At 33.9% G+C, this 50,396-nt stretch carries 54 protein-coding genes, 1 tRNA gene and 1 pseudogene; 14 read left to right on the top strand and 42 right to left on the bottom strand.

Annotation, left to right across the window (positions count from 1 at the left end):
* The 8 genes and pseudogenes from RTP52_RS09740 to RTP52_RS09705 all read right to left on the bottom strand — a co-directional run.
* A pseudogene (locus RTP52_RS09740) lies at positions 1-389 on the bottom strand (hypothetical protein); the annotation flags it as partial.
* Positions 390-764, bottom strand: coding sequence for a hypothetical protein (locus tag RTP52_RS09735; RefSeq protein ID WP_312370885.1), 375 nt, complete (start codon positions 762-764; stop codon positions 390-392).
* A 130-nt stretch (positions 765-894) separates the two neighbouring features.
* Positions 895-1,176, bottom strand: a complete 282-nt coding sequence (locus RTP52_RS09730) for a hypothetical protein (RefSeq protein WP_312370884.1) — start codon at positions 1,174-1,176, stop codon at positions 895-897.
* A complete protein-coding gene (locus RTP52_RS09725; protein ID WP_312370882.1) occupies positions 1,177-1,980 on the bottom strand; it encodes a PD-(D/E)XK nuclease-like domain-containing protein in 804 nt (267 codons plus the stop codon). It lies immediately after the preceding gene.
* On the bottom strand, positions 1,967-2,797 hold the full coding sequence (locus RTP52_RS09720) for a recombinase RecT (protein ID WP_312370879.1): 831 nt from the start codon (positions 2,795-2,797) through the stop codon (positions 1,967-1,969). The genes RTP52_RS09725 and RTP52_RS09720 overlap by 14 nt, the downstream gene beginning before the upstream one ends.
* A 4-nt stretch (positions 2,798-2,801) precedes the next feature.
* On the bottom strand, positions 2,802-2,972 hold the full coding sequence (locus tag RTP52_RS09715; RefSeq protein ID WP_312370876.1) for a hypothetical protein: 171 nt from the start codon (positions 2,970-2,972) through the stop codon (positions 2,802-2,804).
* A 10-nt stretch (positions 2,973-2,982) separates the two neighbouring features.
* Positions 2,983-4,413, bottom strand: a complete 1,431-nt coding sequence (locus tag RTP52_RS09710) for a hypothetical protein (protein WP_312370874.1) — start codon at positions 4,411-4,413, stop codon at positions 2,983-2,985.
* Between the two features lie 530 nt (positions 4,414-4,943).
* Positions 4,944-5,666, bottom strand: coding sequence for a phage antirepressor (locus RTP52_RS09705; RefSeq protein WP_312370873.1), 723 nt, complete (start codon positions 5,664-5,666; stop codon positions 4,944-4,946).
* Positions 5,667-5,758: 92 nt separating this feature from the next.
* On the opposite strand from RTP52_RS09705, the gene RTP52_RS09700 reads away from it, so the two are divergent.
* On the top strand, positions 5,759-6,001 hold the full coding sequence (locus RTP52_RS09700) for a hypothetical protein (RefSeq protein ID WP_312370872.1): 243 nt from the start codon (positions 5,759-5,761) through the stop codon (positions 5,999-6,001).
* Between the two features lie 218 nt (positions 6,002-6,219).
* On the opposite strand, the gene RTP52_RS09695 is transcribed toward RTP52_RS09700, so the two are convergent.
* Genes RTP52_RS09695 through RTP52_RS09685 form a run of 3 tightly spaced genes read right to left on the bottom strand, consistent with a single transcriptional unit; the run spans position 6,220 to position 6,781 of the window.
* Complete coding sequence (locus RTP52_RS09695; RefSeq protein WP_312370870.1) at positions 6,220-6,387, bottom strand: helix-turn-helix domain-containing protein; 168 nt, start codon at positions 6,385-6,387, stop codon at positions 6,220-6,222.
* A gap of 12 nt (positions 6,388-6,399) precedes the next feature.
* A complete protein-coding gene (locus RTP52_RS09690) occupies positions 6,400-6,582 on the bottom strand; it encodes a hypothetical protein (RefSeq protein WP_312370867.1) in 183 nt (60 codons plus the stop codon).
* A gap of 13 nt (positions 6,583-6,595) precedes the next feature.
* The gene (locus tag RTP52_RS09685) at positions 6,596-6,781 is read right to left on the bottom strand and encodes a helix-turn-helix domain-containing protein (RefSeq protein ID WP_312370865.1); all 186 of its coding nucleotides are present in this window, start codon (positions 6,779-6,781) and stop codon (positions 6,596-6,598) included.
* 224 nt (positions 6,782-7,005) lie between these two features.
* Here RTP52_RS09685 and RTP52_RS09680 point away from each other — a divergent pair, with 224 nt between their 5' ends.
* From RTP52_RS09680 to RTP52_RS09670, 3 genes are read left to right on the top strand one after another with little or no spacing between them, the layout of a single operon-like run.
* Positions 7,006-7,455: a helix-turn-helix domain-containing protein gene (locus RTP52_RS09680; RefSeq protein WP_312370863.1), complete on the top strand. Its 450-nt coding sequence runs from the start codon at positions 7,006-7,008 to the stop codon at positions 7,453-7,455.
* A 46-nt stretch (positions 7,456-7,501) separates the two neighbouring features.
* Positions 7,502-7,960, top strand: coding sequence for an ImmA/IrrE family metallo-endopeptidase (locus tag RTP52_RS09675; RefSeq protein ID WP_312370861.1), 459 nt, complete (start codon positions 7,502-7,504; stop codon positions 7,958-7,960).
* A gap of 57 nt (positions 7,961-8,017) precedes the next feature.
* Complete coding sequence (locus tag RTP52_RS09670) at positions 8,018-9,124, top strand: tyrosine-type recombinase/integrase (RefSeq protein ID WP_312370859.1); 1,107 nt, start codon at positions 8,018-8,020, stop codon at positions 9,122-9,124.
* A gap of 151 nt (positions 9,125-9,275) precedes the next feature.
* Here the strand turns inward: RTP52_RS09670 and RTP52_RS09665 are convergent.
* Positions 9,276-9,361 (bottom strand) — tRNA-Ser (locus tag RTP52_RS09665).
* 274 nt (positions 9,362-9,635) lie between these two features.
* Here RTP52_RS09665 and RTP52_RS09660 point away from each other — a divergent pair.
* Positions 9,636-10,283 (top strand): class I SAM-dependent methyltransferase, encoded by a 648-nt coding sequence (locus tag RTP52_RS09660; RefSeq protein WP_312370857.1) that lies wholly within the window; start codon positions 9,636-9,638, stop codon positions 10,281-10,283.
* Positions 10,284-10,436: 153 nt separating this feature from the next.
* Complete coding sequence (locus RTP52_RS09655; protein WP_312370854.1) at positions 10,437-10,640, top strand: hypothetical protein; 204 nt, start codon at positions 10,437-10,439, stop codon at positions 10,638-10,640.
* A 145-nt stretch (positions 10,641-10,785) separates the two neighbouring features.
* On the opposite strand, the gene RTP52_RS09650 is transcribed toward RTP52_RS09655, so the two are convergent.
* From RTP52_RS09650 to RTP52_RS09610, 9 genes are all read right to left on the bottom strand, one after another.
* Positions 10,786-12,156 (bottom strand): DUF4097 family beta strand repeat-containing protein, encoded by a 1,371-nt coding sequence (locus RTP52_RS09650; RefSeq protein WP_312370851.1) that lies wholly within the window; start codon positions 12,154-12,156, stop codon positions 10,786-10,788.
* Positions 12,157-12,393: 237 nt separating this feature from the next.
* Positions 12,394-12,705, bottom strand: a complete 312-nt coding sequence (locus RTP52_RS09645; RefSeq protein WP_312107689.1) for a PadR family transcriptional regulator — start codon at positions 12,703-12,705, stop codon at positions 12,394-12,396.
* Between the two features lie 299 nt (positions 12,706-13,004).
* Positions 13,005-13,982: a DNA polymerase III subunit delta gene (gene holA / locus RTP52_RS09640; protein WP_312370849.1), complete on the bottom strand. Its 978-nt coding sequence runs from the start codon at positions 13,980-13,982 to the stop codon at positions 13,005-13,007.
* Positions 13,983-14,127: 145 nt separating this feature from the next.
* A complete protein-coding gene (locus tag RTP52_RS09635; RefSeq protein WP_312106952.1) occupies positions 14,128-14,994 on the bottom strand; it encodes a phosphatidylserine decarboxylase in 867 nt (288 codons plus the stop codon).
* 311 nt (positions 14,995-15,305) lie between these two features.
* The gene (locus tag RTP52_RS09630) at positions 15,306-15,929 is read right to left on the bottom strand and encodes a CDP-alcohol phosphatidyltransferase family protein (protein ID WP_312106950.1); all 624 of its coding nucleotides are present in this window, start codon (positions 15,927-15,929) and stop codon (positions 15,306-15,308) included.
* The gene (locus RTP52_RS09625; protein ID WP_312370847.1) at positions 15,913-16,977 is read right to left on the bottom strand and encodes a lysylphosphatidylglycerol synthase transmembrane domain-containing protein; all 1,065 of its coding nucleotides are present in this window, start codon (positions 16,975-16,977) and stop codon (positions 15,913-15,915) included. Before RTP52_RS09625 ends, RTP52_RS09630 begins: the two co-directional genes overlap by 17 nt.
* A 156-nt stretch (positions 16,978-17,133) precedes the next feature.
* Positions 17,134-18,069 carry a magnesium transporter CorA family protein gene (locus RTP52_RS09620; protein ID WP_312370846.1) on the bottom strand — a complete coding sequence of 312 codons (936 nt, stop codon included), beginning with the start codon at positions 18,067-18,069 and terminating at the stop codon, positions 17,134-17,136.
* Between the two features lie 126 nt (positions 18,070-18,195).
* Positions 18,196-18,363 carry a hypothetical protein gene (locus RTP52_RS09615; RefSeq protein WP_312106944.1) on the bottom strand — a complete coding sequence of 56 codons (168 nt, stop codon included), beginning with the start codon at positions 18,361-18,363 and terminating at the stop codon, positions 18,196-18,198.
* A 145-nt stretch (positions 18,364-18,508) separates the two neighbouring features.
* On the bottom strand, positions 18,509-21,115 hold the full coding sequence (locus RTP52_RS09610) for a DNA internalization-related competence protein ComEC/Rec2 (protein ID WP_312370844.1): 2,607 nt from the start codon (positions 21,113-21,115) through the stop codon (positions 18,509-18,511).
* Positions 21,116-21,191: 76 nt separating this feature from the next.
* Here RTP52_RS09610 and RTP52_RS09605 point away from each other — a divergent pair, with 76 nt between their 5' ends.
* Entirely contained in the window at positions 21,192-21,443 is a 252-nt protein-coding gene (locus RTP52_RS09605) for an NUDIX domain-containing protein (RefSeq protein ID WP_312370842.1), read from the top strand.
* Between the two features lie 160 nt (positions 21,444-21,603).
* Here RTP52_RS09605 and RTP52_RS09600 read toward each other — a convergent pair whose 3' ends face one another.
* The 11 genes from RTP52_RS09600 to RTP52_RS09550 form a co-directional block, all read right to left on the bottom strand.
* Complete coding sequence (locus RTP52_RS09600; protein ID WP_312106116.1) at positions 21,604-22,533, bottom strand: GerMN domain-containing protein; 930 nt, start codon at positions 22,531-22,533, stop codon at positions 21,604-21,606.
* A gap of 50 nt (positions 22,534-22,583) precedes the next feature.
* On the bottom strand, positions 22,584-24,035 hold the full coding sequence (locus RTP52_RS09595) for a HAMP domain-containing sensor histidine kinase (protein ID WP_312370839.1): 1,452 nt from the start codon (positions 24,033-24,035) through the stop codon (positions 22,584-22,586).
* Positions 23,992-24,681: a response regulator transcription factor gene (locus tag RTP52_RS09590; protein ID WP_312106112.1), complete on the bottom strand. Its 690-nt coding sequence runs from the start codon at positions 24,679-24,681 to the stop codon at positions 23,992-23,994. The genes RTP52_RS09595 and RTP52_RS09590 overlap by 44 nt, the downstream gene beginning before the upstream one ends.
* An 87-nt stretch (positions 24,682-24,768) precedes the next feature.
* Entirely contained in the window at positions 24,769-25,482 is a 714-nt protein-coding gene (locus RTP52_RS09585) for a helix-hairpin-helix domain-containing protein (RefSeq protein WP_312370836.1), read from the bottom strand.
* Between the two features lie 156 nt (positions 25,483-25,638).
* Positions 25,639-26,076, bottom strand: coding sequence for a DMT family transporter (locus tag RTP52_RS09580; RefSeq protein WP_312106109.1), 438 nt, complete (start codon positions 26,074-26,076; stop codon positions 25,639-25,641).
* A 220-nt stretch (positions 26,077-26,296) separates the two neighbouring features.
* The gene (locus tag RTP52_RS09575; protein ID WP_312106107.1) at positions 26,297-27,472 is read right to left on the bottom strand and encodes an aspartate aminotransferase family protein; all 1,176 of its coding nucleotides are present in this window, start codon (positions 27,470-27,472) and stop codon (positions 26,297-26,299) included.
* 89 nt (positions 27,473-27,561) lie between these two features.
* Positions 27,562-28,455 carry an acetylglutamate kinase gene (argB, locus tag RTP52_RS09570; RefSeq protein WP_312370833.1) on the bottom strand — a complete coding sequence of 298 codons (894 nt, stop codon included), beginning with the start codon at positions 28,453-28,455 and terminating at the stop codon, positions 27,562-27,564.
* A gap of 36 nt (positions 28,456-28,491) precedes the next feature.
* Positions 28,492-29,712 (bottom strand): bifunctional glutamate N-acetyltransferase/amino-acid acetyltransferase ArgJ, encoded by a 1,221-nt coding sequence (gene argJ / locus RTP52_RS09565; protein WP_312370892.1) that lies wholly within the window; start codon positions 29,710-29,712, stop codon positions 28,492-28,494.
* A 146-nt stretch (positions 29,713-29,858) separates the two neighbouring features.
* Positions 29,859-30,899 (bottom strand): N-acetyl-gamma-glutamyl-phosphate reductase, encoded by a 1,041-nt coding sequence (argC, locus tag RTP52_RS09560; RefSeq protein ID WP_312370830.1) that lies wholly within the window; start codon positions 30,897-30,899, stop codon positions 29,859-29,861.
* A gap of 715 nt (positions 30,900-31,614) precedes the next feature.
* Entirely contained in the window at positions 31,615-31,968 is a 354-nt protein-coding gene (locus RTP52_RS09555; protein ID WP_312370829.1) for a hypothetical protein, read from the bottom strand.
* Between the two features lie 309 nt (positions 31,969-32,277).
* The gene (locus RTP52_RS09550; protein WP_312370827.1) at positions 32,278-33,036 is read right to left on the bottom strand and encodes a CAP domain-containing protein; all 759 of its coding nucleotides are present in this window, start codon (positions 33,034-33,036) and stop codon (positions 32,278-32,280) included.
* Between the two features lie 109 nt (positions 33,037-33,145).
* Between RTP52_RS09550 and RTP52_RS09545 the strand changes: the two genes are divergently transcribed.
* Positions 33,146-33,472: a hypothetical protein gene (locus tag RTP52_RS09545; RefSeq protein WP_312370826.1), complete on the top strand. Its 327-nt coding sequence runs from the start codon at positions 33,146-33,148 to the stop codon at positions 33,470-33,472.
* A gap of 362 nt (positions 33,473-33,834) precedes the next feature.
* On the opposite strand, the gene RTP52_RS09540 is transcribed toward RTP52_RS09545, so the two are convergent.
* From RTP52_RS09540 to RTP52_RS09525, 4 genes are all read right to left on the bottom strand, one after another.
* A complete protein-coding gene (locus RTP52_RS09540) occupies positions 33,835-34,437 on the bottom strand; it encodes a C39 family peptidase (RefSeq protein WP_312370824.1) in 603 nt (200 codons plus the stop codon).
* Positions 34,438-34,749: 312 nt separating this feature from the next.
* The gene (locus RTP52_RS09535; protein WP_312105598.1) at positions 34,750-35,163 is read right to left on the bottom strand and encodes a DUF3788 family protein; all 414 of its coding nucleotides are present in this window, start codon (positions 35,161-35,163) and stop codon (positions 34,750-34,752) included.
* A 315-nt stretch (positions 35,164-35,478) separates the two neighbouring features.
* On the bottom strand, positions 35,479-36,186 hold the full coding sequence (locus tag RTP52_RS09530) for a lysophospholipid acyltransferase family protein (RefSeq protein ID WP_312370822.1): 708 nt from the start codon (positions 36,184-36,186) through the stop codon (positions 35,479-35,481).
* Positions 36,187-36,366: 180 nt separating this feature from the next.
* Entirely contained in the window at positions 36,367-36,639 is a 273-nt protein-coding gene (locus RTP52_RS09525; RefSeq protein ID WP_312370821.1) for a hypothetical protein, read from the bottom strand.
* Positions 36,640-37,235: 596 nt separating this feature from the next.
* Here RTP52_RS09525 and RTP52_RS09520 point away from each other — a divergent pair.
* A complete protein-coding gene (locus RTP52_RS09520; RefSeq protein WP_312370818.1) occupies positions 37,236-37,580 on the top strand; it encodes an SH3 domain-containing protein in 345 nt (114 codons plus the stop codon).
* A 292-nt stretch (positions 37,581-37,872) separates the two neighbouring features.
* Here the strand turns inward: RTP52_RS09520 and RTP52_RS09515 are convergent, their stop codons facing one another.
* The 3 genes from RTP52_RS09515 to RTP52_RS09505 form a co-directional block, all read right to left on the bottom strand.
* Positions 37,873-38,130, bottom strand: a complete 258-nt coding sequence (locus RTP52_RS09515; protein ID WP_312370815.1) for a GNAT family N-acetyltransferase — start codon at positions 38,128-38,130, stop codon at positions 37,873-37,875.
* Positions 38,131-38,471: 341 nt separating this feature from the next.
* On the bottom strand, positions 38,472-38,918 hold the full coding sequence (locus tag RTP52_RS09510; protein ID WP_312105590.1) for a hypothetical protein: 447 nt from the start codon (positions 38,916-38,918) through the stop codon (positions 38,472-38,474).
* A gap of 224 nt (positions 38,919-39,142) precedes the next feature.
* Positions 39,143-39,427 carry a YopX family protein gene (locus RTP52_RS09505; RefSeq protein WP_312370890.1) on the bottom strand — a complete coding sequence of 95 codons (285 nt, stop codon included), beginning with the start codon at positions 39,425-39,427 and terminating at the stop codon, positions 39,143-39,145.
* A gap of 377 nt (positions 39,428-39,804) precedes the next feature.
* On the opposite strand from RTP52_RS09505, the gene RTP52_RS09500 reads away from it, so the two are divergent.
* The 3 genes from RTP52_RS09500 (at position 39,805) to RTP52_RS09490 (ending at position 44,570) form a co-directional block, all read left to right on the top strand.
* Complete coding sequence (locus RTP52_RS09500) at positions 39,805-41,088, top strand: glycoside hydrolase family 1 protein (protein ID WP_312370812.1); 1,284 nt, start codon at positions 39,805-39,807, stop codon at positions 41,086-41,088.
* 24 nt (positions 41,089-41,112) lie between these two features.
* Entirely contained in the window at positions 41,113-42,498 is a 1,386-nt protein-coding gene (locus RTP52_RS09495) for a glycoside-pentoside-hexuronide (GPH):cation symporter (protein WP_312370810.1), read from the top strand.
* A gap of 113 nt (positions 42,499-42,611) precedes the next feature.
* Positions 42,612-44,570 carry a glycoside hydrolase family 13 protein gene (locus tag RTP52_RS09490; RefSeq protein ID WP_312370808.1) on the top strand — a complete coding sequence of 653 codons (1,959 nt, stop codon included), beginning with the start codon at positions 42,612-42,614 and terminating at the stop codon, positions 44,568-44,570.
* Positions 44,571-44,829: 259 nt separating this feature from the next.
* Here the strand turns inward: RTP52_RS09490 and RTP52_RS09485 are convergent, their stop codons facing one another.
* Positions 44,830-45,423, bottom strand: coding sequence for a Maf family protein (locus RTP52_RS09485; RefSeq protein WP_312370806.1), 594 nt, complete (start codon positions 45,421-45,423; stop codon positions 44,830-44,832).
* A gap of 170 nt (positions 45,424-45,593) precedes the next feature.
* A complete protein-coding gene (locus RTP52_RS09480) occupies positions 45,594-46,262 on the bottom strand; it encodes a phosphatase PAP2 family protein (RefSeq protein ID WP_312107398.1) in 669 nt (222 codons plus the stop codon).
* Between the two features lie 261 nt (positions 46,263-46,523).
* On the opposite strand from RTP52_RS09480, the gene RTP52_RS09475 reads away from it, so the two are divergent.
* Positions 46,524-47,747 carry an argininosuccinate synthase gene (locus tag RTP52_RS09475; RefSeq protein WP_312107396.1) on the top strand — a complete coding sequence of 408 codons (1,224 nt, stop codon included), beginning with the start codon at positions 46,524-46,526 and terminating at the stop codon, positions 47,745-47,747.
* A 310-nt stretch (positions 47,748-48,057) separates the two neighbouring features.
* On the opposite strand, the gene RTP52_RS20540 is transcribed toward RTP52_RS09475, so the two are convergent.
* Positions 48,058-48,789, bottom strand: coding sequence for a phage holin family protein (locus RTP52_RS20540; protein WP_312370802.1), 732 nt, complete (start codon positions 48,787-48,789; stop codon positions 48,058-48,060).
* 257 nt (positions 48,790-49,046) lie between these two features.
* Between RTP52_RS20540 and RTP52_RS09465 the strand changes: the two genes are divergently transcribed.
* The coding region (locus RTP52_RS09465) for a GH36-type glycosyl hydrolase domain-containing protein (RefSeq protein ID WP_331661270.1) at positions 49,047-50,396 on the top strand (1,350 nt) is incomplete at its 3' end.

Raw genomic sequence — 50,396 nt, 5'->3', positions numbered from 1 at the left:
TTTGTGTTCACTTGTTGTTCATCCGTTGTTCGCTTGTTGTTCACTTGTTGTTCAATCTGTTGTTCGCCTTTTTGGTAATCATCCCAATTAAGTATAGTTATTAGGCGGTTTTCATTACTTGTTTGTTGTTCGATTTGATGTTCGATTTCAAGCTTTTTTATAACTCGTTGTACCTTGCTTTCATTGATGTTAAATTGCTTTGCAATAGACTTTCTGCCAGTTATTAACTGTCCAGGTAATAGGGTTATTCGCTCGCCTTTGAACACCGCGTCACACTCTTTGTGCGTTGCATTTAACAGTAGATAAATCCATATTGACAAGTATTCACTGTCCTTACAAACAACCGGATTTTCCAATATTTTTCTATGTAGTTTTATGTAACCATCCAACTACACCACCTCTTCCAAAGTTACCTCAATACGAGGATTATTTTTATCAACCGAGAAGATATGTGTAAAATTCTCTATCTCATTCCATCCATCATTTTTTAATACACTGCACTTAACAAGACTGTCTTGAATAAACTTCATAGCTGCACTAAGGATATTGTCCTTATCTCTACGCTTGTTTTTCTCGTAGAACGCATAATGTATTATTACCGGATTCGATATACTAACATCTTTTAATTGCTGTCGTATGGACCATATAACGATACTCTCATTGTCTCGTTTCATCTTTCCTCCAACATATGGATTTTGACGATTAGCTGAGGTGTATTCGTTTAGAGCATCCAACCGACCTGGTATAGTAAATTTATATTTCATCGGATTCCTCCGTTTCTTTTTGCTATAGGGGAGTGGCTAGCTCCCCATGTACCGAATAAGGAGTAATAATTTGTGATATGTACTCTTCGGGTGCACTGCCTTAGTTTAGACAGTGTAGTCAATAGTTACTTTATAGATACGACTTTCCGAAATCTCTACGGAAATCGCTTCTATTTCCAATTTTAAGCTCATAAACTGTCTGTCCCCAACACTTCAACGCTAAATCAATAATTCGGTTCTTGTGAGGGCAATTTGCGCTTCCTGTGTGGTGTTCATTGCAAGCTGGTATCGTTAAGTGATACTTTTCTGCCTTTGCTCTATTTGCTGTACCGAAGAAAACATGATGTTCCTCAACATTCGGATTACCACAGAATACGCAATGCTCTGTATCTTCAACTAGAATACTTTTCATCTACACCTCTCCTAGTAAATCACTGGACCATATCGGACCTGTAAGAACCTTAGTGTGCTTGCAATAATCACAAATTCCACAACGGATAGGTGTAAACTCTTTGCCTTTCAAGGATAGAATTTTCTGAGTGTTGCTTTTAATTTCTGTTAATGCTTCATCAAGCAAACCTTGTTCACATTGGATAATTTCAATGTTCGGAACTTTTTCTTTACTTACTGCAGCAATATAGAACGGTAACCTCATTCCAGTGTTTAACCTAACTACTTCTTGGTATATTGCTCCTTGAATGTAATACCCCCATTCTCCGAGGAAGTTAACATATCCAATATCTTTATGGTAAAAGTGTTTAGTAATCGATTGGCATGTCTTAAGGTCTACAATGCATTTACCTTCGTGATAGCTGTCAATTCTAATTTTCCACTTTGCTCCGAACATTTCAGCAGTCATGATAACTTGCTTTTCGCCTGCCATATACTTCATAAATTCACTATCTCTTTCGCATCTTGTAATCATGTCATTTGCTTTAATATATTTAGCTAGTAATTCACCGTCTTTTTTGAACATACAAGAGTGTTGAGCTTTGAATAAATCCAATGTTCCTTCAAAGTGAGAATCAACATAAGAACCAACCATTAAAGCGTCTGATTCTTCCATGTCCTCAACCCATGTACCATCTAGCTTTGCAATGCCGTATTCTTCGCAACCAGGCTTTCCATACGTACCCATAAAGTCTTTATATTGGCTTGCAGATATATACTCTCTATTTGCTTCTTGACTATAATAATTTTCACTAGTTAACATCATGTTCGAGTACCTCACTTTCATTCACTGCAAATGGATCTGTTGTCTCCTCTTTTGCTGGTTGATTATCTGTATATTCTGCTTGTCCTTCATCATCAAAAACTTTCTGATCATCTTGTATCGCTCTTTGCATTTCAATACTCAACACGCCCCATCTGGAAAGAAGAAGTTTCAAAACTGTTTTTCTTGCCATTGCATCAAAATCAGTTGTCCATTTGCTTGTACTCCACCCTTTTTCAAGGTCTTTTTTATAACTAGCAGAATATGTTGTTGCATGAACTCTTACTTCGTCTACTGTCATAAAATAGTCTTTTCTAAATCCAGTAAGTAATTTAAACCATGCATAGTAGCCTACTATTTTATCTTTTTTACCTTCTTTTCTTTGTGTGCATAAAGAAAATGTTTTTGCAAGATTTACTTCACCTGTTATGGGATTATAATCAACCAATTCATCCTCATAAACTTCCGAAACATTCATTCCCTCATATGCACCAGAACGAATAGCAAGCTGTACAAACCCCTTATACATCATTTGAAATTGAGCTTTAAATATCTTGTTTTTATTGTCATAATAAGGAACTAAAGCACTGAAACCTAAGTTGCTATCAATCGGCAAATCATACGTTGCAGCTACTAAAGCAGAACTCATAATTGAGTTAGCTTCACATTTTTGTAAAGATGCATTACTTCCGATTGCATTCGTAATTGAGGTCATGAATTGGGGAGCTTTATTCCCCAAAACCTCATTAAATTTACTTTTTACAGTCTCCTGTGACAAGTAGCCTTTAACCTGCCCTAATACTGTTAATTCATTTCCCATAAGACTACTCCTCCATTTTATTTATAGATTCGAAATAAACACATTTGAGCTTTTTCTTATTTTTTAGCTCTCTATCACACACTTTTACAGCATATCCGGCTTTTAAGAGATACTTGGCCAACTCGAGAGTTTCATCCTTTGTAAGTGTACCGGATGGAATACCAATCGCTTGCATAAGGCACCTCCTAAAACTCGATAACTGTTAATTCATCATCGTCAGTAGTTCTAGTTGCAATAAACTGTAGGCCTTTGTCCTTGCACTTCTGATATAGCTTATCTCTAAGCTCAGTAGATAACTTCTCAGCTCCATCAATTAAGATGATCTGTAATCCGTTAGGCTTTTGAATTGCTACGTCTACGCAAAGGTCAAGTTTCTCGCCATCGGACAGATTAGATACTGGTAATCCATGAATTAATGGGATTCCATCTACTACGGTTAAACCATTAATAGGAATAGTACAATTTGCAAGTATTTCACCTGGAAGAGTTCTAGCTTTATCGATCTTGTCAGTGAGTACTTGAGATTGCGCTCTAAGTTCATCAATTTCTCCCTCTGTACGTTGCATACGACGATATTCGTTGATAAGGCCTTTCATTTCTTCTACCTTCTCGGCATCTTTCTGCAGTCCAGTAGTATCTTGTGGTTCCATCGTGAGATACTCTGCATACTCAGAAACTTCCGCATCAAACTTAGCGACATTCGCTTTATATTCTTGTTCAAGCAATGCAATCTTTGATTGTTTCTTTTCTCCAAGTCCACTCTTTTCGGTTTCTAACTCTTTTATTTGATTTTGTAGCTTGATAATCTCTTTCTCTATGTAACTCTCTTTGTTACCAAACTCAGTATCTAAAGCTGCTTTCCCAATTTCTAAATCTGCTTGGAATTTACGGACCTTGCTTTCGCGACCATCTTGCAACATTTTTGCACGATCAATCATTTGATTGGTTTTTCTGATTCGCTCAATCTTGGTGTAAATCTCTCCAACATTAGCATTCTCCCAATACTGCACATTGTAGTTCGCTGGGATTTCTGCAGCAATATCCTCACAGATTGCCTTTTTATTTCGAATGTCACGATTTATATCCTGTCTATCTTGAAAATAGCGACCTTTCTCTGATTGAACATCATTCAATATCTGTAAAATGTTCTGATCATAATTAATCCATGAAGGAATCTCACCAAACCATTCTTTAATAGTGTTTAAATCCCATGGATACTCAATCATGTTGAGGATAATAGAGTTTTGCTCGTTCTTATTCATAGCCAAAAACTCGACAGGGTTAAGCTGCAATGATGTAAAGATATCCTTAAGGAATGTCTCTGGACTAGCTACCTCCGCACCGTTCTGTTTAATACTCTTATAGTCAGCCTTGTTAGTACGAATCTTACGGTCTATCTTTAAACCGGTATCAGTCTCAATGATGATCTCGCCTTCTGTTTCTCCATTTCTAACTTTATAATCACGATTACTGCTGTTAGTAAGTGCTAATCTAATACTGTCGATAACGCTAGACTTTCCAGCTCCATTCTTGCCAATAAGCTCAACGCTTTCTCCTCCAAGTTGTTTTTCTTTAATTCCAAACAGGCTTTTAATACTAATTTTAGAAATTCTCATTTACAAAGTCCTTTCCGGTATGCTATGATACCCATAGATTATTTTTAGTTGTTGCACCTTAGCGATTCGCACTCGCTTGGGTGCTTTTTACTTTTCTTATTAGTTTTGCTCTGCACTTAGGGCATGTGTAGTTATCTTTTGCATATTCAACAGATTCCGACACATTCCATGGCTCTCCGCAGTATTTACTCCAAAAATATAATGCTCCTATTCTATTCTCCTCCTCTCATATATCCTGTAAATATACTCCAATGCTAGTAGACAAATACAAAAACCAACACTTCCAGATACCGCAAGAATAACACATGAAGTCCGAGTATCACGGTTAGGTGATGCTATAACACATACTGCAGATACTATCATTGCTAATAAAAGTAAAACCTCTATTGCACCGCCTAAAATTTTATGTAGCAAATCACTTTTCCAATTTATAAACGTATTAGTCTCTTGACATTGATAACATTTTGATACATTAGGTCTTATATCTCTGTACTTACAATTAAGGCATGTCCTCATAATCCACCTTCTTTCTATGCAATTAGTTTTCTAATATAGTCAACTCCTCTTTGATAAACCAAGGTTTTTATATTGATACAGGTATCACCGTTTGGTTTTGTATATTTCTGCTCGACAACTCGGAAATATCCATTGTCAATATACTTTTGATATGGCTGATTATTATTCATCAATACCCTTTTATCTCTTAGTAACTCGAAAAGTCTGTTTCTTCCTATGCTTCCGATTAATTTTGCAACTTGTCCAATTTCAATAGCATCTTTACTATCAGCTACGGTATCGAAAAACTCTGCCTTAGGCTTCATTTCAATTATCTTTTGTTCGGCTTGTACCCTTGCTTGACGTTCTTCTTTAAGCTGCGTTGCTACTGCTATAAGCAAGTCTGGGTTATTAATCAATTCATCTGTTGCATACATTCCATGCTTGCGAATCGAAGGTAGTACTTCGCTTGTTAACCACTTCTTAAATCGTTTGGCATTTTCTAACTTGCTCCCTAAAATGAGAGCATATAATCCGCTTTCGTTAATAACTGTTGTCTCTTGCAATCTTCCAAGCGAATCGGTGATGCCTTGTTTTAGGGCATCATCTTTATCTATGTGAGTAGCGATAGCGTTTTGTGTTTTTGCATATCCTAATATTGTTGCAACATCAGTTCCCACAAAATAAGGCTCATTGTTAATAGTTACTGTTCTAACTTGTCCAAACTCAGGATTCTCAAATACTTTTAATTGCTCCACTTATTTCCTCCTTTATGGAATATTTTGTTTTTTTGTGTTAGAATCTCCTTACAGGATCTGCAAAGCCTAGTACATATGAGAGGAGAGTAATTATGCCTAATATAATTAAAACTGAGCTTTCACAAATTGATACCGAGAAAGCTTCTTATGACATGGCTCTTGTGTATGCCAAGTCTAAACTAGAAGAAGCTATACGTAACGATACTTTTAGCGGTAGATCTATGCCAGAAGATATTGCACAAATGGAATATTTATCAGAAGAATTTTATAATGCATTTGGATATTTTTCTAACATGACGGACGAATCAATTAAGTCTATGATTGACCATGAATAATAGTTCTGTTATATACTAATCCATCGAGTATCATCTTTATTCTTTCGTAATCTGAGATACTAAGGCTATCGCTTTTACAAATCGAAAACATTGTTTCGGCGGTAGCCAAAAGTCTTGATTCTCTTTCTTTGATACTTTCGAATTCATATGTTTTTCCGCTTTTAAGTTTTTGTTTCAATCTCTACACCACCTGTCCACTTTTTTCATAGTGCTCCTTTCTACAAATTTATAAACTCTTCAACTGCTTCTTTTGTGATTCTTAATCTACCTAAGTATTTAATACTCTTTAACTTTCCAGACTTTACTAACCGGTAGACCGTAGTTACACTTACTCTTAAATACTTTGCTACATCCTCAACTGTGTTAATTGAATACAATTGTTCCATTGTGCTCCTTTCTTAATTAACCGCTAGTCTTTCATCAACATATTTCTCAAACTTCTTTACATCGAAAAGCCATTTACCTCCTCCCGGAGTTTTAAATGCTGGTGAGTTCTTACTTCTTGCAATTTGAAGAAGTGTATCTTTCTTCCATCCAAGCTCAACCAGTTCTGAAATGCTTATTACTTTCCTCGGTTCCATTTAATCACTCCTTTTACTTAATAAAATAATCAATGCTTACGTCGAAGTAATTAGCTAAAATTAACAGCTTATCGACTTTTGGCTTACTCTTCCCATATTTCCAGTCATATAGAGTTGCAATAGGTATTCCTGTATCTTTTGCTACTCTGTAAGCTGTAATATTTCTCTGGAATAATAGGTTATAAAACTTTTCGTACATTTTTCCCTCCTTTTGTAAAATTTCACTTGCTTTTATTACGGATTTCTGTTATACTACGATTGTTAAGGTTCGTAAATACATTATATACCGCATATCAGTTTTGTTACTTTTTAGATATACCGCATTTCCGTTACATTTATGTTATCACGGTTATGCGTTATAGTCAAGAGGTTTTATTGTGGTTTTATAAAATGTTTTATTATTATGAAAGGTGCATAAAAATCATGTATGAAATCTTCGAAAAATTATTAATATCACACAACTTATCGCTCTACAAAGTTGCTAAAGACACAGGAATCCCATACAGTACATTATCCGATTGGAAAAATGGAAGAAGCACTCCTAAGCAAGATAAGATGTTAAAAATAGCTGAATATTTTGGTGTAACTCTAAATTATATGATGGGAATAGTGAAAGAAATTGACATGACGATGCAGTTTGATTCTGACGAAGAAGCTATGTTATATCTTGATATTATGTCTTCAATTGAAAAATTAAATAAAAATGGTATGAATGAAACAAAAAGATATTTAAGTTATTTAGTTAGTCTATCTGAATATGCAAATAACGATGATCGAAATATCTTAAATGCTGCTCATTCAAGGACAGATATAGAACCAACAGATGATGAGATGAAAAACGATGATGATATAATGAATGATAAAGATTTTTAATTTAATTTAATATACTATAATCATACAACTACCTGAGGTGAATTATATGGAATATGATGATTTGCTAGTTGAAGCCGATAAAATTGGTCTTATTGTTAAAGAAAAAAGACTATTAGGAAACGATGGAAGAATACTCGGAAACAAAGTTGCTATTAGATGTAATATGAGTCTAATACAGAAGAAATGTGTTCTCGCAGAAGAAATGGGCCACTACGAAATAAATGTAGGGAATATTTTAGATCAAAATATCATATCAAATCGTAAACAAGAGAAGAAAGCTAGAATAAGAGCTTATAACAGATTATTTACGCTTGATAAAGTAATTAGTGCCTATCTTGCAGGTTGCAGAAACAAGTATGAAATAGCAGAACATATGGATATTACAGAAGAGTTCTTCGAAGAAGCATTGAAAGAATTATTAAGTAAAAAAGGCCCTTGTTTTAAACATGGAGATTATATTATTTACCTTGAGCCATGCTTTGGTATTTTAAAATTTTATCAATGACAAAACGTTATATTAACAATACTTGAAAAGTCACTATTTCATGAAAGGAACGGTAGAATGGCTAAACAAGACAAATATAAGCCTAGATCAGATGGACGTTATTTTACACAGGTATCTACAGGTAAATTTAACGACGATGGAAAACCAATACGAATATCTCTTTATGCTAAAAGCAGTAAAGAATTAGAAAAACTGGTAGCAACAACAAAATACGAAATCGAGCATGGAACTTATGCACATGACAAAGGTATAACTTTTGGAGAATACGCAAATAAATGGTTAGAAGTAAGTAAGGCTTCAAGAAGCATAAGAACAAAGGAAATGTATAGAAACATTATAAAAAACCATATAGTTTTTTTGGAAAATAGAAAACTAAAAGATATAACTAAATCTGATATTCAATTACAGATTAACAAAACTATGGACAAACCTAGAGTTTGCGAACAGATTAAAATTACTGTTAAACAGATATTGGATTCTGCTATTGATGATGGATTGGTAATAAAAAATCCATGTAAAAATATTGAATTACCACGTAGAGTAAAAAAGCAACAACGTGCACTCACTGAGGACGAAAAAGTCGCACTTAAAACCGTTAAATTTACACCTATGGAAAAAGCATTTATATATATCCTTTATGGGTGCGGGCTACGTCCTGGTGAATTATATGCCATAACAAGAAGCGATATAGATTTTAAAAACTTAGAGATTAATATCAATAAATCAATATCATTTGATGGAAAAAAACCAGTTGTTGTATATCCTAAAACGAACTCAGGAATACGAACATTACAAGCACCTAAGTTTGTTTTTGATGCTATAACTGAATACATTAATACTACGACTAATATTATTCTATTTTCGGATGAAAATGGTCAGCATCGTACTAAAAGTGGATACAATAATATTTTTGTTCAGGCTCTTAAGAAGATTAATAATGAAATAAATAATGATAAACCAATAAAAGATGCAAGCATTAGTGATCTTACTATGTACACTTTCCGTCATAATTATTGTACTGAACTCTACTATTCTGGAATAAGTTTAAAAGAAGCCCAAAGGTTAATGGGACATGCAAGTTATGAAATGATAATGAAAGTATACTCTCATCTAGATGAAAAAAAAGAAAATACAAGAGCAAAATTAGAAAGACTATGTCTGTAGTCTTTCTTTTTTTGACTACATTTTTGACTATATGACTACACCTTGACTACACATATTTCAATATTATACCGTATATTTCAATATGGTTTAACAAAACAAAAAAACACTTGTAAACCCGCTAAATTAAAGGATTTATAAGTGTTTTAGATAGCGGAGACGGTGGGATTCGAACCCACGTGCCCTTGCAGGCAACCTGATTTCGAGTCAGGCTCGTTATGGCCTCTTCGATACATCTCCTTATATTGATGGTATTGCTACCACACGAGTATTTATTATACATGATAAATTGAAATTTGGCAATCCTTTATTTCTACCTCTTATATTCTAAAAATATTTTCCCATCATATATAGCTTTTTGATAAAATATATTATTAATTTTATTCCATTTTTTATTTCATCCACTTGAATATTATCAAATAATTACCTATGATATCCTTAAGAGATTTCAATTTCATTTTGCTATCATTTCTTTCTATACGAAAATTTAACAAACTCATAAGGAGGTATACTTATGTCTCAAAATTCAGTTAAACAATGGTATGAAGCCAAGGATAATGTCGATGAAATGAGGTCATGGAACGGCTTAAAGACATGGGAAAAGGAGGTTATTAGGTACTTTTCTAAAAATGCATCGATTTTAAATATTGGATGTGGTTTGGGAAGGGAAGCATTTGCACTAAGTGACTTGGGCTTCTCCGTGGTCGGAATAGATATTTCACATTCTGTCATAGCAGAGGTTACTGCTTTAGCAGAATCAAGAGGTTATTCCATTCCTTTCTATTCTTACGATGGACGTCATATTCCGTTCAATGATAATTCTTTTGATGTAATTATCCTCTGGGCACAAACCTTTGGGTTACTATACGGAGTTGATTATAAGCAAAGTTTTTTCTCAGAATGTAATCGATTATTAAAAAAAGATGGTATTTTAAGTTTTTCTGGTCATGATTATGAATATTTATCGGATACACATGAACTACACTTAGAAGGTCGAAAGTTTTTTCCGTACGATTGTGAAGAAATATATTGGGAAACGTTTCTTCCAGATGAGCTTTCCTCTTATGCAAGGCAGAATAATTTTACTATTATTATGTCAGGGCGTGGTGCAATTTATAAACCGGAAGATGGTGTAATTCTCCACTGTCTATGTAAGAAATAGGATATCGAAGGATTTTATTGAAGCATTTAAAACAAATAAGATATGAAAGCATTTTAATAGAAATAAACAACTGTACTATTTAAATTAAGAATTGCGTCTATCTATAAACTATATGTATAATAAACTTCAAAGTTTTTAAAGAGGAGGTTTTATATGAAGAAAAAATTATTAGCATTAGCTAATCCTGTGGGTTTGCTAATCTTTCTCATCTATACTATAACGAATCGATTTATTACTGAATTACCTGATAGTATTTCTATACCAATTTTTATAGTATCAATTATACTGATATTGATTGGTATTACATATAGCGGATATTGCTTAGGTAAACGTAAAAATCCATATGATTTTAAATAGCAATTTGGTGATGTAATTAGCATTATATAAAGAATAAATCTAAGGGTTCTTTCATAAACCCTTAGATTTATTTATGATAAGGAAAGTTTGTAAAGCGTACATTTCTTCCTGTTCTAATTGGAGTCAAAAATATTATAAATACCCCTTATCCCCGAATCCTAATATCACCAGAAGTTGTAATTGCTTCAATCTTACAACCACCATTTCCAAAAACATTACTTCCATTTCGATATAAATTACTATTGCTTCCTTCAAAAGTTAGGCTACGCGTACCACTTACGGTTCGAATATTTGCTTCATACCCATTGCCATGATTTTGTAACTGCAAACGAACATCACCACTAATAGTGCTCACTTTTATCATCGCATCGCATTCTGCTGTTATGGATACTTCACCGCTAATCGTGGAGGCTCTCCACTCTTTTGATTCTGCCGTAGCGCTAACATCCCCACTTTTACTAGAGGCATTTATGATACTACTTTTAATTCTTGATGCTCGAACATCCCCACTTATACTTTGGAGAGAAAATTGAGATATCCTTGAATCTTCTGCTCTAACATCTCCACTCGTGCTTTGCATATGAAAAGAATCTCCCATTACGTTTGCAATAGTAACATCACCACTTAATGTCTTCGAATCCACTTTATTAATTCTACAATCTCTAAATGAGATGTCTCCTGATTTATTTTTACTAATAACAGAATGTCCTTCCGCTCTAATTAATTCGATCTCCCCACTACTGGTATCTAAACTAAAGTCCTTATAATCAACTCTTTCTAATCGTAATTCCCCACTCGTACTATTACAGCGAAGCATTTCACCATTACTATTTTCTATTTTTACATCTCCGCTTAGAGATTTTAATTGCATAGTTTTAGCATGAAAGTTCTGCAATTCTATATCACCACTAACTGTACTAACAACTACCTCATTACTCTTTGAACCAGTTAGCCTCATATCACCACTTTTAGAATTTAAGTGTAAATTAGGGAAATAATCAGGTATTCGAATTTCTATTTTCATACGAGGAGTTTTAATGTAATTAAAGAAACCAAAGTTTGTCTCTTTTTTAAAAACCTTAGCAAATATCTTATCTCCCTCTTGCCAAGACTGAAATTCATACATCATCTGTTGATTTTGATCACCATAATTCACATAATTGAGGTTGATTTGATTGCTTCCTGATGGAATCACAATTACATCAGCAAATAATGCATCTACTATGATGTCATTTAGATTTACTTCTTCTGCCTTCTCTTGCTTCCATTCGGTATTAGTGGTTGAATTTCCATCCTTAATGGTATCAGAAGAACTGTGCTCTTTCTCTAAACCTTTCAATTCCTTCGCTATTTCATTTATATCGCCAAGTTCCTCACAGATTTGTTCTTCTGATTTTCCTTTCTTAAGTCCCATTTCAAAGTGTTCTTCATAGTCTTCTAAGATTTCTCTTGTAGTATCTGCTTCAAATCCAACTAAGGTTTCTTTTAATTTTTCTATATATTCGCTCTTTGTCATACTAAAATCTCCTTTTCTAATGATTTGGTTTTATAATATATAACAATATCCCATAAGCTCCTTATCGAAGTATACTGACAATAGCCGCACTTTCTACAAACTACGGAATCAACTAGCTTATTTCTACTCACACGCTCTATCCGGGTGTTCCTTATACAAATCTCGCGCCACCTTACGTATTTCATTCTCAAATGGAAGCCATGCACCCTCACATTCCTCAAATTCCGCATAAAGTAACTAACATTCATTCATTAATTCACTAACTGCAATTACAAATTCGTCCCATTCTGACTTAAGTTTATGATAATACTCCATTCCCTTTTCTGTAATGTGATAGTATTTTCTTGCTGGTCCTTCTGCTGATTCAACTAAATATGTTTCAACATAATCTTCATCTTTTAATCGTTTTAAGATTAAATACAATGTTCCGGATGCGATAGACATTTTTGTAGAAATAGCTTCTGTCAATTCATATCCATATTGATCCTTAGTAATCAATTGAGCTAATACACACAATTCTAAGGCTCCTTTTTTTAATTGTGTATTCATAATGTTTTACTCCTTCCCTCAATGTTTAGCGTAAATCTTCAAACATAACATGCGTCAACATGAGTATACGAATATAAATTGATTTACTCATTCTGAACAAAGTAATACGCATTACAAGTAATAATTTAATTGCTCTTCACTATCTTTCTTTATGCTCTATATATTACCACTTACTATTCTATATTGCAATATAGTGAATTAAAAAATATATTAGAAATTTATTAGAGACTGGTGAATACACTTCACCTTAAAAATACCCCGAAACAAAAGACTCTTTTGTTCGAGGTAAAAAGTAAATATTAACTTATTATCGTCTTAATAATTAACAACTCAACACCAATCTGATCAATCAAACGGCCAGTTTTTACATGCTCTTCTATTTCCGTTCCCAATATCAAAGACTTCTTTAGAGTTTCTTCCGTAAAATTTCTTGCTTGAGCAGCATATTTTGCAACCGCAAATGGTGGAACTCCGAGCTTTGATGCTATCTCTGCATTACTGATACGTTTCGAAAGCAAAGCTTTGCATTGCATAATAAGATTAATATGGCGATTTAATAGATATAGAATTGTCATTGGTTTTTCACGAAGGGTAAGCAAATCATAATACATCACTAGTGCTTGTTTTTGATTCTTTAATGCAATGGCATCTAGCATCTGAAACATCTTACCTGTAATCTGCTCTGAACAGACTGCTTTGATATCCTCTTCCGTGATAACTTCTCTTTCATAGCAGTAAGAAACAAGTTTATCTATCTCGCTTTGAATATTGTCAAGATTTGTTCCTACCTTGTTTAAAAAATAGGTTAAAGTTCCATCTGTGATTTTTTTATTTTCTCGTTGCAGTAGAGATACTACCCACATTTTTAAACTTTTTTCATCTAATCCATTTAGCTCACTGATATAACCTAAATCCTTAACCGCTTTATAAAGTCGATTTCGTTTGTCTACTTCATTTTCAACAAAAACGACATACGTTGTTTCAGGCATCTCTTTTATATAGTCAGCAAATTGTGATTGATTTTTAAACCAACCGCTATTCTCAATCAATATTAATCTTTTATCACTAAAAAATGGCATAGTTTCTGCAATATGAATCATCTCATTGCATTCAATATCTTTTCCTTCAGCATAAGTAAAATTCATTTCGTCGTTGTCACCAAGGATTCCGGCTTTTAACTTATTTTTATAGAAACGTTTCAAATAAGCTTCATTTCCATATAGTAAGTAAAAACGTTCATAGGAATTTGTTTTAATATGTTGTTTTAAAGTATTCATCTCTTCACCATGCCTACGCTTACATTATTGAAAAATAAGTTTGTGATGAAGACACAAACTTATTTTTATAAAATTATTAGTTTTCATTATCTTTTTAAAATTCTTAATTTACTTACTTTGTAATAAAGATTTATATTCGAATGTCCTAGAATATCGAAGTACCAATCTTCTCACCCATCTTTACAATTGTCTCATATCCATCCACTGTGTTTCGTAAGATATCTTCATCTATATTTACAGCATCACGTTTCAACAACAATACAACGGTAGAACCACCAAATTCAAATTTTCCTTTTTCCTGTCCACGTTTTACCATTGCAACAGAGTGGTAATTATGTATCTTACCAACCATGAGAGCACCAACTTCCATTTGGACTACTTCTCCAAAATTTAGGGTATTTAAAATACAATATGCTCTACTATTCTCTTTATAGATATTTACGTGGTCTAATATTATAGGATTAACTGTATATAACTTACCTGGGATAAAATGATTTCTCTCCTTAGCAGCATCATCCACGTAACAATAACGATGGTAATTATCAACGGTCAAACGTAGTATTACGCATGTTCCACCAACATATTCCTTCGCTAATTTTTTATTTTTCAGCATAGACTCTATAGTATACCAGCTATTCTTTATCTTAAACTTAGCATCCAAAGTAATCGGATAAGCACTGACTTTACCGTCGCAAGGTGCTATCAGATTAGATGGTTCCATATTAATTGGACGGCTTTTCGGTTTTATTTTTCTAGTGAAAAACTCGTTATAGGAATGATATTTTCTCTTTTCATAATCGCTCATTTTGATTTGATTCTTCTTCACAAAAGAGTCGATTAAAAATACTGACAAAAAAGAATCCATAAATTTCCCTGCTAATTTTGAAACTACTGGCGCGGATAACGCTTTAAGTGCAAATCGAAATGGTGCTTTGGAATACATCATTTCTAATGATTTATCTTGGTTTGTGGTATTCTCAAAAGAATTACCTTGTCGGTCACGATAGTTCATCTTTTCCCTCCATACTTTTGTATTATCTTTTAAACGTAATAACAATAAGAATATCAAATTAAAAGCTATCTCGCAATAATTAATTGTCCAAATTACGAAGAACGTTATATCTAAAAATTAAGTCAAAGCGGATATTCGCAATCCGCTTACGCTACTTTCTCATACCCTCATTTAAAGTAAAATCCTTCGACTAACTAATATTTAGACGAAGGATTCTTCTTTAAATTATTCATGACAAGGGAATGTTTGCAAAGCGTGCCTTTCCTTGCTGTTTTTTATCACGACATTTCTCAATTATTGATTCCTATAACCTATTTTAAAAAGATAACACCGGCTAAGATACAAACTCCATAAACGGTCATTACGAAACAACCAATGTTACCAGGCTTTTTCACTTTAAAATCATATACAAATAAAAATGCTACAATTAGCAATACAATGGAATATACCGTACTTGGACCTCTATCTATTCCAATGAAATGGCTTATTATGTATACACTCGGCAGTATCATTGATATCGTTGTAACTGGTAGCCCCTGATAATACTTACGACATTCTGTGGTTTCTTTTTGTCTCGCTTGTTCCATAACATTAAAATATCCTAAGCGAATGACAGCAGCAAGAACAAATAAGGTAGCACTAATAATGCCCAGCGCTTTATATGGACAGGTCATATAGGCAATAATACCCGGTAATACACCAAAACATACCAAATCGCAAAGCGAATCAATTTGAATACCGAATACTTTTTCATCTTCTGTACGGTTTTTCATCGCTCTAGCGACTTTACCATCAAACATATCACAGGTACCAGATATTATAAGGCAAAGTAAAGCCCATTTAGTATTTCCAGTAATCGCCTGAGACATACCAAATATCGCTGATGCTAATCCCAGGTAAGTTAATATTACCGAATAATTATAAAATCCTATCATATAGCTTTCCACCATTCTCTAAATTTTTCTTCCGTTTTTGCTTTAAGGAACCAAATGCTGTAACAAGCGCACTAATTATAAGTAAAGCGTAGTAAGTAATTCCTCGACTTAATAACATTCCAGGCAAAACGAATTCTTCTCCGAAGATTGTCAAAAATATAACTAAAAAGCTACTCTCACTAGCCCCCATTCCACCAGGAAGTGGCAATGAATCAACCGCAAGAGCAATTATAGTTTGCAATGCAATTATCTGAAATGCACTTGCACCACGAAGACCAAATGCTAAATAAATTATATAAGTAACCGAAAAAAGACAAATTCTTTGTAATAACGTAATAATAAAAACATGAAACAAAACCTTTTTGTTTCCTTTAATATAATCAGCACTCTTATCGTACTTTTTTAACGTTTTTAATGCTTTTCTCAACCATTTTTCTCGATTCTTAATAATTCTATGTTTCCCTAGCCATAGAATGGTCTTGCCTACAATTTTAGTTACAAAAGATTGTTTGAATACTGCAATTACTAAGAGTAAGACAAAGCCTACATTTGCAATAACCCCAAACAAGATCAAAAACCAAATATTGGAAGCATGAATCGAAATATAATTCCATTCAAAGATTGCTGCAATCAGACATAAAATAATTAATACTGTTTTATATGCAGCAGTTACAATCATAAGCACTACTGTAGATACCGCCATATTAATACCATCACGGCTCATGGATATTACTTGCATTGGCTGCCCACCAGAAGCGGAAGGCGTAATGGCACTAAAAAAGAATCCTACAAAAGAGTACTTAAGACAACGTAAAAATGAAACCTTTTCTTTTACCGTATACATCAGGTATTGAATAATAACAGATTCTGAACTTACGAACAATAAACTTAAGATTATTCCTAATATTATATATCCATTCTTAGCCCGATGGATGGAATCTAACACAGCGTTTAATTCCTGATCTTTGAATACTAGATAAAAGGTTGTAAGAAAAATAGCGAACAAAAATCCAATGTTCACAACATATTTTACATATTTTTTTGGCAATGATACAACCCCCATACATACAAGATGAACTAACGCTCTTACAAAATGTGATAAGAAGACACACTTTCAGATATTAATCCATTAGTAAGAGTATACTATTTCTAGCGATGATTGTCAATGATAAGCATCTGAAGCCACAGACTATTCCAGAAATTTCTACATTAACTTTTTCTTTTTAAACCATATAATACATAAAATAACAACAACAATACTTAAGAATACAACTCCCAAATACCCATATCTCCAAGTAATTTCAGGCATAAATTCAAAATTCATTCCGTACCATCCAACAATAAGTGTAAGTGGTAAGAAAATTGTTGTTACTACCGTAAACACCTTCATAATATTGTTAATATTATAATCCATCTGAGCTTGATATGCTTCTCGAACCTGTGATACATAATCTCTAAGCATTTGAATATTGTTCGATAGCCTATCAACTCGGTTAGTAAACATTTTGAAATATCTTAGATTCTCGTCCTGAAAGATATCATTCTCATTTTCCATTAAATCTTCGCCTATATTAACAAGCTGTTCATAATAATTTCTCATGGTTGATAGCTTTTTTTGTATAAGTAGCAACTCATCATTAAAGTTTTTTATTTCATTGGAAAATACTTGTTTTTCCAGTTTACTAATCTTTAATTCCAGATTCTCTATTTCTATGTTTTCTTCAAAGATAAGACGAGACAAAAAGTTATAGATTATTTTTTCCAACGTAACTTTATTTTGTTTAGTCCTTGCTAGCACCATATCAAGTGCTGATATCGTACTTTTGTCTTCGTCAAATATATCAACAATCAAAAACAAATTACTCATAATATAAAAAGCTACTTTATCAGGACTTTTGTGTATATCCTTACTATCAATGACATTGATGATACCAAAGCTGTAATCATCATATACTGCAATTGTATTTTGCATGTTTTTATTCTCACTACGACAAGTAGTTAATGTAGATTCTGAAAAATCAAAAAACTCATAAATCTCTTCTAGTTCTTTTAGTGTAATGATACCAACATAGATTGATTCACTATTCTTAATTTCTCTATAGCCTACTGGTTTAACGGTATTGGATATTTCATAAAACATATCCTCTCTCCTTTCGTAATGCACTCGGTGTGATTTAATCATTAGTTTAACCTTTTCCAAATCTATACTGTAGTATACACCTTCTGTTGTAATTTTCAACTGATTTCTAAGTTAGTAGTTGATATATTAAAAAGTCCAGTTTATTACCTTGTACCCAGAGGAACCTTTTTTCTCATGAAATCCTTTAACCGCATACTCTTTGGCTGCTGGTATTTTAATCGTATATTCTTTGGCTGCTGGTATTTTTGAAATCGTATCTTCCATCTTCAAATTGCAATAGAAACATACCTTCATCTTCTCTCACCCTGTTATCATCATAATAACACCTATCATAATACATTTTCTACCAAAGAACAATCCTATATCTGTTTAAACCAACAGAATATTTGACTTTAAAGTCTCTCCTATCAATCATCATACCTATCAATCATCATACCTATCAATTATCATACCTCTCCGTTATAAAGCTATTTTTCTTCATTAGAGTACCGTCCGTTATTACTTCAATCGCACCCAAATCCATAGTCAAATCATAAGAGAGATTCCTATTATGAAAACGGGTACAAACCAGAGGATGCGGATGATGATAACGATTGTTTTTACCAGCACTGATAACGGAATAGATTGGATTAATACCGTCAAGAAATTCTTCCGTGCTAGAAGTGTTCGAGCCATGGTGGGCTACCTTAAGAAATTCAATAAATTCTTCAGAATTTATCATTCCTAATTCTCTTATTTTCTTGATTTCGGAAAGTACTGCGATTTCTCCATCTTGTGACACATCCCCCGTAAATATTCCTTGAAAATCTCCATAGTTCAAGTAAAGTACTAAGGAATGAGCATTATTTGAAGTCGTAACATAATTATTACTAGGGTGAAGACACCGTAAAGTTACCCCATTCCATTTTAATTCATCGCCGGTAGAAAAAAAATGAATTTTCACTCCTTTTTCATTAGCAAGCGAAATTAGTTTTTGAAAACTTTCATCATATGTAGGTATTTTAGGAAGGATAAGATTTCGTATTACGATCTTTCCGGTATAACTACGTTGAAAGTTACCGTCTTTTAATCTTGGCATAGAATCTAAAATCTCATAGATGCCACTTAAATGATCGTAGTCTGAGTGAGATATAAAAGCATACTCTATAGCACCTATCGCCTTACTTTTAAGGAATGGGATTAATCTATATTTACCGACCTCCTTAATATCACTACTACCACAATCAATTAAACACGTTATCCCTTCCTTTTCCACAACAATACCATCACCTTGTGACACATCAAGACATGTGATCTTAAGTTCTTTCCCTTTCCAAAGTATTAGAAGAGGTACTAAAAGTATGAGAAGAAAATATTGTAGATAAATTATTTTAATTTTTTTACTTTTCTGATTACTGCACTCACTTACATCACTAACCACGCTTCTTCTATCTCTTATAATTGGAATACTAGTAAAGACTGTAAATAAAATGACATAATAAAGTATAATCTGGTAGATAGGAATTTTACCTACCAAAATATAATGATAAGGGAGTTTTAAATTAACACCACAGATAAACTCATATCCATTTAAAATATAATAAGATGCACCGATAATCCATCTTGCAACTTTAATCGAGAAAAAAGACAGGAAACAAGCAATACTTGATGATACAAGAAGAAAAGCTGAAAATGGAACCAGTATTAGATTCACTACAACGGAATAAAGAGGAATTTCATAAAAGAAATATGCTAGAAGTGGTAATGTCATAATCTGCGTTGATATACTTAAGAAAGATGCTTCGATTATCTTTTTCGTTTTCTTATTCGAAATGGACTCGCTTAAGTTACATAGTTTTGGATAAATTAAAACAATTCCAAGTACTGCCCCATACGAGAGTAAAAATCCTGCGGAAAATAATTCTCTAGGTTGTTGAATTAAGATAATAAGTGCACTTAGAGACAGGGAAGATAATATATCATAAGTTTTTCCAAAAATCACTGCACCGATTGATAAGGTAAACATGATAACTGCTCTTTTTGTTGAGACTGAATATCCGGTTAATGCCCCATAGCAAAGCAAAAATACTATTGATAAAAAGATGGATACTTGAATTGAAAGTCGACATTTAGATAGAAGTTTATAGATAGCATATCCTAGTAAAGATATATGTAACCCGCTCACTGACATCATATGGGAAATCCCACCTTGTTGATATAAATCAGAAACATCCTCCGGAAGCATCGATTTATCACCAAATAAAATCGCGCTCATTACACCCGCTTCTTTTTCTGGTAAGATAGTTAACATTTGATCAGAAAGCCATTGTCTACATTTGTAGAATGCATGTGATAAAGGAGAAAATTCATCAGAATATAAAGTAACTTGCTTGGGATATAGTTTAAAACTGATATTTTTTGTCTTATAGTAAGTATATTCATCAAATTGTCCTGGATTTCTTGCATGGGATAATGGGCTTAGTGTTCCGTTGAGTAATATAGAATTTCCTATTTTATAGGTGGTGACTCCATTTATAATTTCAGGACTTTTTTCTACAGTGATATATGCCTGAATCTTTTCTTTCATGTAATACTTTTTAGGATTCTTATCTTCCTTAGTTGAAACCACACCTTTACCAATGGTCAAAGTCAATCCCTTATTTGTTCTACTTATGTCGTATATCTTACCTAGTACCGTTACTTCCGTAGATTCTATTATCTCCTGTTCTATCACTTCTTTTCTTAATTCAATCTTCATAAAGTGAAATCCAAGTAAGGTAGAAGTTATTAATATAAGGAAGAATCCTACGTAATAATTTGTATGGTTTGTTTTCAAATTACCTATTATTCTTAAGAAAGTGCTACTATAATCCATTCTACATTTGTAGATTTCTATCGAATTCTGTTTCTTTTCTACGTTTAGCTTAAAGCGTAAAACTATTAATATCACAATCGATATATACATAGGAAAAGTAACAAGCTGTTGTTTGCTATCTGGTATAAAGCTATATAGCAAAATTCCAAAGATATACCCTAACACTATGTAAACGAACGGACGTTTTACCATAATATCTTTTCCTCCAAATATATTAAATATAACTGTTGATATACTATATGGGAAGTATTCATTACCTACTGCTCAAATGGCTGTAGCGCGAGAATGTGCAGAAGAACTTGGAATTGAAGTTAATATAGAAGATATCAGTTTTGCTCATATAACTCATCGTGTTGGTAGAAATGGAAATCGTACCTACTACGATATCTATTTCCTAATTATTTTCTATCTTGGAACACCTAACATTATGAAACCTGATAAGTGTTCTGATTTACAATGGTTTTCACTTGACTGTCTTTCAGATAATATGATAGAAATGAGAAAAAATGCGATCATATAATAATTATTGAATATTAAAATAAATGTATAAAAGGAAGAATAGAACTTAAAGAACTCCATTCTTCCTTTGTATTATTATTTCCTTTGTAATATTATTTCTTTTATCTTATTATTTCTTTTATATTATTATTTCCTTTATATTATTTACTTAGGAATTTTTTTTACTTCTCACTCTTAATAATATCAAGATTTCGTTCCAGCGGTTGATCAAGTGCAATCTTTCGATATAGATTGGTTACTTCACCGTTAATTAGTATTTGTACCCTATCAATATTCTCTTCACTTATAAGTGTATTAACAATAGAGTAAATCGTCACTGCTTCTGTAGTTTTAGGCAATTTATTCAAAAATTCAGAACTTAAATCTACAGTACATATCCCATCTTTCTTACTTATTTTATTAAGAACAGTATTTTCTGGAACTGTCGCTCGCATTCCTGCTTTGAGTTCAATATCAAGCGGGCCTGCAATCAATTGCTCTATAATAATCTGCTCGATCGGTATACTTCCGTTATATTCAATCGTTCGAACTGATTCTAATAACCCATCCCCAGTTTCATTGGCAAAAAAGATGGAAACTTGGTCTATCTGAGAATATGAGGTAAAATCACCTGCATTATCAAGAAAATTATCAGCACTCATCATACCAACCCAGTTTTCACCATCCAACATCAAAGGACGTCCATTAACATAAAATTCGACATTAGTAATCCCTTCAATTTGAGTAAATGTCTTTACGATAGCTGCCCTCATCAATACTTCGGAAATACCAGTAACATTATAATAATTAATATCAAACCCTAATTGTAACTGTCCTGCATCACCAAAGTTATAACCGAGTAATGTAATATCTTTGGGTTTTGCAAGTTTATAATCCGAATTCTGTGGTTCAATACTTAACGCTTTTAAAAACTCCTCAACCTGTCCATTTCTATCTGTACTTTGCAAATCATAAGGCTCGGATACAATTGCTGTTTCATCGTTGTTAATATAAAATAATTTTGTTCCAGTCACTGGTTCATTCACTTTCTTATGGCATCCAATAAGGAACAGGGAAAGGCAAAGAACGAACCAAAAGCAATATTTTTTCATATACTTTCCTCCAAATGCGATATTCTACCATATACATAGCATTATTCTTCCTATGGAATATAGCTGAGCGGAATTCGTAAGGTAAAGGTAGACCCCTCATTTTCCTGACTGTAAACTTTTATAGCACCATTGTGCATTAATACAACATTCTTTGTTATAGAAAGACCAAGACCTGTTCCACCAGTTTGCCTTGCTCTTGCTTTATCAACTCGGTAGAATCGCTCAAAGATGTTGCCTTGTGCAGATTCAGGAATTCCAATTCCAGAATCTGCTACTTTGATATACAAATATTTATGGTCTGCATTTAAGGAGACACGGACCCATCCGTCATCAACATTGTATTTGATTGCATTTTCAATTAAATTCGATATCGCAAGTGATAACTTAACTTCATCCACTTCAGCTAATACACTTCGAAAACTTTCATATACTAGCTCAATGTTTCGCTTCATAGCAATCGGTTTTAAACGTTTTAGTATAATATCAAGTAGCTCATTAATACTAACCGTTGCAATATGCATCTCACCTGTTTTTTTGTCAAGCTTAACTAAGGATAATAGGTCAGTGATGATATTATTCTCACGCTCGATTTCTTCATTAATGTCCGACATAAATTCACGGTATAGTTCAACCGGTGCATCTGGTTGATTTAACAAAGAATCTGCAAGTACTTTGATGGAAGTAATCGGTGTTTTTAATTCATGGGATACATTACTCACAAATTCCTGTCTGGATTCTTCTAATGTTTTCATTCTACCTAACATGTCGTTGAAGGAATCGGAAATCTTTTCAATTTCCGTAAATCCTTGTATATTAACTTCATCATCCATATATCCGTCAGAAACATGATGGATGGAGGTTATAATTGCTTTTAATGGCATTACCATATATTTCGAATAGAGAAAAGCTACTATAAATAACACAATTAAAATAAGCCAACAATAAACCATAGCCTCTTGTCCCATGTTACTTAATATTGCATATTCTCTTTCCAAAGAAACATTCATAATAATAACGCCTAGTGGTAATGGCTGATCCGATGAAATGATTGGAATCATAACTTCAGCTTTTTTTGTACCTAAATTTTTCTTTGTAGTAGTTACCCCTCTTAGGCATTTAATAACATCAGAGGATAGCAACACCTTACCAGCTTCTTTTCCGTAAGTATCTGAAATTACTTTTAAAGTATTATCTACAACGAGAATCCTTCCATCATATTGGTCTGCTAACCATGACAATTGCGTTGTGATTTCATTCGACGATGCATTCGTTAAGAATCCGCTAAATAATATTTTGTTTGCAACATATGATCCATATGTTTGAACATTGTTTAGCTTTTCGTTAATACTTTCGTTCTTATAAGAGTGACTTAATACGGTCGTCAAAATGGCAGCCGGAACTAATCCGACTACCATCAATGCAATCAGCATATGCAGACGCATACTTTTAAAACTACTTTTAATTTTTGAAATAATAACCAACACCCCATTTAGTATGTACATACTTAGGCTCGCTAGGATTTTCTTCAATCTTCTCTCTTAAGCGGCGGATATGCACATCCACTGTTCTGACATCGCCTGGATAATCATAACCCCATACGATGTTTAGTAAATTTTCTCTGCTGTATACTTTATTCGGATTAAGAACTAGCAATTCTAGTACATCAAATTCTTTCGCAGTAAGATTAATTTCTTTTTCTGAAATAAATACACGGCGACTCTCACTATCAATCTTTAGATCACCATAGACAATCGTCTTAGATGCTTCTGCTTCTGAAGCCTTTCTTGTATTTCTCCTCATAATTGCTTTGATTCGAGCTTTTACTTCTAAAATGTTAAATGGTTTTGTAATGTAATCATCTGCACCATATTCTAATCCTAGAATCTTATCCATATCATCACCTTTGGCCGTTAACATGATGACCGGCATATTAGAAAATTCACGAATCTGCTGGCATACTTCAAATCCATTCATTCTTGGGAGCATAACATCAAGAAGAACAACATCGTATTCTTTTTGTTTCGCGAAAACAAGTGCTTCTTCACCATCATAAGCACAATCTACTTCCATACCGTCTTGTTCGAGTGAAAAACGAATTCCCTTAACGATTAACTTTTCATCATCTACTACAAGCACTTTTTTACTCAACGAATCCACCTCTTTCATCTCTGTATCTGTTCTTTTCCATACCACTTTTACAAGGAAAAATCTTGTTCCTTGATTGTGCAATCTTGCCTATTTTCCTACTGTAATGAAGTCTTTCATTCGATTAAAAACTGCTGATTTAATTCCGGATATATTTTGAAGTTCTTCAATGGTTGAGAAAACACCATGCTCTGTTCGATAAGAGATAATACTTAACGCTTTTGCTTCTCCAATTCCGGGAATAGTCATAAGTTCTTCTTTCGTTGCTTTATTTATATTGACTTTTGTTTTATTAGAACTTTCATCGTTCTTTCCTTTCCCTATCGGGGTAGAAAGTACGACTTCTGCAATTTCTGCATCGGATAGCGTTTCCACTTCCTTTTTATTTGGAACATAAATTCTTTGTCCATCTGTAATCAAAGCGGCTTGATTAAAAGCATCTTCTGCTGCATCCTTCGTAACTCCTCCCGCAGCCTCGATAGCATCAACAACTCTTGCTTTTTCTGAAAGAGTATATACTCCAGGATTATTTACTTCTCCGCAGACATGAATAACAGCCTCTGATGACAGTTCTTGCTCTAAGTTTTCCTTGCTTACTTCTTTTTCATTCACTATAGTAATGTCAGCTAATTCTTCCGAAGTATCCTTTGGATCTTTTGGAATCTCTTGTTTCTTACCCTCATCATTTAACTGTACTACTTCGGGATCTGACTTTCCACCAAAAACAGTACTTGAATAAATGCCCCCGGCAACTATAAGAGCTAATATCAAACAAAAACCTGCAATTTTACTTTTTTTCTCCATAGGATTATCCTTTCATTGATAACCTTTAGGAGCAATAGTCTCAATACACTACACAATAACATTGTACCTAATTAGATAGGTGAATACAAGTGGAAATAGCAAATATTTTTTGATTATTTATGACTAGAAAAATTTGTGTCTTTTTCTACTATTGATCTATTTTTCCCATTTAAAGGTTATGATACCTCCTATCATAAGTGCCAATCCAATCAGCTTTCTCCATTCAAAAGGAACTTTTTCCGTTCCAAAGATTCCGAAAAGCTCAATAATATAAGAAGCTACTAATTGGGCGGTCACAATAAGAATGGTAGCCTTTGCTGGACCAAGGGAACCGATACTTTGAATTACAGTAAATGTTATAAACGCTCCTATCGCTCCGCCGAGTAACATGTATTTATCCTGAATTCGAATCAGTTGTCCAAAGTTGCCTTCCCTACCCGTGATAAAATAAGCTGCTAAACAGACTATTAAAGCTGAAAATTGAACAAAAGAAGATGCTACCCACACACTTGTTTGCTTTGTAACACCTGTATTAAATACTCCCTGTATACTCATTAACGTACCTGAAATTAATGCTACAATCCAACCTATCATTATAAAACCTCCTAATTATCCTTACGCTTTCTCGCGCATAGTTCTCTTCAACGTTTGTAGTTTCCCCTCTTCTTCCAAATTGTATGCGTTAAAGATGCTAAGGATTGTTACCTTTGGATTCTACTTTGTTAATTTCCCTTTTTCTGAATAAAGAAAGCCTAATTTAGCTCTCTTATAAAGATTACTAAATTAGACTTTTACTAATCATAAAATACTCAATCTATATACATTCTTTCATTATAGATATCATTTCATCTACTTGCTTCTTCTCTATGATCAACGGCGGTAAGAATCGTATCACATTAGTTCCAGCTGAAATTAAGATAAGGTTCTTCTCTAATGCACGAGCAATGATATCTTTGACTGGAATATTAAATTCTAAGCCAAGCATCATCCCTTTTCCTCTCAAATCAACAATTGAGCTATTTCCCATTTTAAGCTCCAGTAATTTTTCCCGTAAATAATCCCCCACATCATTAACATTCGATAAAATCTGCTCCTGTTCAAATAAGTCAAAAACTTTAGAAACAGCTGCAGTTGCCAGTGGATTTCCACCATAGGTAGTTCCATGATCACCAGGTTCTAGAGCATTTGCTACGAATTCTTTCGCTGCAAATGCACCGACGGGTACCCCGCATCCTAATGCTTTGGCGGTAGTAACAATGTCTGGACGTATTTCATATTGTTCGTAAGCAAACATAGTACCGCAGCGTCCCATCCCACATTGAATTTCATCTAAGATAAGTATAATACCTTTTTCATCACAGATCTTACGAACTTCTTTTAAATACTCAGGATCCGCTGGGTAGATACCACCCTCTCCTTGTATTGTTTCCATTAATATTGCGCATGTTTTAACAGAAATTTTACTCTTTAACTCATTCAAGTTATTATAAGGAACAAAAACAGCACCACCAATCAGTGGTTCAAAGGCATCTCTGTATTTTTTCGTACCAGTTACTGATAAAGCCCCAAGACTTCTTCCATGAAAGGAATGCTCCATGGCAATTATTTCACTATCTGCCTTACCGTATTTCTTGTAATAATACTTTCTTGCCAACTTAATTGCACCTTCGATTGCTTCCGTTCCACTGTTGGTAAAGAATACACGATCCATTCCAGTTGCCTTAAGTAATTTCTTTGCTGCAGCAAGCACAGGCTCATTATAAAAATAATTCGACGTATGAATGAGTTTATCTATCTGTTCTTTCAATGCATTGTTATACTCCCCATTACCATAGCCAAGAGCAAATACTGCAATTCCAGAAACAAAATCAAGATATTTTTTGCCATTAACATCGTAGAGATAAACACTTTCCCCATGGTCTAAAACAACAGGATAACGACTATAAGTATGCATCAGTACCTGTTCTTGTTGATTCATTATGTTCTCCATCCCAACCTCCATTCCTACGCACGTTCTTTGCGCATCTTAAATTTATGCCGAGTACGCAGGCACAAATTTTTCCGGTTGCCTAAGCCCTCCTACAACGCGTTTTCATGTTCAAATAGAATTGAATCATCATTAATTATTGCTGTTCCAATTCCTTTATTCGTAAAGAACTCAAGTAATAAACAATGTTCTCTTCTACCATCTAATATATGAACTCTTGATACTCCACTTCTGACTGCGTCAATGCAATTCTTAAGTTTTGGTAACATACCACCGCCTATAAATCCTTCTTGTATTAATTCATCTGCTTTTTCTAAGGTTAAAACGGAAATCAAGGTTGACTTATCATCCGGATTTTGATAGACACCTTCAATATCTGTTAAAAATGCTAATTTTTCAGCACCTATAGCAGTAGCCACCGCACAAGCAGCATCGTCTGCATTAATGTTATAAGCCATATAATCCTTATCAAGCCCAATCGGTGCAATAATAGGAATAAAATCATGTTTAATTAATGTGTCTATTAAGTCGGTATTAACTTCCGTAATATTACCAACAAATCCGATATCTTCTCCGTTTACTAGCTTCTTTTCACAGCAAAGTGTTGCACCATCCTTACCGCTAATACCAACTGCTTTTACCCCAAGTTGTTGTACCATTTGCACTAAGTGCTTATTTACTTTACCAAGTACCATTTCAGCAACTTCCATTGACACTTCATCCGTTACCCGAAGTCCATCGACAAATTTTGATTCATGGCCTAGTAAGGAAACCCATTTACTAATCTCCTTACCGCCGCCATGGACTATAATTGGCTGCATTCCAACTAATTTTAATAGAACAACATCCTTTATCACATTAATCTCAAGTTCCGGGTCAAGCATAGCACTTCCCCCGTACTTTACTATGACCTTTTTATTATTAAATTTTTGAATATATGGTAACGCCTCAATTAATGTTTGTGCCTTTACTAATATCTGATCCATATGAAGTCCCCTTAAGCTAAATTTTTAAAACGATTCTTAGGAACGATAATCCGCATTGATTTTAATATAATCATAAGTCAAATCACATCCCCATGCTTTTGCAGAAGCCATACCAAGTTTCATATCTGCAATAGCTGTTACTTCCTTATCCGATAGAATCTTCGTTGCAAGCTCTTCGGAGTAATCAGTAGCCATCCCGTTTTCTACTAATTGCAACTTACCAAAGCTACTCTCTATGAATAAATCCACCTTATCTGGATCAAATTCAACACCAGCGTATCCCATAGCACATAAAATTCTGCCACAGTTCGCATCATTTCCAAATACAGCTGTTTTGACAAGATTAGAGGTTATAATTGACTTGCTTAGTGTAATTGCTTGATCCTTTGTTGTTGCATTTATCACGGAAACTTCTAATAATTTCGATGCACCTTCCCCATCCCCGGCCATCATTTTTGCTAAGGTCTCTGTTACATAATGAAATGCTTCATAAAATAGATAATATGCCTCGTTTTTCTCCGTAATCATATCATTTGCCGCAAGACCATTTGCCATTACCATGAGAGAATCATTCGTTGAGGTGTCACGGTCCACAGAAATCATATTAAAGGTATCATGCACATCTGAACTTACAACTTCCTGTAGCATCTCTTTGCTAATCAATATATCTGTAGTCACAACACCAAGCATCGTTGCCATGTTCGGATGAATCATACCAGAGCCCTTACTCATCCCACCAACCGTAACTTTTTTATCCCCTAGTAAGAAAGTAACCGCACATTCCTTTGATATCGTGTCCGTTGTCATGATTGCCTCAGCAGCTAATAAACCTGATTCCTTCGTATCGGATAGTTCATCTACTAATTTCTTTGAACCCCCTTCAATTATTTTGATTGGTAATTGTTTTCCTATGACTCCAGTGGATGCTGTTAAAACTGAACTTATAGGTAATGAGAGTGCATCAGCAATGGCTTTTGCCATCTTCTCATTGTTGATATCACCAAGTTCGCCAGTACATGCATTCGCAACTCCACTATTTAATATGACTGCTTGAATTTCATTATCTTCCTTTAATAAGTTCATATCCCATTTTACTGGAGCAGCTTTTACTATATTTGTTGTAAATACACCTGCTCCCACTGCCGGAACAATGCTATAAACTAACGCCATGTCTTTTCTTTTTTTCTTAATTCCTACATAGATACCTGAAGCTTTAAATCCTTTCGCTGCTGTTACTCCACCATTGATAATCTCCATAAATATTTCTGTATAAGGAACTCCCCTCATACTCTCCCTTCTCTCCGTTGTCTTATCCGCTTCTAAAGTTAGATATGAATCACTGTTTTTCATTCATGACAAGGAAAAGTTCACGAAGCGTACTTTTTCTTGTTTAGATATTAAAATTAAGGGAACATTGGAACTAATTTAAGTCCTTCTTGTTCTGGTAACCCAAACATAAGGTTCATATTTTGGACTGCCTGCCCAGCTGCACCTTTTACCAAATTATCCATTGCTCCCATCAAAACCATTCGGTTATTTCGATGATCTATTACAAAATTTATATCCACAAAGTTACTTCCTTCTACCCATCGAGTTTCCGGGGTCATCCCTTTTTCTAAAACACGGACAAAATATTCCTTCGCATAATATCGATCATAGATTTCCTTTACAACCTCATAACTAGCTTGCTTCTTTAATTTTCCATAAGCAGTTATTAAAATACCGCGGTTCATTGGAACTAAATGTGGAGTAAAATTAATTGTTACGTTCTCTGACGCCATTAAGGAGAGTTGTTCTTCAATCTCAGGAGTATGGCGGTGTGTACCTACACCATAAGCCTTCATATTTTCGTTAACCTCACAGTAAAGGTTATCAACCTTTGTACCTCTACCAGCTCCTGAAACACCCGATTTTGCATCTATAATAATACTATCAACTTCAATCAATCCTTCTTTTATTAATGGGTAAATAGTTAAGATTGAACAAGTAGGATAACATCCAGGATTAGCAATTAAGCGGGCTTTTTTTATATCCTCTCTATTAATCTCACATAATCCATACACCGCTTCTTTTAGAAATTTCGGACTACTGTGCTTTATTCCATACCATTCTTCATAAGTTTTTATATCTTTCATTCGATAGTCCGCACTTAAATCAATTACTTTTACTTTCGATAAGATCTCCTCTTTCATCAGTGAGGCACAAAACCCTTGCGGTGTTGCGGTAAAGATAACATCTACCTGACTTGCTAGTTCTTCCATATTTTCATCAAGACATCTTTCTTCCACTATTTGAAACATATTTTGAAATACTTCCGAGTATTTTTTATCTATGTAACTCTTTGATCCATACCACGCAATAGAAACATCTTTGTGTTGTAATAAAATCCGCACCAGTTCTTGCCCTGCATAACCTGTAGATCCAATAATACCAACTTTAATCATAGTAACCTCCAATCTGATTCGTACTTCTACCATCTCCTAAGGTAAAATATTGTAAAGTGTACATAATTATACATTGATAATGTATATTATGCAAGCTTAATTTATATGTTCATATATAAATATTTATTATAGTACACATAACTAAAAAGGAAGAACCCCTAACTATACCGAGCATCTTCCTTTTTTTCTTAATAAACTTATCTAGATTTTATACATTTGTGATTAATGATCAAATTAATTATTATGTATTAATTTGCATAAATTTTTAATAAGAGCCTAGTTGGATTCTTCGGAGTAATATAAAGATGATATAAGACTCATAATAATATATGGAAATATTTAAAAAATAAAGTATGAATCCTATACATTTTTCATTTCTAATTAGATTCCAGCTTAATAATTAGAATCTATATTTGATAACTATAAATAATGTTCGAATTGTAAAAGAACAGACTAGTTATTATAAGTAGTCTGTTCTTTTACTATATTTAGATTATAATGTCAAAGCGGATATTCGCAATCCGCTTGCGCTACTTGCTCATAACCTCATTGCCACTACGTGGCATTTCAGCAGGAGCTTGAACTCCTGCTAAAACAGGCAAGTCCTTACCCCCGCTTACAGAAGCGGGGGACTTCCCTGATGAGGTTGAAATTATAGATGATCTTTAAAATTAATTAGAGCTTGTCCAAATTATCTACAGGTCATTGACCTGCTTTAAGGTAAATAAGGAAAATATGATACTTGCACAGCTCCAATCGAAATGAGGGTATATGGTGAATCCAAAGCACTCCTTACATTAAATAAAATCCTTCCTAAAGCATTATAATATGCATCTTTGTCTGGTGTTTGAATTGGGTTTCTTACTGTAATAATTGTAAAAGCTTTTTCTCTTTTGGGACAATCTACACATACAAGTGACCTTTCATCAATTATTGCATTTACATATATATCAGATCTTTGATATTCCTCAAAGATCGCTGCACTCCAAACATCTTCCATAAATTCAATACCTGGTCTTATTCTCCCCATATATGCAATTAGAATTTCATATCTCTCAGTTACTTCCATAGAAAAATCCCTTTTTCTTTATGATATGAAATAAAAAAACCAATGTTACCTTCTTTGTTAAATTAGTTCATGCTTCAGGTACATTTAGTTTAAAAATTGCAATTTCTTTAGCTTGCTCAATTTATCGTAAATACTTGAGGATACTACATATTTTGCCAACTATCAATAATAGGTATTTCTATGTTCATATAATAGTACAATTCTAAATCAATACCATAGCAAATAAATCTCAAAAAACAGCAGAGATCCGTTCGAGGACTTCTGCTGTTTTGAAGTGAATTTATTTTTTATATTATTTTTTATTTTGATTTAGTAAGTAAATAACTGTGTCCAGTAATTTGTTCCATTGGAATTTTTATAATAACCAACACCGATTTTTGTGAATTTTGGATTTAAAATATTCGCTCTGTGGCCTTCACTGTTCATCCATCCGTTCATAACTTCTTCAGGTGATTTCTGGCCCCATGCAATATTTTCACCTGCTCCCATAAAGCCTACACCCTGCTCTTTTAATGCAGTACTGAAGCTGCTTCCGTTTGGTCTGGTGTGGGAAAATGATTTTTCTATTTCCTTTGATCTCACAAGTGCTGCTGATTCCACAGACTTATCTATTGTGAGTGCAGAAAGACCATTTTTTGCTCTCTCTTCATTTACCAATTTCACAACCTGTTGTGCATAAGATAATTCTGTTTTTGATTCAGAACCACCGTCATTTTTTCCTGGTTTATCAGGTTTTACCACCTTAGGTACTTCTGCCTTTGGTTTTTCTGCCTTTGGTTTTTGTGTCTTTGGTTTTTGTGTCTTTGGTTTTTCCACTTTTGTTTTTGGAACTACATTGTTTGGGAATCCAGAGCAATTTTTTAAATTAAGATTATTGAGATTAATCCCTAAACCCTTTAATTTATCTTTTATTTCATCCTGACTACTGCCGCTCACCGTTATCACATTACCGTTTAATTGAGAACATGAATTATTAGATGATGCAGCCTTTACTGCCGTTGGTGTACCTAATGTTGTAACTGTTATTATTGTTGCCATTGTTGCTACTACAAATCGTGTTAATTTCATCAGAAACCTCCTTCCGGTTAGGTCGTATGTTACAAATATATTTATTATTTGTTACAAATATGTTACATTTAGATAGTAACATACCAGTAACAGAAATAAAACAGGTAAAGTGTGGTATTTCACAATTGAAATATGTGACTATGGCTCCTTTCTGGCTGTAGGTGATATCAGTACACAAAAAAGAGAGTTGGCAGGATTTCTAGCGAATATCTCCTATGAAACTGGTGGCGGTACAATCGGTGGTGAAGTGCAAAATGATTCTTTGACCGGACTCTACTTTAATGAAGGGGAAGGGTATATTGGCTCAACTGCTATCGGTTATATACAAAGAACTGGAACAAATTACCTCCCGGAGGAATCTGGCAACCAAAACAAGGTAGCCCAAATGCACAATATAACGGTAATTGGGATTATCCATTATCATAATCAACAATGAATCAGGACAGGCAGAAAACGGAACAGGTGCAGTTCGCCGTGCAAGATATTATCGAATTTTTTCACAAAAGATGAATGCAAATATTCAAGGAGAGCAATGTGATACGGTTGGCATGACAACGTTCGTACAATAATCATTATAATATAACTTAAGGGTGTCCTTTTCATAAGTTTTAGAACTTATAAAAAGTAACACCCTTCATTATTTATCATAAAATCATCATTGCAATATTCTATTTTTCATCATCGATTTCTAAAATGTTTAGAAGGTATTTTAAATTGTTTTTCTATACTTCTGTAATTACCATATCTGTTCAAGATACAATAGAAGGATCGCAAAAATAATAATATTTAAAAGCAAGATTAATTATCCAATCTAATCGTTATATAAGTATTTTTTCTAAACACCCCTGTTTCCCACATCTTATCAAAGTCACTATTTCCAATAATACGATTATAATATTCGTTTTCTGCGTTTTTCATATATTTCAGTGAGTCAACCGCATAAATATACTCCTCATCATATCCTACAATCGGAAGATAATGATAATAATTTTCTTTTGGTGAAGTTCGTACAAATACAATAACAGGTGTACCTTTGCTAATTTCGTGTTTCAACTGCATCATCGTACCACTACAAAGTTTTACGGAGTATCCCTTTTCTGCAAGAAATTCAACTAAAGTCACAGGTGGAACCGTACCATCATTATTTTTATTAGAAATTGCATTATACAATTCTAAACCATCAGTATCTTGACCAAGACTTCTTAATACATAGGCAGAGGAATACCCTGAACATTCATAATGTGGCTGATAATCAATATAATTTTCTGATGTTATCATATATTGCTTAGGAGTACTCAGTAATATGTACAGATTCACTGCGAGAAATATGCCAATCAAAACAGCAATGCAAATAACTACACAAAAAACAATTTTTTTCTTTAAATGCATTTTCGCTTTCATAATTATTCCTTCTCCTATTTTATTATTGTTATTAAATGATATAGCATATTTTACCAATTATCAATATTTATATGTAATAAAACCTTCCACTGTCTCATACATCTTTTGTTTAATAAATCTAAACTATTTAACATCGCCCATTTATCCCATGTTTTTTACTCCTTAAATTCTAGTTTAGTGCAACAAAAAACCTACCAACCTTATATTGATAGTTGATAGGCGTATACCTATTTCTTATTAAACATATTTAATACGCTATTGAGAAATATTGTGGACTAAGTAAACTTTGTGTTGTATTCATAATATGTATCTTTACCGGTTATCGTTCGCTCTAATCTGCAACATCATTTTGATATCTTCTAAATGCAGAGCACTTAAAACTCGGTATTCTATCCAACCTTTATGGCGATAAGGGCTGTTATCAATACATTCTTTAGCGTATGGTAATAAACCATCATAGACATTTCTAATGCTTTCACCGGATAATCGTGTTACTATGGTAAAAGCATCTTTTTCCGTAATAATGTCACAAATATATTTTCTTTTTATGTGATAACTCATCTTCCAACATCTACTATGGGCATCAAATTTTATCATCTTTACTGAATTTATTTCGTATATCAAAAAAGCATCGATGCTATCAAACAATTCTTTCCCTTTTCCGATATACGCTAAAAATTCTTCTATTGTAGGCATTTCATTTTTATTTAACAATCTTTCATACATTTTTCTAACCTCCTATTATATAAATAATCTATACTACGTAATACATTACTACAGCAAACTAATAATCATATGATACCACCACGGAAAAATCACGTCTACCTTTTTATTCCAATGCTACTATCAATTATCAATATTCAATTTTCAATGTACAAAATAATTAAATATTAATTTAACGATTAATTTCCCGCACAAAAAAACTACTAACTTAATAATTTCATAGTTAGTAGCTCCCCATAAATTCTCTTATTAAATTGCAATTTTGTAGTAAAAACTTACGAAAAAAATTCAATACTGAAACCAGTAATAATGGCATTTTTATTTGTTTTTGTCATCATAAAATCCTCTATATTCTTTTGGCAAAAGTTCAGCAATGCTCACCATAATATGATTTAAACAATTAGCTTCCCAGCTTCCTTTGGTTTCATCATCACTTTTTTTAGGTAGATTGAAAACTTCACCTATGTTAATATTTATATCAGCATCATAAAATGCCTCTTTACCCATATCTTTCTCTATAGGCATAAATTTTTCCGAACCCCAAATACCTATTGGTACTATTGGAGCATTGGTGAGCTTTGCAAAGAGCAAAATTCCTTTTTTCCCTTCAAGCATCTCTGCTGTTCTACTCCGAGTCCCTTCTGTAAATATTAAAATGCTGTTTCCTTCTTTTACTGCGTTAATAACCTTTTTGATTGCATCCTTATCAGGTGAATTTGGTAATATTGATATTGATCTGACGATTTTAAATCCTAAATTAGTCAGAGAATTCGATTCTAATTTTTTCCCAGCCACAAAGATAATATTCTCTTTTTCCAGTACTTTGTTCAATACTAAACCATCAGAATTGCTTAAATGATTGCATACAAACAAATAAGGTCTTTCTAAATCACAATTTAAGTTTTCAAGACCTTTTACATCTAACCTTACATGCTTTTTTATCTGCAAATTAACATAATGCCTAACAAACTTAGTTATTATAGATTCAGGCAACAGATTAATAAATTTCAATAATAATTTATTCATTTATATACTAACCCCTTTATAAAATTGTGCTTTTAAATTTTCCTCAAAATTTGATTTACCTATTTACAGAATACAGTATTTTTTACTAACTATCAATATTAAGTTTTCTATGTGATTGCTTTCTTAAATAATCATTTACCCCTATAGTTCTCCCCTATAAACTCAGTAATATCTATTAATTTAGCCAAAAATCATTGCAAGTACCTTATACCGATAAACTTTCTTTGGTTTCTTCTCTACATACCAAACTGTCATACGATGACCTTCTTGAAATGTGCCATTTATAGTCAATGAATTTTCTGATATTACAATCTTATTGCCAACATGATATGAAAAATAGGACCACTTTTGCGTTGTCTTTGGACTTTTATGCAATGTTCTATTGTTTGGCTTTTTATTGTTTCCTTCTGTAACATTTGTTAATATGGCATTTACTTTAATGATATTCTTCATATTACCCCTCTACTTTCCGAACGTATTGTATTAAGATTTTATTTAATTATCTACTAATCGATATATAGTTGTCAATGTGCTTTCTGTCAGTAAATTTCTTCATTCTACTATACAATTCCATATTCCACGAAAAATAAATAGACTATTTTCATATTTACTGGACTTAATAGTTATATTTACTGAAATGCTTGGTATTATTTGTGCCTTTTGCCAATTTACATAAATTGTCATTTATTGTAAAGTTATTGTATATTAAGTATCTCTAAAATTTTAAATCAAATGAGTGTTGCTTAATATTCTGTAAATTATAGTATGGTTTTTTATGAAGGGAGTCCTACTATGAAAAAACTATTTTAACGTTTTATTGTGGCGACGGTTGGGATATTCCAGCTGGAAAGTCATTTCAATTTTCAGTATACAAATAGTATAAAAGTTACTGTTATCAGAACTTCGCAACCATCAGGAATAGTTTTTGAAAATACTACTAACAATTAACAACAATATGTATCTAATTTTTATTATGTATAACACTGAAAATACGCTGTCAAGGCAAGAGTTTCCGTTTTGTATCATAATTAATAAGGAGGATTTTATACATGAAACGCTTTTCTAAAAAAATAATGGGGCTAGTAATGATCGCTTCAATGTCTACTACGTTAATCCCAGCAGTCGGAACATTTGCTGCTACTTCAGATACAAATTTAACACAATACTCTGTTACTAGAGCTACTACGTATGGTTGGGTATGCACTCGTGATGGTGTAGGTGTCAATTTGAGAGCATCACAAAGTACAAGCTCTACAATATTAGCAAAAATTCCTGAAGGAACCAAAGTGACAATTACATCTGTATTATCAGATTGGTATAAAGTTACATACAACGGACAAACTGGATACATCGCCAGAGGATATTTAATTGATGAATATGGTGACGCAATATAATGATCCATAATAGTCGATTTGTTAAATAAATAATAAATCTAAACGGAAACTCTTACCTTGACAGCGTTTTATACCTTTTAGTTTTATTTTCAGCACAAAAAACTACTTGCTATGACCTGACCCCCAAAATTTAAATAATTTTTTAGTTAACTTGGCAACTTCTAGTTTGACGGTACTATTTTAGCCAATAAAAAACTACTAACTCCATATTGATAGTTAGCAGTTTGTGGATATATAATTCAATTATTTTTAATTTATATTACGTAATTAATCTAAATTGATAAATTAGAAGTTATGCTTCTACATCTTTCATCATAAAATAATCCTTGCTTTGTTTGTTGATAATATATGTATTCTTAAAACCTAACTTCTCATAAAATCTTACTGCGGTTAAATTTTCCTTATTACATTCCAATAGAAAAGCAACTTTACCATATTCATGATAAATATATTGAATTGCCATTTTTAATGCTTCCGATCCAATCCCTTTATTCCGATATCGATTATCAATGACGAACCCCAATATTCGAAAATACGCCTTTCCTTTCAATTCAATTGGATCATTCTCATCTTCAATCGCCTCTCCGATTAAAACAGTCCATTTTCGGTAATTTGGTAACTTTTCCTTACTGGTTTATATTCGCACTTACCGTTTCTTTTCTGCAATAAATAGTTTCATCATTGCTTAAAGATTATCTCCACCTTTTTATTCCGATAATGCTATCAACTATCGATATTCAGTTTTCAATGTACTTAATTAACTAAATCTTAATTTAACATATTAAAAAACTACCAGCTAAATATATAGTTGGTAGTGTAAAGTAATAAATATTTACTTATCTTTTTATTTTTATTGAGATTATTCCCATACTATGGTGTCCAGTCGACATATTATTTGTTTATATATCCGTAACCGGCAAATTCAGCGCCATAGTTTTTATTCAACAATTCCAGTATCTGTTCATTTTCTCCTACATAGTTGATAATCAGTGTGCCTTTTTTGAAGAAATGCGGTTGCGATACCCATGAGATTTCTACTTCCTTGCCCGGATAAGATATGCTGGAACCGCCTTTATCAATATACGTGGAATCTTTCTCCATATCTTTGTTTGAATCATATTCGTAAATGCTGATGATATCATCTCCGATTAAAATTGGTTTACGTGTAACGGAAAGAAAACTGGATGTATCGGTATCTTCCTCAGTGTATTGAATATTGCTGTCGGCTAACATGTTCAAAAAAACCGTATAGTCTGATTCATTCTCTGATGGTTTTTGTGAGCATGAAGTCAGGGCCAGTAAAGTAACCGAAATAAAAAGCAAAACGATTTTTTTCACCTGTGATGCACCTCCTAATCAATAATATTGTCATTCTGTTTTCGTATGTATCTACTTCCTTTGCATATTAGTCGAATATACCGTTAAAAAAGTTCCAATGATTCAGAGTATACTATATATAAATATAATTTTTCTTCATTTCATTTGTAGTATATTACACTATATACCAAATATCCATATTAAATTTTCAATGTTCTTAATACGTTAAATATTAATTTACCCTACTACTCGTTCTCGCATATATTCCCTATTACCTCGTAATCTGCACCAGAAATAGAAATATTGTCTACCACTTCTTCCAGAATCATCGGAAATGCACAATTTCCTTGAACAACATCGAATCTAGCCATTTCATCGTTGTATTTTACTACACTGCGATATAATCCATGCCCTCGCTTATCGCACTTGATTATATCGCCATCGTAAATCTCCACACCGTTCTTATCCTTAAGTCCTGTGTACTGACCTACTGTTTCTTTGTCAACATCATAATGCCAATGATCCTCTATATCATTGATCGCCTATGAAATCCTGGCTCCACATATATGACTGTGGTTGTAATTGGTTTCCTCTTGGCATGACACTTATTACACCTTACATTAACTTGATACTTTAGTTTTTTTCTTCCATCATCATATTGACCAATGAATCCTATATCACGTTTTTCTATTTCAACGCTATCACTTCCACAAAGTTTCCAATGTTCGCCATTATCTTTCTTTATCCTGCGTATTACGACTTATATTTATGAAAAATGTTAAAAATCCATAGTCCTCTTATATATAAAATCTATAACCAAATACGCATCACACAGTCAAAAAAATGCAGACCTTTTACCCAATTTATGGTATAATTGCCTCATATCTTTTACAAGGAGGAATTCGTTATGGCATTTCAATTATTACCCGGTATGCAGCTTGGTGTGGCCAGCGCACCCGCCCAGATTGAAGGCGGAGATGTTGATCATAGCTGGAACAACTGGTACCACCTTGGGCATATTCAGGACGGTTCAAGTCCGCAGCGTGCAAATCAGCATTGGGAACGCTGGCAGGAAGACATTGAATTAATGCAAAGCATGGGGATCAAGAGGTACCGCCTTGGCATCGAGTGGGCCCGATTAGAACCAAAGGAGAACAATTGGAATAAAGAAGCGGTAAAGCATTACCGTAAGTTGCTTACCTTTATGAAAAGCCAGGGAATTGAACCGCTGTTAACCCTTCATCATTTTACTAATCCCATGTGGTTTGAAAAAAGGGGAGGGTTTACAAAGGAGGAAAACATTCGTGCTTTTTTACGTTATGTCTCCTTTGCTGTCCGTTCATTTGGCGACTTAGTTTCCGAATATATCACCATCAACGAGCCAAATGTCTATGCAACTTTGGGGTATTTCGGTGGAGGATTCCCTCCAGGAGAGAATTCCGTCCTATTGACTTCTAAGGTGATGTCCGTCATGGCAACTTGCCATATCAAATCCTATCGCATGATTCACAGAATCCGCAGCAAAATGGGATATAATGATACTAAGGTTGGTTTTGCCCACCACGCACGCGTATTTGCACCAGAAAATCCAAAGAATCCTCTTCACATCTCCTATACAGTGTTATCCAAATGGATGTTCCAAGGTGCCCTTGCAAAGGCGTGTTTAACCGGACAATTTTTACCTCCACTGAAGAACATCAGTCATGTTCCTCACGGACAATATGCTGATTTTCATGGGTTAAATTACTACACCCGTTCTACGATTAACAAGCTTGGGGATGGAGTGGCAAAGAATTGTCCGAAGAATGATCTTGAATGGGAAATATATCCTCATGGAATCGTTTCTTGTGCACAGGAATTGTATTCTATTCTGAAACGCCCGATCTATATTACCGAAAACGGCACCTGTGACAATCAGGATACGTTCCGTTCCCGCTATATTTATGAGCATTTAAAAGCCTTGTGTGCAAGCAATCTTCCTATAACACGCTACTATCATTGGTGCTTCTGCGACAATTTTGAATGGCTAGAGGGGGAAAGCGCACGCTTTGGAATTGTACATATTGATTATGAAACACAGGCAAGAACCATAAAGCAAAGTGGACGTTTTTACAGTGAGATCATAGAACAAGGCGGTGTAACGGAGCGGCTCTATGAGAAATATGTCCATGAGGAGGAATATCATTCATGATTTCCTTTGAAAGTGAGGTTTCCTATGAATCAATTACATAAATCCAACCGTTTTACCTTCGGAATTGGAACCATCGGTAGAGATATGGTCTATTCGCTGATCAGCATGTATTTAACGTTTTATCTTACTGATGTCATAGAAGTATCTACCAATGTCCTTTGGTGGATTACCGGCATTACTTTACTTTGCCGTGTTTTTGACGCTTTTAATGACCCAATTATGGGATTAATTGTGGACAATACCCATACTAGATTTGGAAAGTTCAAACCTTGGATTGCATTAGGCGCTATACTGTCTGGTATTTTTACTGTCCTGCTTTTTACGGATTTTCATGCGAAAGGGTCAGCATTTGTAATACTTTATACGGTACTCTATCTGTCTTGGGGAATCAGCTTTACCATTAACGATATATCTTACTGGTCGATGCTACCATCTTTAAGCTTGTCGCAGAGCGAGCGGGAGAAAATTGGTTCCATCGCTCGTATTTGTGCAAATATCGGTCTATTTTTTGTGGTTGCAGGCATTGTTCCTATTACCAAAGCATGGGGCACTTCACTTGACAGTTTGCCAAAGGCTTATTTTTACTTTTCTTTACTCGTGGTGGCAATTATGTTAGCAGGTCAGTTGATCACGCTATTTGGTGTGCGCGAATCTCATCAAATTAAGGACCAAAAGCAGCATACCTCCCTGAAAGAATTAATTTTTGTAATTATAAAAAATGACCAACTTTCGATTACCGCTATTGCTATGGCTTTATTTATGATTGGCTATGTCACTACCACTAGTTTTGGAATTTATTTTTTCAAATACGCATATGGCAATGAAGATATGTATGCTATTTTTGCCGTAATCCTTGGTGTATCCCAGATTGCTGCGCTGTCCATCTTTCCGTTGCTTGGGAAACGCTTTGAGCGCAAAACCTTGTATACTTTCTCAATTATACTTGTGTTAATTGGTTATCTTTTGTTTTTCTTCTCATCAAATCACAATATGATTTTGATTGGCATTGCCGGTGTCCTAATATTTGTTGGGCAAGCTTTTGTGCAGATTATGATGTTGATGTTTCTGGCTGATTCGGTGGATTATGGCCATTGGAAACTTGGAAAACGTAATGATTCGATATCCTTTTCTTTACAGCCTTTTATTAATAAAATCGGAGGAGCTGTAGCAAATGGTATCGTGACTGCGATTGTTATTGTTTCCGGGATTAAGAATGCTTCTTCTGCCGAAGAGGTTACATCCGAAGGGCTGTTGATGATGAAAATTGCCATGCTTTTGTTCCCACTTCTATGCATTCTGTGCAGTTATATTCTTTACCGCAGTAAATACAAAATCGACCGCAAATTACATAATCAAATCTTACAGGATCTTGCTGAGCGTGGGGAATTGAATGCGGTAGAGTCGGATTAATAAGATAAGTTTGATTGTTATGCTCGCCATAATACATATTCGAACTAAGAGTAAAAGGTCTCCGTTTACTCTCACAGGATGAAACGCATTATGGCGCGCAGATGGGAGCCGAAATGTATACACTTAAAAGTAAATTACGTGACCTATACTGCCATCCAGTTGGGTATGATGTCATCAATAAAATTTTATTGCAGGCAGGTCTTTCTAAAGTGCTGGTAGAAAATCCTGTTATCGGTGCTTTTCCCCTTACCTTTCTGAAGCGTATCGCAGGGAAAAAGCTTGGCGATGGCTTCTTTGATGCATTGCTTGCCCTATTAAATCAATCCAATGACAGTCTTGATAAAGAATCTTTCAATGATAAGAAAATTACTCCTACCTGGTGGAAGGAGGCTGTATTTTATCAGATTTATCCTCGCAGCTTCATGGATGGAAACGGCGATGGGGTGGGTGATCTTCCTGGTATCATAGCAAAACTAGATTACTTGAAGGAGCTTGGCGTGGATGCACTCTGGCTCTCTCCCATCTATGATTCTCCTGGAGATGACAATGGGTATGATATTAGAGATTATCAAAAGATTGATCCACAGTTTGGTACCATGGAGGATTTTGATCTCCTACTTAAGGAACTTCATGTCCGCAATATGCGTTTAGTCATGGATTTGGTGGTGAATCATACTTCCGATGAACATCGCTGGTTTCAAGAAGCATTAAAATCTTCAGAGTCTGCTTACCGTGATTATTATTTTCTAAGAAAAGAACCGAATAACTGGACTTCTTTTTTTAGCGGAAGTGCTTGGAACCATTATCCTGAGAAAAACCTTTGGGGACTACATCTATTTTCCAAAAAGCAAATGGATTTAAATTGGGAAAATCCAAACCTTAGGCAAGATATCTACCAAATGATTCGTTGGTGGTTAGAAAAAGGGGTAGATGGCTTCCGTCTGGATGTAATCAACTATATTTCCAAGTCAAATAGGTTACCGGATGGTGATTCATTTATCGGAAATTTGATGGGATTTACAGGGATTGAACATTATTTTTATGGGCCAAAGCTTCATGAACATTTGCAGGAAATGCAGAACGAGGCTTTAACACCTTATCAGGCCTTTTCCGTGGGAGAAACTCCAGGTATCGGAATGAAGATGGGAAAGCTTCTGACGGACGATAGCCGAGGCGAGCTTAATATGATGTTTTCCTTTGATCATCTAGAAACCGGTGGTAATGCACGGTTTGACCAATATGAATATGATTTAAATTATTATAAATCTTATATTATGGACTGGATGGAAAACTATGCGGATACCTCATGGATGTCGCTTTTTTATGATAACCATGACAATCCACGAATGCTTTCTAAGATTGACCATTCCCATACACATCGCCAGGTGCTTGCAAAGATGTTAGCAATGATACAGATGACGTTAAAAGGTACTCCTTTTTTGTATCAAGGACAGGAACTTGGTATGATTAACAAAGACTTTCATGAGATTAGCGATTTTCGGGATGTGGAAAGTATAAATAAATATAAGGAACTCTGCGAGAAAATGCCTGAAGAAAAGGCTTTTCTTCGTATACTAGCAGGCAGCCGTGACCATGCTCGTACACCAATGCAGTGGTCAGCAAAACCTGGGTGTGGTTTCTCCGAATCGGTTCCATGGATTGGAAGTGACGGCGATGAATTGGTATGTAATGCAGAGAATCAGATGCAGGATTTAGAATCGGTTCTATCTTTTTATCGAAAATTACTAGCACTCAGGAAGAAGACGCCTGCATTGATTTATGGAGAGATTCGATTTACTCATAAGAAACGCAAGGATGTTCTGGTCTATACTCGCCTCCTAGAGGGAGAAACTTACCTGATAATCTGTAATTTGAGTAAGAAGGAGCAAAAGCTTCCGGGAAATGTACCTGTTGAGGAAATGTTAGTAAGTTTGGAGAGTTTATCAGAACAGAAAGGCTTCTCTGAGGAAACAGAGTTTTCCAATGAAAGAAAGGGCTTAGTACTCTGCAATTATCCAGGAAAAACCTTGAAACAGCTTCGCGCTTATGAAGGTAGGATTTATCGGATTTAGAAAATATAAGAAAATGTACACTTCGTAAATTTTTTCGATCCAAAAGAGAAAAGTGGGTGCCGTAAAATAGACAAAAATCTATCTTGCGACACCCACTTGTTATAATAAAAAAGGAATCTCGTGAACTTTTCCTTCTCATGAAAAAGAAAAATCACGCTTCATTAAGCTTTTTCATTATACGAATTAGGAGTATCTATAATCGCTTAATATGGTATAGATTGCTTTTTATACACCATCCTTCTAGTTTTTAGACGGAAGGTTACATCTGCCTTATAAGGTCAACCCCTAACTTCTTTACCTCTTGATAAATTCTAGCAATGGGAAGCCCTACAATAGTATAGTAATCCCCCTCAATTCTTGTAACATGTACTGCAAATTTTCCTTGAATTGCATAAGCTCCTGCCTTATCCATAGGTTCCTTGGACCTTATATAATCCATAATTTCTTCCTCGGTAAGTTCTGAAACTGTAACTTTTGATACTTCGAAAAACGTACGCTCTTCTACTTCTCCTGACTCTTTTTTTATAATAACGGTTACACCAGTATATACTTCATGTGTAACTCCAGATAACAATTGTAACATTTCCTTCGCATGTTCCTCATTCTTTGGTTTTCCAAGAATTTGATTTTTGTATGCTACGATTGTATCTGAACCTATGATAATTGTGTTCGATTCATATTGTTTCGTGACATCTAGGGCTTTCATCTTTGAAAGTTCCATCACAATGTTTTCTGGTAAAGTTTCTGATGTTATTTCTTCTATATTACTGACACAAACCGTGAAATTGATACCGACCTGTGATAAGATTTCCTTTCTCCTTGGAGAGCCTGAAGCTAAAATAATCTGATACATAAAACCTCCACTGTATAATAGTGTCAAAGCGGATACTCGGTATCCCGCTTCGCTACTTTCTCGTAACCTTACAACAACTCCGATGCTATATAAGTAGGTGCTTCATTTCACTTATGTTCCGCTTAGAAGCGAGGAACATCTTCTGTAAGGTTATATTAATGATTAATAAATTATTTTCCCTCTAAAACCTCTAAGCTAGCTTTTTTAAATAGACGCTCATAATTTGGAACATATATAATAAAATACATGATAATTGAGAGCCCTATCGCAAAAAATACATCAATAATGGAATGTTGCTTAACAAAAACTGTTGACATGCAGATTAACGTACTTAAAATAATTGACGCAGTAACAATAAGTTTAGACTTCCCAAGTCGTCTGCTTTTTATGATCGATATTGTTAACCCTATGGAATTAAAACAATGAATGCTAGGACAAACATTCGTTCCCGGGTCTACACTATAAATTAAACGAGTCATATCAATCATAAAATTACTTCGTCCTAGGGAATCCAAGTCATGTTGAAAATTTATTCCTGTTGGATATATCGTATATGCAATCAGGCAGATTGTCATACCAATAAATAAAAATCCAGTACAACGATAAAAATCTTCTTTGGAAGTAAAGAAAAAATATGCAATGACAACTGGTACATAAGGAAACCATATGTAATATGGAATAATGAACCACTCAATAAACGGAATTTTGTCATCTAGACTTGATTTAACTAAATGATAAGAATCAGCGCTTGCTTTACTTAAATAGAAAAACCATATTAAATAAATAAACACATAAAGTAATACCCAGGCGTGATTATACTTCTTAAATAATTGTTTCATTTTTATGTCCCTTTCTAGGTTACAAATAATTCGCCATATTTTTCTAATATTTTGAAACCTCTAAGTTAATATTTTATCACAGTCTAGTTAATGAAACAACTAAATAAGTCTTAAACATACCCTAAGAATACATTAAAATTTTCTTAATTTATGGATTGCATATTTTTTCAATGTGATGTATATTTATAAATATTGAGATAATTTTTATGCATTGTTACACATTCTAAAGTGCGTAACTAATTGATTAAGGAGGATATTTTGATGAAAGAAAAAGTTATTTTAGCATATTCCGGTGGTCTTGATACTACAGCTATCATTCCATGGTTAAAAGAAAATTATGATTATGATGTGGTTTGCTGTTGTATCGATGTTGGACAGGGAAATGAATTAGACGGTTTAGAAGAAAGAGCAAAGTTATCCGGTGCAACGAAATTATACATTGAGCACGTAACCGATGAATTCGTGGATGAATACGTAATACCATGTGTAAAGGCTGGTGCTGTTTATGAAAATAAATATCTTCTTGGTACTTCTATGGCCAGGCCAGTCATTGCAAAAAAATTAGTAGAAGTTGCAAGAAAAGAAAAGGCTGTTGCTATATGCCATGGTGCTACTGGAAAAGGAAATGACCAAGTTCGCTTTGAATTAGGTATTAAAGCACTTGCTCCAGACTTAAAGATAATTGCTCCATGGAGATGTAATGACACCTGGAAGATGCAATCCAGAGAAGATGAAATCGAATATTGCAAAGCACATGGAATCGATTTACCATTTGATGCAAGCCATAGCTATAGTCGTGACCGTAACTTATGGCATATTAGCCATGAAGGTCTAGAGTTAGAGGACCCTGCAAATGCACCAAACTATGACCATTTACTTGTACTTGGTGTATCACCAGAAAAGGCACCAAATGAAGCTGAAAACTTAAGTTTGACATTTGAAAAAGGAATTCCGGTTGCTCTTAATGGTAAGTCAATGAAAGCTTCTGCGATTATCGAAGAATTAAACGTACTTGGTGGCAAGCATGGTATTGGTATTATTGATATCGTGGAAAACCGCGTAGTTGGTATGAAGTCTCGTGGTGTGTATGAAACTCCAGGTGGAACAATTTTAATGGAAGCTCATACTCAGCTCGAAGAATTAATCTTAGATCGTGCTACACTATCTTGTAAAAAAGAAATCGGAAATAAATTCGCTGATGTTGTCTATGAAGGTAAATGGTTTACTCCTCTTCGTGAAGCTCTTCAAGCTTTCGTTGAAGTAACTCAAGAATATGTGACAGGTGAAGTTAAATTAAAGCTTTACAAAGGTAATATTATTAAGCAAGGTACCACCTCCCCATATTCTCTATATAATGAAAGTATTGCATCTTTCACTACCGGTGAATTATATAATCATCATGATGCAGAAGGATTTATCAATCTCTTTGGACTTTCTTTAAAGGTTCGTGCTATGAAGATGGCTGAAGTAGAAAAGAATAAATAATGAAAACTAGAGATAATTGTTGCTTTCTGTGTTAATCTTTTGTAGCACTCCTTTGTCATAAGCAACCGTATTTTTTCAAAGACATATAATTATTTATACACTCAAATAGCCCCGATAGATTTAATTTCTAAATCTATCGGGGCTTACATGTTCAACGCTTCTATACTCAGTATTAACTTTTAATACTCCTCCCAATTCGTAAACAATTTTTAATCATTAATAAATTTAAACCTTTTTTATCTATGACCTTAGTATTCTTTTACAGCATGCAATTTCTATTAATAAATATTACTCACGTAATCTTATTATACTATTCAATGTAATCTTTTTCGTTGTCCTCACTGTTTTCTTTTTGAATATTCTCCATATTTTGTTTTAGACTTTCCTCAATGTTATCTTTTTTGTTTTCTTCCGTACTATCCTCTTTACTTTCCTCAGAATTATCTTCTTTATGTTCCTCTAAGCTAGCATCTCTACTTTCCTCAAAGTTATCTTTTTTACTTTCCTTTAAGTCATCCTTTTTGCTTTCCTCTAAGTTATCTTTTTTATTTTCCCCTAAGTCATCCCTTTTACTTTCCTCACACTTTTCATTATTACCACTTTCTAATATTTCCTCTGATTTTTTTATATCCACGATTCCATCGCTATTTTCTGATTTTAATGCTACGAGGACATCTAATAATTTTTTGGGAATAGGCAGTCCAATCGATGCAACATTTTCTAAAATACTGATCCCTTCATTCGATAAATAGAAGAAAATAATTGCGGTTCGCATTACATTTCCACTACGAACAACTTTCGTATCAATAATATGACCTATTCCAACAAGGCATAAAATAACCACCTTCTTAAAAATCCCTCGAAACCCAACCTCACTAGATACTTTATGCTGCAAGATAGCGACCATAACACCAGTTATATAGTCAATAACGATAAACAGTAATAATGCATACAAAAAACCATCGGTCCCACCTAAAAACCATCCTAAGACCCCACCAAGACTAGATATTAATATCTGAATTGATGTAACGATATCTTTCATATTCCCCCTCCTTGTTTACTATTAGAATATGCACCTATCCAATGAATGTGCCTTAATTCGACAATACTTTACATCTTGAAATTCACAATTAATTTTATATACTCAGAATCTAACAATCTCTCATGTCGTATCTTATCTAATCCCTTTGATAAGGATATGATTAAACATTGTTTCGAAATCTTAATTTATGCTATAATATTCCAAATGTTATGGAGAATTTATGCCTTAACAAAATGAATAAAGTAAAGGAGATTGTTATGAATTACGGTTACTTTGATGAAGAAAACAGAGAATATGTAATTACAAAGCCGAATACCCCTGCTCCATGGGCAAATTATTTGGGTTCCCCGGAATATGGCGCTATTATATCAAATAACGCCGGTGGTTATAGCTTTGTAAAGAGTGGAGCAAATGGTAGAATATCAAGATATATATTCAATCAGGAAGACAAACCAGGAAGATATATTTATTTACGTGATGATGTAACAGATGATTATTGGTCAGCATCCTGGCAACCAGTCGGTAAAGATTTATCAGTTTATCAAAATGAATGCCGTCACGGTACTGCTTATACCAAAATTAGTGCTGATTATTCTAATATCCATTCCGAAGCTTTATATTATGTACCTCTTAATAAGACACATGAAGTTTGGAAATTATCTGTAACCAATACGGATACGAAAGAAAGAACAATTTCCACTTTCGGCTTCATTGAATTTACGAATGAAGACTTTTATGAAAATGATCAAGTTAATCTACAATATACCCTCTTTATAACCAAAACTTATTTTAAAGGTAATAAGATCCTACAGACAATTAACGAAAACACTGGTAAAAATGCAGAAGGCACGAATTATAAGGAACGTTTCTTTGGTAGTGTAGGTCAGCCTATCGTTTCCTATAATGGTGACAAGGCATCTTTCATCGGACGCTACCATAGTTATGGAAATCCAGTCGCAGTCGTCAATGGACGTTGCGATAATACTTTAAATTACAATTCTAATGCTTGTGGTGCCCTTCATTCTACTTTAACTCTTTCACCCGGTGAAACAAAAGAATTAGTATACATATTAGGTAAGAAAAATGATAAAGATTCTGCGGAATTATTAAAGGGTTATGAAGATTTATCCATCGTCGAGAAAGAGTTAGCGGAATTAAAATCATACTGGCACGAGAAATTAGAGCAATTCCAGGTTAAAACCCCAGATGATAACTTTAATCATATGGTTAATACGTGGAATGCGTACCAATGCTTTATCACCTTTATCTGGTCAAGAGCAGCTTCTTTCATGTATGCCGGTTTAAGAAATGGTTACGGTTATCGTGATACCGTACAAGACATACAAGGTATCATTCATCTTGATCCGGAATTAGCAGGTGAGAAAATTCGCTTTATGCTATCAGCGCAGGTAGATAACGGTGGCGGTTTACCATTAGTTAAGTTCAATCATAATGCTGGTCATGAAGATACTCCTGATGATGTTACCTATGTACAAGCAACTGGACATCCAGCTTACCGTGCAGATGATGCTCTTTGGCTATTCCCTACGGTATTAAAGTATATTTCCGAAACAGGAAATAAAGCATTTATAGATGAAGTTATTCCA

The sequence above is a fragment of the Lachnoclostridium sp. genome (assembly GCF_031997925.1).
Lineage (GTDB): Bacteria > Bacillota > Clostridia > Lachnospirales > Lachnospiraceae > Lachnoclostridium.
Note: the sequence above shows the minus strand (reverse complement) of the source record. Positions and strands in the feature narration are given on the sequence as shown.

Bases quoted from the DNA above. Each gene is read 5' to 3' on its own strand.
- RTP52_RS09720 (WP_312370879.1), bottom strand. From the start codon at position 2,797: ATGGGAAATGAATTAACAGTATTAGGGCAGGTTAAAGGCTACTTGTCA.
- RTP52_RS09495 (WP_312370810.1), top strand. From the start codon at position 41,113: ATGAATCAATTACATAAATCCAACCGTTTTACCTTCGGAATTGGAACC.
- RTP52_RS09520 (WP_312370818.1), top strand. From the start codon at position 37,236: ATGAAACGCTTTTCTAAAAAAATAATGGGGCTAGTAATGATCGCTTCA.
- RTP52_RS09670 (WP_312370859.1), top strand. From the start codon at position 8,018: ATGGCTAAACAAGACAAATATAAGCCTAGATCAGATGGACGTTATTTT.
- RTP52_RS09540 (WP_312370824.1), bottom strand. From the start codon at position 34,437: ATGAAAGCGAAAATGCATTTAAAGAAAAAAATTGTTTTTTGTGTAGTT.
- RTP52_RS09475 (WP_312107396.1), top strand. From the start codon at position 46,524: ATGAAAGAAAAAGTTATTTTAGCATATTCCGGTGGTCTTGATACTACA.
- RTP52_RS09730 (WP_312370884.1), bottom strand. From the start codon at position 1,176: ATGAAAAGTATTCTAGTTGAAGATACAGAGCATTGCGTATTCTGTGGT.
- RTP52_RS09575 (WP_312106107.1), bottom strand. From the start codon at position 27,472: ATGGAGAACATAATGAATCAACAAGAACAGGTACTGATGCATACTTAT.
- RTP52_RS09695 (WP_312370870.1), bottom strand. From the start codon at position 6,387: ATGGAACAATTGTATTCAATTAACACAGTTGAGGATGTAGCAAAGTAT.
- RTP52_RS09685 (WP_312370865.1), bottom strand. From the start codon at position 6,781: ATGTACGAAAAGTTTTATAACCTATTATTCCAGAGAAATATTACAGCT.
- RTP52_RS09525 (WP_312370821.1), bottom strand. From the start codon at position 36,639: ATGAAGAATATCATTAAAGTAAATGCCATATTAACAAATGTTACAGAA.
- RTP52_RS09635 (WP_312106952.1), bottom strand. From the start codon at position 14,994: ATGAACTATCGTGACCGACAAGGTAATTCTTTTGAGAATACCACAAAC.
- RTP52_RS09655 (WP_312370854.1), top strand. From the start codon at position 10,437: ATGAAGAAAAAATTATTAGCATTAGCTAATCCTGTGGGTTTGCTAATC.
- RTP52_RS09485 (WP_312370806.1), bottom strand. From the start codon at position 45,423: ATGTATCAGATTATTTTAGCTTCAGGCTCTCCAAGGAGAAAGGAAATC.
- RTP52_RS09500 (WP_312370812.1), top strand. From the start codon at position 39,805: ATGGCATTTCAATTATTACCCGGTATGCAGCTTGGTGTGGCCAGCGCA.
- RTP52_RS09725 (WP_312370882.1), bottom strand. From the start codon at position 1,980: ATGATGTTAACTAGTGAAAATTATTATAGTCAAGAAGCAAATAGAGAG.
- RTP52_RS09555 (WP_312370829.1), bottom strand. From the start codon at position 31,968: ATGGAAGTAACTGAGAGATATGAAATTCTAATTGCATATATGGGGAGA.
- RTP52_RS09620 (WP_312370846.1), bottom strand. From the start codon at position 18,069: ATGTTTTATGAAATATCCAATACCGTTAAACCAGTAGGCTATAGAGAA.
- RTP52_RS09690 (WP_312370867.1), bottom strand. From the start codon at position 6,582: ATGGAACCGAGGAAAGTAATAAGCATTTCAGAACTGGTTGAGCTTGGA.
- RTP52_RS09715 (WP_312370876.1), bottom strand. From the start codon at position 2,972: ATGCAAGCGATTGGTATTCCATCCGGTACACTTACAAAGGATGAAACT.
- RTP52_RS09615 (WP_312106944.1), bottom strand. From the start codon at position 18,363: ATGAAGGTATGTTTCTATTGCAATTTGAAGATGGAAGATACGATTTCA.
- RTP52_RS09710 (WP_312370874.1), bottom strand. From the start codon at position 4,413: ATGAGAATTTCTAAAATTAGTATTAAAAGCCTGTTTGGAATTAAAGAA.
- RTP52_RS09595 (WP_312370839.1), bottom strand. From the start codon at position 24,035: ATGTACATACTAAATGGGGTGTTGGTTATTATTTCAAAAATTAAAAGT.
- RTP52_RS09530 (WP_312370822.1), bottom strand. From the start codon at position 36,186: ATGAATAAATTATTATTGAAATTTATTAATCTGTTGCCTGAATCTATA.
- holA (WP_312370849.1), bottom strand. From the start codon at position 13,982: ATGAATACTTTAAAACAACATATTAAAACAAATTCCTATGAACGTTTT.
- RTP52_RS09700 (WP_312370872.1), top strand. From the start codon at position 5,759: ATGCCTAATATAATTAAAACTGAGCTTTCACAAATTGATACCGAGAAA.
- RTP52_RS09735 (WP_312370885.1), bottom strand. From the start codon at position 764: ATGAAATATAAATTTACTATACCAGGTCGGTTGGATGCTCTAAACGAA.
- RTP52_RS09490 (WP_312370808.1), top strand. From the start codon at position 42,612: ATGTATACACTTAAAAGTAAATTACGTGACCTATACTGCCATCCAGTT.
- RTP52_RS09645 (WP_312107689.1), bottom strand. From the start codon at position 12,705: ATGAATACACAATTAAAAAAAGGAGCCTTAGAATTGTGTGTATTAGCT.
- RTP52_RS09580 (WP_312106109.1), bottom strand. From the start codon at position 26,076: ATGATAGGTTGGATTGTAGCATTAATTTCAGGTACGTTAATGAGTATA.
- RTP52_RS09605 (WP_312370842.1), top strand. From the start codon at position 21,192: ATGGCTGTAGCGCGAGAATGTGCAGAAGAACTTGGAATTGAAGTTAAT.
- argB (WP_312370833.1), bottom strand. From the start codon at position 28,455: ATGGATCAGATATTAGTAAAGGCACAAACATTAATTGAGGCGTTACCA.
- RTP52_RS09480 (WP_312107398.1), bottom strand. From the start codon at position 46,262: ATGAAACAATTATTTAAGAAGTATAATCACGCCTGGGTATTACTTTAT.
- RTP52_RS09660 (WP_312370857.1), top strand. From the start codon at position 9,636: ATGTCTCAAAATTCAGTTAAACAATGGTATGAAGCCAAGGATAATGTC.
- argJ (WP_312370892.1), bottom strand. From the start codon at position 29,712: ATGGAGATTATCAATGGTGGAGTAACAGCAGCGAAAGGATTTAAAGCT.
- RTP52_RS09550 (WP_312370827.1), bottom strand. From the start codon at position 33,036: ATGAAATTAACACGATTTGTAGTAGCAACAATGGCAACAATAATAACA.
- RTP52_RS20540 (WP_312370802.1), bottom strand. From the start codon at position 48,789: ATGAAAGATATCGTTACATCAATTCAGATATTAATATCTAGTCTTGGT.
- RTP52_RS09610 (WP_312370844.1), bottom strand. From the start codon at position 21,115: ATGGTAAAACGTCCGTTCGTTTACATAGTGTTAGGGTATATCTTTGGA.
- RTP52_RS09630 (WP_312106950.1), bottom strand. From the start codon at position 15,929: ATGATAGGATTTTATAATTATTCGGTAATATTAACTTACCTGGGATTA.
- RTP52_RS09675 (WP_312370861.1), top strand. From the start codon at position 7,502: ATGGAATATGATGATTTGCTAGTTGAAGCCGATAAAATTGGTCTTATT.
- argC (WP_312370830.1), bottom strand. From the start codon at position 30,899: ATGATTAAAGTTGGTATTATTGGATCTACAGGTTATGCAGGGCAAGAA.
- RTP52_RS09585 (WP_312370836.1), bottom strand. From the start codon at position 25,482: ATGGAGAAAAAAAGTAAAATTGCAGGTTTTTGTTTGATATTAGCTCTT.
- RTP52_RS09535 (WP_312105598.1), bottom strand. From the start codon at position 35,163: ATGTATGAAAGATTGTTAAATAAAAATGAAATGCCTACAATAGAAGAA.
- RTP52_RS09680 (WP_312370863.1), top strand. From the start codon at position 7,006: ATGTATGAAATCTTCGAAAAATTATTAATATCACACAACTTATCGCTC.
- RTP52_RS09650 (WP_312370851.1), bottom strand. From the start codon at position 12,156: ATGACAAAGAGCGAATATATAGAAAAATTAAAAGAAACCTTAGTTGGA.
- RTP52_RS09600 (WP_312106116.1), bottom strand. From the start codon at position 22,533: ATGAAAAAATATTGCTTTTGGTTCGTTCTTTGCCTTTCCCTGTTCCTT.